The following is a 56,030-nucleotide window of genomic DNA, read 5'->3' as shown; positions in this document are numbered from 1 at the left end:
TCCCGGCGCGCTCGTCCATGAGCGGGTCGACCACGAGGACATCGGGCCGGCAGCGGGAGGTTTCCGCCATCACCTCGTCCGCGGTGGCGGCCTCGCCGACGACGGATATCCCCGCGGACCGCTCCAGCACGGAGCGCACCCCGTGGCGGATCGCCGGCTGCGCGTCGGCGAGCACGACGGTGACGGTGACGGTTTCCAGGGGTCTGGCGACGAGGGCGAGGTCGCCGTCGGGCCGCCGCCCGCCGAACTCCCTTCGCGCCTCACCCTGTGACGAGAGTGGCCAGAGCAGCCCCTTGATGTCTGTTGTCTGATGCATTTCTGCCTTCCCCCCGACTCGATCTTTTACGGTGGCTCAGGGCCGACCGGCCGTTACCAGAATGGTGCACGGGCCAGTCTTACCGCAACGGTCGGGGGGATATCCGTATGGCGCGATAACTATGTCGGCATCGACATTCACATCCGGCCACGTCAGCTTTCCAGGGACTCTGCCATTCCTACCTCTTGTGCCTGGCGGAGAATTGCTTCCCGGTCCCGCCAATGCGCCCAGAACGCTCCTGTGTATCCGAGTCCGCTGAGACTGGTAAGGAACGGATTGTCCGCGTAGTTGTTGTCGTGCTCGCTCATGCCGGCCAGCGTCGGCAGCATGACCCTGTGGTGGTCGGAGGGGTCCACGAGCTCCCAGAGCAGTTCCACGGACCGGCGCCGCAGGCCCGAGGGGTCGTTGACCGTTTCGGCGTCCTCCAGGAGGTCCGGCGAGAAGTAGCAGACCAGGCGGAAGTTTCCCGACGCGTCGAACATGAACTGCCGCTCGTACTCCACCGGGCCCGAGCACCGGGCGAGCGGCTTCAGCACGATCGGCTCCGTGGCGGTGTTCGACTGGAGTCCGGGCACCGTCCGCACCCCGTCGCACTGTTCGGCGATCGCGATGCCGAGCGGGGTGTACGGGAACAGGCGCAGCCCCAGGGAGAACCCGGTGACGGTCGCGTCCAGTGCCATGAACGCCTCGACGCATTCGCGCATGGTCTGCGGCGTCTCGCCCGGCATGCCGAACAGTGCCTCGACCATCGTCATCATGCCGTGGGCGTGACACAGCCGGACCAGGTTCTCGGTGTCGGCGAAGGAGTAGTACGTGGTGCCCTTCTCCGTGACCTTCCAGCCGCGCAGCATGTCCTGGCGCACGTGGTCGGAGCCGACGTTGACCCCGCGGCAGCCCGCGGCCGCGAGCAGGGCGGCGAACTCCTCGTCGAACGGCGAGGGCTGGCAGTAGACCCACAGCCGCAGTGCGTTCAGCGGATTGCCGGGGTCGGCGTGCTTGCGCCGGACGATCTCGCGCAGCAGGTTCTTCGCGTGGTTGACGGAGAGGTTGAACTCGCTGTCGGTGGTGTGCTGGTCGAGGATCCCCTGGGCGGCGAGCGACTGCATCTCGTCGACCACGGCGGCGATGTCGCGCCGGCCGAACCGGGTGCCCTTCGCGTCCGGCTCCACGCAGTGCGAACAGCGGTACGTGCAGCCGTTCTTGGTGAGGATCCCGGCCAGCCCGCCGCGCTGGTAGTACAGCAGGTTGTCCACCTTGTGCGGCGAGCCGGAGCGGCGCCGGTAGGTCCCGGCCCGGTCCACCTGCCACACCCGGTCCTCGAACTGTCCGCCGGCCTGCGGCGGCGCGGCGTGCCGGGGCGCCGGCATCAGCGAGGGCGGCGGTACCCGGGTGACCCCCTCCCCCGTGTTGCGCAGCAGCCCGGCCACGGTGGCCGTGTCGCGGCCCGTGACCAGTGCGTCGGCGAGATCGCAGATGATCTGTTCGCCGGGGCCCTTGACGCCGAAATCGATCCCGAAGTAGTCGACGAGCGCGAACGGCATCGAGGAGAAGCCGATGCCGCCGCCGACGATCGGCGCGTCCGTCAGCCGCCTGATCTCGGTGATGATCTCCTTGTGCTCCCCGATGAAGGGGCGCTGCTCGAAGGCGTAGACCGTGTCCGTGTTGCGTATGGTGACGCCCACGAGCAAGGGGCTGCGCGCCGCGAAGTACTCGCAGAGGTACGACTTCCAGTCCTCCCGGTGAAACGTCAGGTCGACCACTTCGACGTCGAAGTCGGCGGCCTCCAACGAGGTCGTGAGCACGTCGAGCGCGTAGGGTGCGATCGGCGGGTGGACCTTGTTGGGATTGACCAATAACACGAGACCTCTGCCCATCGGTTTCTTCTCCCCTTACTTGACGATGCCGAGGCAGATGCCGAATTCGGGCTTCGAGCCGAGCAGGTAGGCGCCGGCCGACTGGAGAATGCGGTCCTGCGCGGTGGCGTGCTGGCACATCGTGATGGTGTCGCGCATCCAGCGGTCCATCGGCGAGGACTGGTGGATCGACCAGGTCTGGAGGAGGTCGAAGAGCCGGCTGACGATCGACCGCGACGTGCGGAAGGCGTGCACCCAGGCGAGCGGCGACGCGGCGCGCTCCTCGGGGGTGAGGTCGTCCAGGGTGCCCCCGGCGGCCAGCACGTCCCACTGGCGCCGCTGGCTCCCGTACACCCCGTTGCGGGTGGCGAGGAAGTCCGCCTCGCACTCGGCGAGCGTGACCTGGGTGCGGAAGTGGTCCTTCCACGCCACCCCGGTCATCCGGTCGACCCGGGTCCGGGCGATCTCCCGCGCGTGGTCCAGGGCGGCCCGGGCCACCCCGAGCGCCACCCCGCACATGCTGCGCGTGAACGCGTCCGGCTGGGCGAGCGGGCCGGGCCGGCCCCGTACCTTCCCGAAGCTGTACGTGTGCTCCTCCGGCACGAAGACGCCGTCCATCGTGTAGTCGCAGCTGCCGGTGCCGCGCATCCCCATGGTGTGCCAGTTGTCGATGACCTCCACCTGGTTCCGGGGCACCAGGAACTGCTTCGACTCGTGCGGGTTGCTGCCGTCCGGGCTCGCGTACGGTTCGCCGTCCTCGTAGACGAACGCACCCGAGGTCACCCAGTCGCAGTGGGTGATGCCGCTGCCGAACGACCAGCGGCCGGAGAGCCGGAACCCGCCGGGCACCCGCTCGGCGCGGCCCGTCGGCTGCAGCAGCCCCGCCATGATCGTGTCCGGGGTCGGGAAGACCTCCTTGGCCACCCTCTCGTCGAGGAAGGCGCTGAAGATGCCCGAACTCGCGCCCATCACCGCGCACCAGGCCGCCGAGGCGTCCCCGTGCGCCAGGGTCTCGACGACCTCCGTCTGCTCCATCGTCGTCAGGGCCGGGCCGCCCAGCTCGCGGCCGAAGGCCATCCGGAACACCCCGGCGTCGCGCAGCAGGTCCACCACGTCCGCCGGCAGCCGCCGCGCCTCCTCGATCCGCGCCGAGTGCTCCCGCAGCAGCGGCGCCAGCTCCTTCGCGCGGGCGAGGAGCTGCGCCGCGGTGCCGGGCACCTCGGCCCCCGGGTTCCGGGTCATGGTCATGTGATCGCCCTCCGTTTGGATCTACTTGACGATGCCGAGGCTCATCCGGAACTTGGGCGGCCGGCCCAGCAGGTAGGCGCCGCCGGATTCGAGGATCAGATCCGAGGCGGCGACGTGCTGGCACATGGTCGCGGTGTCGCGCATCCAGCGGTCCATCGGCGAGGACCGGTTGATCGACCAGGCCTGGAGCAGGTCGTAGAGGCGGTTCACGATCGCCCGCGAGCTGCGGAAGGCGTGCACCCAGGCGAGCGAGGACGCGGCCCGCTCGGTGGCGGTGAGGTCGTCCAGGGTGCCGCCACCCGCCAGTACGTCCCAGTGCCGCTGCGAACTGCTGTGGACGCCGCTGCGGGCGGCGTTGAACTCCGCCTCGCACTCGGCGAGGGTGACCTGCACGCGGAAGGTGTCCGCCCACACCGTGCCGGTCATCTTGTCCACCCGGGTGAGCGCGGTCTCCCGGGCGTGGTCCAGGGCGGCCCTGGCCACCCCGAGCGGCACCGCGCACAGACTGCGCATGAACGAGTCGGGCTGGGCGATCGGGGTGTCGGTCCGGCCGCGCACCTTGTAGAAGGTGTACGTGTGCTCCTCGGGCACGAACACGTCGGTGATCGTGTAGTCGCTGCTCCCGCTGCCGCACAGGCCGGTGGTGTCCCAGTTGCCCACGACCTCGACCTCGTGGGCCGGCACCAGGAACTGGCGCGAGGCGTGCGCGTTGCTGCCGTCCGGGCTCGCCCAGGGCTTGCCGTCCTGGTAGATGAACGCGCCCGACGTCACCCAGTCGGCGTGGGTGATCCCGCTCCCGAACGACCACCGGCCGGTCAGCCGGAACCCGCCGGGCACCCGCTCGGCGCGTCCGGCAGGCGCGATCAGCCCGGCGGTGACCATGTCCAGGCGCGGGAACACCTCCTTGACCACGGCGGGGTCCAGGAAGTTGCTGATCGCCCCGGTCATCGCGCCGATCGCCGCGCACCAGCCGGCCGAGGCGTCCCCGTGGGCCAGGGTCTCCACGACCTCGGCCTGCTGCACCGACGTCAGCTCGGGACCGCCCCATTCGGGCCCGAAGCACATCCGGAACACTCCGGTGTCGCGCAGCATGTCCACGACGTCCGGCGGGAGTTGCCGGGCCTCTTCGATCTCCGCCGACCGCTCCCGCAGCCGCGGGGCCAGTGCCTTGGCCCGCTCCAGGATCTCGCCCGCGGTCATGGGCGTCGCGGTGCCCGGATTCCGGGTCGTGCTCATGCGTTCCCCCTCAAGTGGTGGTGAGTGCGGGTCATTCGTCCACGTCGAGCAGCCCGGCCGGCATCGCGAACGGCGCGGCCGGATCCGGCGGCCCGATCGGCTCCGCGTCCAGCTCGACGAGCGCGGCCGCCGCGTCGAGCCGTTCCAGGCAGGTCCGGGTGTCCTCGGCCTCGCACACCACGAAGGAGTGGCGGGCCAGGTAGCCGCCCGGGGGCAGCCGCAGGGTGGTGCCGGGCTCGGCCATCGGCGCCGCGGCGACCAGGCCGGGCGCCTGGGCCGGCACGGTGACCGAGCGCAGCAGGCAGTCCTGCTCCGGGTAGCCGAAGCGGATGCCGGCGACGGCCCGCCGGGTGGGGCGGGTGTCCGGCCGCTGCCCGGTGGCCACGTCGAACAGCACCTCGCCGGGCTCGATCCCGGTGGCGGCCCGGCCGAGGAAGGGGATCAGGTCCCCGCCGAGCCGGCCGTTGATCTCGATGATCAGCGGGCCCCGGTCGGTCAGCCGCACCTCGCTGTGGGTGATGCCGTCCTCGATGCCGAGCACCCGGTGCGCCCGGGCCAGGGTGCGCATCAGTTCGGGTTCCGCGAGCAGCGGGTCGGCGGCGTCGACGAGATGTCCGACCTCCTCGAAGTACGGCTGGTCGCTGCTGTGTTTGCGGGCGACGAACAGCGGGAGGTACTCGCCCTTGTGGACCGCGCCGTCGATACTGACCTCCGGTCCGGGCGCGTACCCCTCGACGAGGGCGCTCGCCCGGTAGGGACCGGGGTCGACCTCGCTCGCGGCCAGCGCGATCCGGAACGCCGAGTCCAGCTCGGCCTCGTCGGCCGCGAACACGACGCCGATGCTGGCGCCCATCGCCCGCGGCTTGATCACGACCGGGTAGCCGATCCGCCCGGCCGCCGCCCGGGCCCGCTCGACGGTGGTGGTGAGCTCGAACGCCGGCTGGTACAGGCCGGCCGCGGTGAGCGCGGCGCGGGTGAGTTCCTTGTCGCGGCAGCCGCGTACGCCGGGCACGGACAGCCCCGGCACTGCGAACTCGGCGGCGAGCAGACCTGCGTCCAGGACCAGCGGCTCGTCCCAGCACATCAGGCCGACGACGCGGCGGCGCGCGGCCACCTCGCGGGCCGCCGCGCCCATCGCCTCGGAGTCGAAGACGTTGGCGACGACGATCTCGTCGAAGTACGCCTGCTGCCAGGTGGGGTGGAGGTTGTTGATCAGCACCATGTCGAGGCCGGCCGCGAGGGCGCGGCGGCGGATCGGGGCGACGAGGTACTCGCGGTACACCTTGAGCCCGCTGCCGATGACCAGCAGGGTTCCCCGGTCGGCGGTCATCGGGTGCTCTCCCGGGCGCGCCGGGCGAGCAGGTCGGTGAGGATGTCGTGCGAGCGGTTCGCGAGGACGCTGATGAGGGAGTCGGCGATGCCGTGGGTCTCCTCGTTGACGCCCTGGAGGTAGACGGCCCCCCGGGCCGATTCGCCGAGTTCGACCCGGTGGGCCCGGCTGACCTCGACCTCGTCGATCCCGACCCGGGCCGCCAGCTCCCGTACGAGTGCCGGTTTGCGGGGGTCGTAGCCGGTGCCGAGGAGGACGAGGTCGCAGCGCAGCGGCTCGGTCTTGCCGCTGAGGCGGTCCCGCAGGTCGAGTACGACGTCCCCGTCCTCGATCCGGGCGCCGATCACCTCGGTCATGGCCCGGACCTCGGACCGCCGGGGTCCGAGCGCCTTCTGCCGGTAGAGCATCGTGTACAGCTCGTCGAGGAACGGCGGCGCCAGGCCCGCGTAGTTCGTCAGCCGCATCTCGTCGAGGACCTGGGCCCGGACCTCCGCGGGGCTGTCGTAGAACTCGTCCACGAAGGACGGGAAGAACAGCTCGTTCACGAACTTGCTCGTCTGGTAGTTCTGCAGCCCGATCGACCGCACCAGCATCGTCACCCGGCTCTGCGGGAGGTTCTCGTGCAGCGCGTAGAACATCTCGGCCGCGCTCTGCGCCCCGCCGACCACCACCGCCCGCACCGGTTCGTCCTTGGGGATCTCCCCGATCCGGGTCCGGTACTGGGCGCTGTGGATCAGCCGGTCGGCCGGCAGGCCGGCGAAGACCTCCGGGACGCGCGGGTCGCGGCCGCCGCCGACCACCAGGTCCCGGCAGCGGATCTCGTCCCCGTCGGTCAGCACCACGCTCCACCCGGACACCGAGCCGTCGGCGGCCAGTACGGGGTCCACCCGCGCGGCCCGGGCCCCGTACTGGATCCGCACCCGCTTCAGCGAGGTGGCGACCCACTGGAGGTAGTCGGAGAACTCCCACCGGTACGGGTGGAAGGTGCCCAGGTTCACGAACTCGTCCAACCGCCCCTGCTCGTGGAGGAAGTTGAGGAACGTGAACCTGCTGGACGGATTGCGCAGCGTCACCAGGTCCTTCAGGAAGGACACCTGGCTGCGCGCCCAGGGCATCAGCAGGTCCCGCTGCCACTTGACGTCCGGACTCTGCTCCAACAAGAGGGTTCCGTCCGCCAATTCGGCCGAACCCGACTCCTCTATGGCCACCGCGAGCGCCAGATTCGCCGGACCCGCGCCGATGGCCAGTACACCGACCTCCCGTACCGTCACGCTTCCTCCTCGATGTCGATCCGGACTGTGGCCGCGGCGGCCTCGGCCCGCCGCAGCGCCTCGGCCGAGCTGTCCGCGGTGGCCATGACGATCCCCGCGCGGTCCCAGGAGTGGCGCAGCCCCGCGAACCGGTCCCCCGGCTCGGCGGTGACCGCCACCAGGAACACCCCGTCGGCCCGGCGGGCCTCCTCGACCCCGTGCACGGCCGCGACCCGGCCGGGTCCCGCGGCCAGGAACCGTACGGCCGCTCCGCCCTTGGCCCGCCGGGGCAGTTCGGCGGGCGGTTCCTCGCCCTTCAGCACCGCGTAGTAGCTGCGCATGAGCTCGACCGGGTAGGCGAGCTCGATCGTGTCGACGATGCCGCCGCCGGCGAGCCGGCCCGCGCATTCCACGAGGTACGGGACACCGTCCGAGACGATCCACTCGCAGTGCACGATCCCGTCGCGGAAGCCGACGGCCGCCACCACGCGGGCCGTCTGCGCTTCGAGCGTCCGCGCGAGCCCCTCCGGGATGTCGGCCGGCACGATGTGCGCCATCTCCACCGGGTGGGGTCCGGGGAAGAGCTGTTTTCCGGTGACGTTGGCGAACAGCGGGCGGCCGGCGCGCACCAGCATCTCCACGCTGAACTCCGGCCCGTCGACGTAGCGTTCGGCGAGCATGGACAGCTCCATGGGCCGGTCCGGCACGAAGATCCCCTCGTCCTGGACGAGGCAGTCGGCCCAGGCCCGCTCGACCTCGGCCGGGTCGTGGATCACCCGGGTGCCCACGGCGGCCTGCCGGTTGGCGGGTTTGAGCACGACGGGCCCGTCCTGGCCTCGCAGGAACTCCCGTACCTCGGCCGGGCCGTTCACCCGGACGCTCGCCGGATTGGCGATCCCCGCCGCCGCGCTGACCTGTCGCAGCAGCGCCTTGTCGCGCAGGATCTGCGCGGCCCCGAGACCGGCGCCCGGCAGCCCGTAGCGCTCCGCCAGGCGCGCGGCGAACGGGGTCGCGTATTCGATCGCGGGGACGACCGCGACGGGAGCGAGATCGGGGTGGGCGTTGTGGAACTCGTCGGCCTTGCCCGCCAGGTGGTACTCCCACTCGATCAGGCCGCGGACGAACGCCACCCCGTCGAGCTGCTCGTGCACGTGCCGCTTGCGCACGACGTCGGGCTCCTCGATGTAGACGACCGAGTCGTCCGCCTGGAACTCCCCGATCGCGGCGAGCGTGACGCCGACGAACCCCACGATCAGCACCGGCCCGGTGTCCGGCCCCGCCTGTGGCCGCCGCGCGCTCATGAGGCCCCTCCGACGACCTCGGGTTCGTCCTCGGTCCGCGGGTCCGCGCCCTTGGCCGGGGGTGGTTCGGGCGGCTGTCGCACACCCGCCAGGGCGAGGAGTCCGGCAACGGCGGTCACGATCCCGCACAGCAGCCAGAACCCGCCGCCGAGCCGGGTCCACAGGAAGACGCCGAACAGCGGCGCGAGGGCCGAGGCCGCCCCGCCGACGGCCTGGCCGGCGCCGATGTAGCGGGCCTTGACCGACGCGGGGAAGGTAGCCGGGTGGGCGAACATGCTCGGGGCGGCGATCATGATCCCGCAGACCACCAGGACTGCGCCTGCGATGGTGAACGCCCCGGACCGCGAGGACAGCCCGTAGACGGCGAGGCCGAGGGCCTCCACCAAGTGGCCGCTGATCACCCGGACGTGCTTGGGCAGCCTGCTGAGGTAGGCCGTGATCTTGAGTTCGCAGGTGATCAGCACGACCGAGGACACCGTGAGCACGGTGCTGTAGAAGCTGGTCGGGTAGTCGTCCTCGGCGAGTTCCAGCGGCAGGGCGATGTGGCCCTGTGCGTAGGTGAGCGAGCCGAGCAGGATCGCGCCCAGGTAGAGCAGGTACTTCCGGTCGCCGAGCATCACGGCGTACGCGGAACGGCCGTCGGCCGCGGCCGGCGCCGGCGCGGCGGCTTCGGCCTCCGCCGACGCCTTCGCCCGCGGGGCCTGCCTGGGGAGCAGGGCGAAGGCCAGCAGCGCGTAGACCAGCGCGGTCCCGCCGTCGATCCAGAACAACAGGTCCCAGTCGATCAGGATGACGACCGCGGCGATCAGCGGGGCGACGGCGGCGCCGATGTTCAGCGCGATCCGCATCATCGAGAACGCCATCACCTGGTACCGCTCCGGCATCAGATCGCTGAGCAGTACGGCGGCCGCCGGGCGGTACGCCTGGGTGAACAGCCCGGCGAGCCCGACCACGACCAGCAGCGGCCACAGCGTCCCCGGCCCGCTCAGCCAGGAGATCGAGCCCACCAGCGGGGCCGAGGCCGCCATGGCCGTCATGATCGTGGCCCGCGGGCCGAACCGGTGGGTGATCTCGGCGCCCAGCATCGTTCCGAAGATCGAACCGATGCTGTACGCGACGAGCGCCAGGCCGGCCGCGCTGACCGACGCGCCGCGGAAGGTCAGGTACAGCACGAGGAACGTCTGGACGAACGCGCCGAGTTGGTTGACCAGCACGCCGCCGAGCAGATAGCGGACCGGTGTAGGAGTCGCCTTCAGCGCATCGAACACCCGGACCGGTGCTTCGTCCGTCATACCGCCCCTTCCCTGAAATCCCTCAAGACGTCGACGATGTGGTCCGCGACGAGCGGAGCCGAAGCGAATCCGGAGCCGCCGCACGCCGCCCGCGCCCAGACGGCGGGTCCCACGCGGGTGAGCCGCGGGCCGCCGGTCCGCGCGTCGGCCGCGTAGTGGCAGGTCTTCACGGCGGCCACGGTGTAGCGGTGCAACCCGGTCAGCGGCGCCGCCGAGGCCAGCAGGTCGGCCCAGGACGCCTGGTCCTCGGCGTCGCCGTCGGCGGTGGTGTCCACCGCGCGGCAGACCGCGTCGGAGCTGATCTTCAAGAGCGTGCCGTCCCCGGGCGGAACCGCCCAGCCCCGGCCGTCCGGACCGAGGTTCCCGGCCGCCGGCGCCCGCTCCCACCACCCCGCGGTCTCCGGCGGCGGGTGCAGGTAGACCATGGTCTGGCGGTGCAGTACGACCGGCTCCTGCCCGACGAGGTCCCGGCTCCACGGCCCGGCCGCGACCAGGACGAGGTCGGCGCCCAGCCACTGCCCGCCCGACAGCTGCACCTTGCCGGAGTCCGCGTCCACCTCGGTCACCGCGCCGTACGGGCGCAAGGTCACCGCCGGATGCCCGCCGAGCCACCGGGCCGCGGCCTCCAGGGCCCGCTGCGCGAGCAGCACCCCGGCGTCCGCCTCCAGTGCGCCGGCCGAATCCGGCGGGAACTCCAGGTGCGGAAACGCCCGCGGTTCCACCGTCCGTACGCAGACCCCCGCCCCGGCGGCCGCCGCGGCCAGCGCGGGGAGGCGTTGGCGCGGCCAGGCGGTGACGACCCCGACCGGACGGAGCAAGCGGGCTCCGAGCAGGGTTTCCAGGTCCCGCCAGCGGCGGTGGGCCGTGGTCATCCGCCGGGTGGCGTCCGGGTCGTCCGGGCTGAAGGTGCGGACGACCCGGTGCTGGTCGTACGAGCTGGACCGCGGGTTGGGGATCGGCCCCCTGTCCAGTACGGTCACGCGGTGGCCGGCCAGCGCGCACCGCACCGCGGTCAGCAGCCCGGTGACCCCGGCTCCCACGACCAGGACCGTGGCCGCGCTCACCGCGCCTGCTCCGCCAGGCGCGGCAGCCGTACGGGGGTGAACTCCGTGGCGTGCGGCGCGGCGGGGACGGCGCGCTCCGGGAGCGCGGCCTCGGCCAGGTCGATCAGGAGCGGCGCGGCGCAGCGCAGGAACAGGTCGACCTCGTGGGCGAAGTCCCCGGCGTCGGCCGGTCCCGGCTCCCACCGGTCCAACCGGGCCAGTTGCTCGGTCAGGGTGAAGGCGGCCGCGGTCAGGTTGAACCGGCGGACGTCGTAGGCGGCGGCGAAACGCTCCAGGAGGCGGGCTGCGGCTTCCCGCGACCGCTCGGTCACCGGCAGCGGGCCCCGGCCGGCCCAGCGGTCGATCTTGTCGGCGACGCGGTTCCACGGCTGCACGAGCCGTTCGCCGGTCACCCGGGCCAGGGCCTGGCGGGTGAAGTTGGTGCGCTGGAAGTCCGGGCTGGTCGCGGCGAGGTAGTAGCGGATGAGGTCCCGGGGCACTTCACCGGCCAGTTCCCGTCCCGATACGACATGGCCGCGGCTGGTGGAGAACTTGTCGTGGTCGAGCTCGTAGAACTCGTTGGTGACGAAGTGCTCGGGCAGGACGTAGCCGCCCAGCGCCTCCAGCATGGCCGCGCCGACGACCGCGAACGCGAAGCCGGCGTCGGAGCCGAAGAAGTACACCACCTTGTTGCCGGTCTCGGCGAACCACAGCTCGTCCTCGCCGGCCGGCACTTCACCTCGCCGCTCGGCGGCGAGGGCGGTGCAGTGCATGCTCCACGCGATGGTCTCGGCGTCCGCGTAGATCACCTGCCCGGCGACCTCGGGGAAGGGGGCGGGGATGCCCCAGGCGATGGGGAGGGTCACGGGATAGTCCGGCAGCGGCCGGGCGAGGATCTCCTCGATCATCTGTGCCAGGCGCGGGCGCATCGTCGCGCTCTGCCGCGCGAAGTAGGCGACGAGCGCCTCGCGGTGGTCTTCGAGCGGGAGCACCAGCACCTGCTGCTCGCGCAGTTCGACCGGGTCCTGCGGGTGCAGGGTGGAGCGCGGTTCGATCAGGTCCCCCGACGCGATCCAGTGGCCGCAGTTCTCACAGAGCCCGGCGCACCCGTCGGCGAGGCAGACCGGGCAGCCGCCGCGCACGTACGCGTCGGTGAGGAACTCGCCGGTGCGCGGCGAGTAGGGGAACTTGAGCCCCTGCAGCCGGAGTTTGCCGCTGCCGTGCAGGCGCTCGAAGAAGCTCCGGACGGCCTTGACGTACCGGTCGCCGAAGCGGACGAACCCGTCGGGGACGATGCCCATGGCCGTCAATGTTTCCTCCACCTGCCCGGCCGAGCGGACGCGCAGGTCCTCCGGCGGCACGCCCAGCCTGCGGGCGGTGGTGACGATGTAGTTCTGCGTGAAGTGCACGCCCGTGCCGAACAGCACGTCGTGTCCGGCGGCGCGGGCGTACCGCGCGCAGACGTCGGCGGCGAGGAACGGGCCGGCCAGGTGGCCGAGGTGCAGATCGCCGTTCGCGGTCGGGCCGGGGGCGATGACCAGTGTCCGCTCCATCAGGCGCTCCTGGGTTCGGTGCCGCCGGCGCGGCGGGCCAGCAGGTCGGTGAGGATGTCTTGGGAGCGGTGGGCGAGGACGCTGATGAGGGAGTCGGCGATGCCGTGGGTCTCCTCGTTGACGCCCTGGAGGTAGACCGCGCCCCAGGCCGATTCGCCGAGCTCGACCCGGTGGGCCCGGCTGACCTCGACCTCGTCGATCCCGACCCGGGCCGCCAGCGCCCGTACGAGCGCGGGCTTGCGGGGGTCGTAGCCGGTGCCCAGCAGGACGAGGTCGCAGCGCAGCGGCTCGGTCTTGCCGCTGAGGCGGTCCCGCAGGTCCAGGACCACTTCCCCGTCCTCGATCCGGGCACCGACCACCTCGGTCATGGCCCGCACCTCGGACCGCCGGGGTCCGAGCGCCTTCTGCCGGTAGAGCATCGTGTACAGCTCGTCGAGGAACGGCGGCGCCAGGCCCGCGTAATTCGTGAAGCGCATTTCGTCCAGCAGTCCGGCCCTGACTTCCGCCGGACTGTCGTAGAACTCGTCCACGAAGGACGGGAAGAACAACTCGTTGACGAATTTGCTGGTCTGGTAGGTCTGGAGCCCGATCGACCGCACCAGCATCGTCACCCGGCTCTGCGGGAGGTTCTCGTGCAGCGCGTAGAACATCTCGGCCGCGCTCTGCGCCCCGCCGACCACCACCGCGCGCACCGGCTCGTCCCGCGCAATGCCCGCGATCCGCGTCCGGTACTGCCCGCTGTGAATCAGACGGTCGTCCGGAAGGGCGGAGAACACTTCCGGGACGCGCGGGTCGCGGCCGCCCCCGACCACCAGGTCCCGGCAGCGGATCTCGTCCCCGTCGGTCAGCACCACGCTCCACCCGGACACCGAGCCGTCCGCCCCGCACACCGGGTCGACCTGCGCCGCCCGCGCGCCGTAGCGGATCTCCACCCGCTCCAGGGACTTCGCGACCCACTGCAGGTAGTCCGAGAACTCCCACCGGAAGGGGTGGAAGGTGCCCAGGTTCACGAACTCGTCCAAGCGGCCCTGCTCGTGCAGGAAGTTGAGGAACGTGAACCTGCTCGACGGATTCCGCAACGTGACCAGGTCCTTGAGGAAGGACACCTGGCTGCGCGCCCAGGGCATCAGCAGATCGCGCTGCCATTTGACGTCCGGACTCTGCTCCAACAAGAGGGTTCCGTCCGCCAATTCGGCCGAACCCGACTCCTCTATGGCCACTGCGAGCGCCAAATTCGCCGGCCCGGCACCGATCGCCAGAACACCGACCTCCCGAACAGCCACACTTCCCCCTCGAAGCCAGTGATCCCAGTCGCGGACAGGCAGTAGCGAGGCTAGATTTCTGCCGTTCCCGAGAGATAGGGGAACTTGTCCCGTCGAGCGGGGAATCTGGGCGGGGAAGGGCTGAGCGGGAACGCCGGGGGTCAGGAGACCGGCGCCGTGCCGCTCCCCGTCGCGGCGCGGGATGCGGCCGGCGCGGTGCCCGCGGCCTCCGCGCAGCGCAGCGCGTCCAACCGGCGCAGCGCGAAATGGCGTTGGGCGACGGACACGCCCGCCACGGCCGCCCCGAGCACCAGCCAGCCCGCCGGCCCGGCCACCATCACCGCGCCGGTCAGCAGCATCGGTCCGGCCGACTTCTGGATGGACTGGGACATGCCCGCCACCCCCAGGTACGAGGCCCTCGCCTCCCGGGGTGCGAGGGAGACGGCCAGCTCCCAGGAGCTCACCGAGCGCAGCAGCTCCGCGGCCGTGACCAGCACGGCGGCGGCCAGCAGGGTGATCGAGGCGGCCCAGGCCCCGCGTTCGGGGGTGAGGGCCAGGAGCACGCAGCAGCCGAGCAGCGTCAGCCCGTACAGCCGGGCCGCCCCGGCGGCTTGGCGCGGCCGTCCGACCCTCGCGGACACGGTCAGCTGAAGGACCACGACGAGCACGGTGTTGATGATGAGGAAGGCCGGCACCACGGCGTGCGGCGCGTCGGTGTGCTCGATCAGCCACAGCGGCAGCCCGACGCCCAGGATCGAGTCGTCCAGGCAGAGCGGGACGTCCAGCAGGACGAACCGGAGGTAACCGCGGTCCCGCCACGGATTCGCGACGGCGGGCCGGCCCGGTTCCCCCGCGCCCCCCGCCTCCGCGGGCTGCGCGGCCTGCGCGGCCTGCGCGGCCTGCGCGACCGCCTCCCGCTCCCCGCTCCCGTGCTCGTGCGGCTGCTCCGCGGTGCGCCAGACCAGCGCCGCGGCCAGCACGAACGACAGCGCGTTGCCCAGGATCAGCGCCTGGTACGCCTCGCGCGTGCCCACGGCCAGGCCGATGGCGGCCAGTCCCGCGCCGAGCGCGTACCCGGCGTTCGCCACGCTGCGCGACAGCGCCTGGTAGGTGCCGCGCTGCTCGCCCGCCGCCCGCGTGGCGAAGAGCATCTCCAGCATCTTGGCCGCCCGGTCGCCGAGCGAGGTGACGGCGACCACGAGCAGCAGCACGTCGAACCGGGTGAACACGAGCAGTGCACCGGTCGCGGCGAGGCGCAGCAGGTGGCAGCCGATCAGCAGCGTACGGGCGGGGAAGCGGGCGGCCAGGTGGCCGGCCAGCGGCGAACCGGCGATGCCCGCCACACCGGCCGCACCCAGCAGCAGGCCCAGCTGTCGGCCGTCGAGGCCGGCGACGAAGGTGAAGAAGAGGACGCAGGACGCGCCCCACACCCCGGTCCCGGTGCGGTCGAGCAGTTGGGCGAAGAGCATGATGCGGGCGTCGCGCCCGCCGGGCGGACGCCGCAACCCGGCCAGCAGCCCGCCCCCTGCGCTCCCGCCGTCGCCGTGCTTCCCCGCCCCGCGCCGCCAGATCATTCCCGGTCCTCCCCGTCCCCCGCCGAAATATCTCGACATCGAGATACTTCGAGGCAGCCTGCCGGACATCAATCTTGACGTCAAGATAAATTTGCCGCCGGCGCCGCCCGCCCCGGCGATAGGCTGAACGGACGGACGAGAGGAGCAGTCGTGACCGACCGCAAGCCTCCGGGCGTCGACTTCGAGTCGTGGGTGGACCGGCAGATACGGGAGGCCGCCGAGCGCGGCGAGTTCGAGCGGCTCCCGGGCTACGGCAAGCCCCTGGCCTCGATCGACACTCCGTACGACGAGCTGTGGTGGATCAGGGACAAGATGCACCGCGAGGGATTCGCCGCCCTGCCGCCCGCGCTCGCCCTGCGCAAGGAGGCCGAGGACGCCCTGGAGGCGGTCCACGCGGCCCCCTCGGAGCGCCGGGCGCGGGCCGTCCTCACCGAGATCAACGAGAAGATCCGCGCGGCCCTGCGCCGTCCACCGCCCGGCCCGCCCCTGCGCCTCACCGAGTTCGACGTGGACGCCGTCCTCAGGGCCTGGCGGGAGGGCCGGACGGGCTGATGGCGCGCCCGGACGCGGCGGGTCGCGGCTCTCCCGGCCGCAGACCACCGACAGTGCTACAAATGGTTCGTGACCCATCCTTGCAACCCGTGCCGGGGACGTCGGTGCGGTCACTGATCACGAAGCGCCCGCGCAGCGTCGCCCGACAGGTATTCGTCCTTCAGGTGGCGGTCGTGGTGCTGCTCGCCGCCGGAGCGGTACTGGCCCTCGTACTCCAGTCCCGGCACGACGTGGACCGGGAGGCCCGGACACGCTCGGTGGCCGTCGCCCAGACCTTCGCCCACTCGCTCGGACTGCGCCAGGCGCTCCTCTCCCCCGATCCCTCCAAGATCCTCCAGCCGCTCACCGAGGTGACGCGCAAGGATGCCGGAGTGGACTTCATCGTCGTGATGAACGACCAGGGGATCCGCTACACCCATCCGCTCCCCGACCGGATCGGCAAACAGTTCGTGGGCACCATCGCGCCTTCACTGGCGGGCCAGGTGTACACCGAAAGCGTGAAGGGGCCCCTCGGCCAGGAGATCCAGGCCGTGGTCCCCGTGTTCGCCGACCCCTACAAGGACGGCGGACCGGTCGTGGGACTGGTGTCGGCGGGCCTCACGGTGAAGAACGTCACCGGTGTGTTCCAGCGGCAGCTGCCCCTCATCCTCGGCACCAGCGCGGCCGGCCTCGCCCTCGCCACCGCCGGCGCGGCGCTGATCAGCCGGCGTCTGCGCCGCCAGACCCGCGGGCTCGGGCCGGCCGAGATGACGCGCATGTACGAACACCACGACGCGGTGCTGCACTCCGTGCGCGAGGGGGTGCTGATCACCGACGGCGGCGGCCGGCTCCTCCTCGCAAACGACGAGGCGAAACGTCTTCTCAGGCTCCCGCCCGACGCCGAGGGCCAGCACATCCGGGAGCTGTCGGGGCTCGACCCGCAGATGGCCGACCTCCTGCTGTCCGGCCGGGAGACCACCGACGAGGTGCACGAGGCCGGGGACCGGCTGCTCGTCGTCAACCAGCGCGCCACCCGCCCCCGCGGCCGGCCCGAGGGCACGGCCGTCACCATCCGCGACTCCACCGAGATGCAGGTGCTCAGCACCCGCGCCGAAGCGGCCCGCAAACGGCTCCGGCTGCTGTACGACGCGGGGGTCGGCGTCGGCACCACCCTGGACGTGGAGCAGACGGCCCAGGAGCTCGCGGACGTCGCCGTACCGCGCTTCGCGGACTACGTCACCGTCGACCTGGCGGAACAGGTACTCCTCGGCGACGAGCCCACCGCCGTCAAGGCCGACCTGCGCCGCACCGGGGTCAGCGGCATCCGGGACGACGTCCCGCTCTACCCGCGCGGCCGGCTGATCGACTTCGTGTCCTCCACTCCGCAGGCGCGCGGGCTCAACAGCGGGCGCGCCGAGATGGTGGGCGACCTGGCCGACGCGCCGGGATGGCACGCCCAGGACCCGCCCCGGGCCCGGGCCATCGTCGAGTTCGGCGTCCACTCCCTGATCACCGCGCCGCTCAAGGCCCGCGGCGTAGTCCTCGGCCTGGTCAACTTCTGGCGCTCGGAGAAGGAGCCCTTCGACGAGGAGGACCTGACACTGGCGGAGGAGCTCGTCGCCCGCGCCGGGGTCAGCATCGACAACGCGCGCCGCTACACGCGCGAGCACGCCCTGGCCGTGACCCTCCAGCGCAGCCTGCTGCCGCGCGATCTGCCCGAGCAGAGCGCGGTGGAGGTCGCGCACTACTACCTGCCCGCGCAGTCGGGGGTGGGCGGCGACTGGTTCGACGTGATCCCGCTCCCGGGTGCCCGCGTGGCCCTCGTCGTGGGGGACGTCGTGGGACACGGTCTGCACGCCGCCGCGGCCATGGGCCGGCTGCGTACGGCCGTACTGAACTTCTCGTCCCTGGACCTGCCTCCCGACGAGCTGCTCGCCCGCCTCGACGACCTCGTCCAGTACATCGACCAGAGCGTGGCGGGCGGCGACGGCGCCGAGGGCGGCCTGATCGGCGCGACCTGCCTGTACGCCGTGTACGACGCGGTGACCCAGCGCTGCACGGTGGCGCGGGCGGGTCACATGCCGCCGGCCGTCGTCCGCCCGGACGGCACGGTGGAGATCCCGGAGCTGCCCGCGGGCGCCCCGCTGGGACTCGGCGGGTTCCCGTTCGAGTCGGCCGAGCTGGACCTGAGCGAGGGCACCCAGCTGGTGCTCTACACCGACGGGCTGATCGAGGACCGCGCCCGCGACATCGACGAGGGGCTCGTACTGCTCCGCTCGGCCCTGGCGCACGCGGACCGCAGCCCGCAGGACACCTGCCGGGAGGTCCTGGCGGAGCTGCTGCCGGTGCGCCCGCGCGACGACGTGGCCCTGCTGGTCGCCCGGACGTCGGCGCTGCCGGCCGACCGCATCGCCGAGTGGGAGGTTCCGTTCGAGCCGAGCGCGGTCGCGACCATGCGGGCCCTCGCCATGGAGAAGCTGGAGGAGTGGGGCCTGGCGGAGCTCACCTTCGGTACCGAGCTGGTGCTGAGCGAGCTCATCACGAACGCGATCCGGCACGGCTCCGCGCCGGTGCGCGTACGGCTCCTCCACGACCGGGTGCTGACCTGCGAGGTCTTCGACGGCAGCAGCAGCTCGCCGCGGCTGCACTACGCCAAGACCACGGACGAGGGGGGCCGCGGGCTCTTCCTGGTGGCGCAGCTCAGCCGGCGCTGGGGCGCGCGGTACACGCCGGAGGGCAAGGTCATCTGGTCGGAGCAGCCGCTGCCGGGCCCGGAGGAAGCCGACCCGGAGGAAACCGGCCCGGCGTGAGCCGGCCGGCCCCCCGGCGAGGCCCCCGGCGAGGCCTCAGGCGAGGTCCAGCAACTGCTCGTGGAATCCTCCGAAACCGTGCGGTTCGTCGACCAGGTGGATCTCCAGGATCCAGTGGCAGCGCCAGCCGGCCCGGTCGGTCCGGCGCAGCGGGGTGTCGTTGTCCGGCGTGATGTACGACTCCTCCCGGGCACCGTCGATCGTCTCGTGCGGGAACTCCCCCACGAGGTGCCCGGCGTGCCACCCGCCCAGCGTCCAGCCCGCCTCGGCGGCCAGCCGTTCCACCTGCGCGTACAACTGCTTGCCGGTGATGTGCGGGTCGGCGCGGAAGGCGGCGCGGCCGGCGTCGAACACCGTGGCCAGGTCGCCGCGCAGCCGGTGCTTGACGGGGTCGTCCCCGAAGACGAAGGTGCGGCCGAAGTCCGCCTCGTACTCCTCGAAGATCGGGCCGAAGTCGGCGAACGCGATGTCGTCCTCGCCGATGACCCGGTCCGGCGGGTTCTCCTTGTACGGGAACAGGGTGTTCGGGCCGGAGCGGACGATCCTCTTGTGCCAGTGCTTCGTGGTCCCGAACATCTCGTTGGCGAGGTCCCGGATCCGGTCGCTCACCTCCCGCTCGGCCGCGCCGGGCGCCACCAGCCCCCGCGCCCCGATCTCGGCGAACAGGGCCTCGGCCTTGCGCTGCGCCTCGACCAGACCCAGGACGCGCAGTTGTTCGTCCATGCGGTCAGGTACCTCCATCGTGGTGCTCCTCTGTCAGGTGCTCGGGTATCGCGCGCACGATGACGAGCGACCCCTCGTAGAACGGCCGGCTGCGCAGGTGGCCGAAGCGCTCGTCCCACGCCCCGGAGTCCAGGTCCTCGCGCAGCCGGGTGGTGAACCGCTCGCGCACGCCGTCGTCGACGAAGCTCCAGGCGGAGCAGGCCTGCCGGGCCGCGGGGTCGAGCAGCATTTCGGGGCGCCCGTAGTAGGCCTCGTTGAACCCGTCGGTGCAGTCCAGCGGGATCGGTACGGTCCGCACCGTGCCGGCGCCGCCGAGGGCCGCGGCCATCTTCTCCAGCGGCGGGTGCCGGCGGGCCTCGATGTCGAGGACCTCGGGCGCGTACGCGTACAGCCAGAAGTCCCGCACCCGGCCGGGATCGCAGGTCAGCACGACCGCCGGGCCTCGGGTCACCCGGCGCATCTCGCGCAGGCCCGCCTCCACGTCGTTCCACTGGTGCACGCTGAACAGGGTCATCGCGGCGTCGAACTCCCCGTCCTCGAACGGCAGGTCCTCCGCGACGGCGTCCACCGCCCGGGGCAGGGCCGCCGAGCGCCGGTCCCGCATCGACCGGGACGGTTCGACGGGGGTCACGGCGGTGGCCGCGGACTCGTACGATCCGGCCCCGGCGCCGATGTTGACCACGGTGCGGGCCCCTTCGAGCGCGTCGGCGATGAACCGGGCGATGCGGGGGTCGGGCCGCCGGAAGTGCGCGGGGCCGGCGGCGATCGTGCCGGGGCCGGCCTCGCCGGCGCTGCCGTCCCAGCTGCGTACATCCATGGGTCCCTACCTCGCCTCGTGAGCAGGAGTCGGAGCGTTGCCGCCCGGGCGGTGGCTCTCCCCATGATGCATCTGCAAGGTCACCTGCGTAAATCACTTGGCAGATGCCTGGCAAAACAAACAAGATGCCCGCACATGCGGACCTGGAGATCCGCTCAGCGGATCCGGTGCACGCGCTGGCTGGTGAGTTCGTACCGTGCTCCGACCACGGCCAGCTTCCCGGTGGCGATCCGGGCGGCGAGATCGGGTTCCGCCGCCAGCCGGGAGCGGACCAGCCGGACGTTCTGGGTGACCGCGGCGTCGACGCGGGCGTCCCTGCCGAGCGAACGGTCGACGGCCGGACGGATCTGCTCCGCCAGGTAGCGCAGGTGGCCGGGCAGCTGCTCCAGCCCCTCCGCGGCGCGGACCGCGGCGGTCACCGCCCCGCAGGACTGGTGCCCGAGGACCACCACCAGCGGAATGGCCAGCTCGACGACCCCGAACGCGATGCTTCCGAGCACCGCGTCGTCCAGCACCTCACCGGCCGACCGTACGGTCATCAGATCGCCGAGCCCCTGGTCGAAGACCAGCTCCGGCGGGACGCGGGAGTCCACGCAGCCGAGGATGACGGCGAACGGGTGCTGTCCCCCGACCAGCGCCTGCCGTACGGTCCGCGTGGCGTCGGGATGCCGCTCGTGGAAGGTCCGCCAGCGGGCGTTGCCGGCCGACAGCTCGCGCAGCGCCGCCTCGGGCGTGCCGGGCCGCGGACCGTGCAGGCCCGTACGGGAGACGGCGCCGGTGGAGCCGCCGCCGGCCGCCAGGCCCGCACCCAGGGCCACGGCCGCGGTGAGGGCGCCCCGTACCAGGCGGCGCCGCCCGGGAGTCCCGTCGGCCCGGTGATGCTCGGCAAGGACGCTCATGCGGGCCCAAGCTAGGCCCCGCGGGGCCGGGGAGCCGGAGGCGGGCCCGCCCTTGGGGAACTCTTGGGCAAACGCGCGGCCGGTGGGTGGCCGTTCAGCCGCCGCCTCGCGACCCGGCCTGGCCCCGGTCGAAGTACGCGGCGAGGCCCGGTTCGAGCGGCGGCACCCGCCGGGGCGCGCCGCCGCCGCGCAGGGACTCCGTCGCCAGGCAGCCCACCGCGACCGCCATCCGGGCGGCGACCGGCGAGGTGTCCGTCGCTCCCCCGTGCCGTACGAAGCGCAGGAACTCGTCGATGAGCAGCGGGTCGGCGCCGCCGTGCCCGCCCGCGGCGTCCGCGTCGGGGACGGTGTGGGTGGTGTCCGGCTCGGCCCGGTATCCGGAGCGGCGGGCGTTCCAGACCCGGACCTCGGCGCCCGGACCGTCGCCGAAGTTCTCCAGGCGGCCGGCGTCGCCGATGACGGTGTAGTTGCGCCAGTAGTCGGGGGTGAAATGGCATTGCTGGTAGGCGGCGAGCACCCCGCCCGCGAGGCGCAGGTTGAGCAGCGAGACGTCCTCGACGTCGATGACGGGGTTGAGGCCGCGCTGGGTGTGCGGGGGCCAGTGGCCGTCCTCGGTGTACCAGTCCTCCGTCTTGGGCTCGCCGGGGGCCCGCCGGTGCGGGTTCTCCCCGTAGACCATCAGGTCGCCCATCGCCTGGACGTCCTCGGTGTAGGAGCCGGCCAGCCAGTGCAGTACGTCGATGTCGTGCGCGGCCTTCTGGAGCAGCAGGCCGGTGGTGTGGCGCCGCTCGGCGTGCCAGTCCTTGAAGTACCAGTCGCCTCCGTAGCCGACGAAGTGCCGGACCCAGACCGTCCGCACCCGGCCGATGGCACCGGCCCCGATCAGCTCGCGCATCATCCGTACGACGGGCATGTGGCGCATGTTGTGCCCGACGTACAGGCGGGTGCCCGTGGCGCGGGCGGTGCGCAGGATCGCGTCGCAACCGTCGACGGTGATGGCGAGCGGTTTCTCTACGAAGGCGGGCTTGCGGGCGAGGAGCGTCCGGCAGGCCAGCTCGGCGTGGGTGTGGTCGGGGGTCAGGACGAGGACGGCGTCGATGTCCGGATCCTCGATGACGGCCGCGGGATCGGCGGTGGTGCGCGCGCCCTCGAAGGCCGCGGCGGCGTCCGCCCTGGCCCGCGGATCGGGATCCGCGACGGCGGTGACGGCCGCGCCGCGGCCGGGCCGGTGTGCGGTGCGGGCGATGCTGCCGCGCAGCCCGTATCCGAGGACGCCGATGCGAAGGTCGGTGGTCATGGCCGAGTCCCTTCCCGGCGCACCCGCGTTCATCCGCCCGGCCGAGCACCGGATGCCGCCCGTGCCGGGCCGGGGCAGTCTGTGGGCAAGGCAGTCACCACCGCACAGACGAGGACCGCGCCATGTCCCACAGCCGGCGTATCGGCGTCATCACCGCGGCCGCAGCACTGCTGCTGACCGCCACCGCCTGCTCGGGCCTGGGCCGGAGCACCGTCGGCATGCTGACGTTCCGCGGCCACGACTCGCCGGTGGAGCTGAGCTACTCGAACACCTCGGTGAAGGGGTGCCACAGGATCTCCCTCCCGAAGGGGGCCACCCACGTGGAGAACAACACCCTCGTCGACGTCGTGCTGTACCGGACGCTCGACTGCAGCACGCCCTTGGGCAACGACGGCGTCTACGTCGCCACCACGCTCTCGAACGTCACGGCCCCGGTCAGCCTCCCGTGGCGCAGCTTCAGCGTCATCCACTGACGGCGGTCCGCGTACGGCGGGCCGGCACCCCGGAGGGGTCCCGGACCGTCGGTCCGGGACCGACGGTCCGGGACCCCTTCCTCGTTCCTGGGCGTCAGACCGGGAGGGAGTCGACCGTGGGGGCCACCGGGCCGAAGAGGTCGGCGATCGTGGTGAGGCTCGCCGCCCGGAGGGTGGCGGCCGGGACCGGGGTGCCGTCGGGCGCCGTGAGCGCACGCGTCGCGGTGGCCTCGGCGACGACGGTCGGGCGGTAGCCCAGGTTGAAGGCGCCCTGGGCGGTGAACGTGACGCACATGTGGGTCATGAAGCCGGCGATGACCAGGTCCGGGCCGGCGCCCAGCTGCTGAAGGGTCTTCTCCAGCTCGGTGGCGTGGAAGGCGTTCGGGACCTGCTTGACCACGACCGGCTCCCCGTCCAGCGGCGCGACCTCGGCGCTGATGGCGCCGGTCTCGGCCCGGATGTCGTACGGGGTGCCCTCGCCGCCGTCGTTGACGACGTGGATGACGGGGGCCGAGGCGGCCCGGGCCGCGGCCAGCAGCCGGGCGCCGGCAGCCAGGGCCTCCTCGGCGCCCTCCAGGGCCATCACGCCGGAGCGGTAGGTGTTCTGGAAGTCGATCATGATCAGGGTGGACTCGGCCAGCCGGGGCAGCGTGCCGGGCAGACCGAACACCTCGCGCAGAGTGGTGGAGGGGGTGGAGGGGGTGGAGGGGGTGGATGCAGACATGTCGGATCGTCCTTCTCTCGGGAAACGGGCACGGCGAAGCCGCGGCTCGGCGCGCGATCGCGCCGGGCGGTCAAGGGTGGGAACGGTGGGTGGGTGGGTGGTGAGCGTCGGCCGGCGTGAAGGTCAGTGGGCCGTGCGGAAACGGCGGCGGTAGGCGGCCGGGGTCGTGGCGATCTGCTTGCGGAAGGCCCTGTGCAGGGTCTCCACCGAGCCCAGGCCCGCCGCCGCGGCGACCTGTTCCAACGGCTGGTCGGTGGTCTCCAGCAGCCGCCGGGCGGCTTCCACCCGTACGGCCTCCACGTAGGCGGCGGGGCTGGTGCCCAGCTCCTTGCGGAACGTACGGGCGAAATGGCGCTCGCTCAGGCTCATCCGCGCCGCGAGCGCCGCCGCCGACAGGTCCGCGCCGAGGTTCTCGGTGATGTGGGCGCGCAGGGCGTCGATGTCCCGGCGGGAGGCCGCCGGGCGGCTGAGCGGCACGCTGAACTGGCTCTGGCCGCCCTGCCGCTTGAGGTACATGACCAGTTGCCGGGCCACCGCGAGGGCCAGTTCCTCGCCGTGGTCCTCGGCCACCAGGGCCAGCGTCAGGTCCATGCAGGCGCTGATCCCGGCCCCGGTCCACACCCGGCCCGACCGGACGAAGATCGGGTCCGGATCGACCTCGACCCGCGGGTGCTCGGCCGACAGCTGGCCGGCCGTGGACCAGTGGGTGGTGGCCCGGCGCCCGTCCAGCAGGCCGGCGGCCGCCAGCAGGTGGGCGCCGACGCACACCGAGGCCACGCGCGCGGCGTGCGGGGCGGTGGCGCCGATCCAGCGCACCACCTCCTCGTCGACCCGCGCGACCGGACCCTCCTCGGTCATCTCGACGGCGCCGGGCACCACGAGGGTGTCCACGGCGGCCCCGACCTCGTCGAAGGAGAGGTCGGTGACCAGCCGGACGCCGGCCGAGGTGGTGACCTGGCCGCCGTCCGGACCCGCCAGGCGCACGTCGTACAGCCGGCGCCCGGCCGCCCGGCCGGCGAGGGCGAAGACCTCGGCGGGGCCGGTGACGTCGAGCAGGTCGACATCGGGGAAGACCGCGATCACGACGCGGTGGGGCGTGGACATGTGTCCATCCTGGCCGGGCGGACAGGCGGCCGCAATGACGGTTGTCTGTCAGATCCGGACACCCGGCGGCCGAACCCCGACTGGAGCATGCCCCGTACGGCGCGGATGATGGAGGCACGAGGTCCGGGGGGCCCACGACGCCGGACACGGACGGTGACGCAATCATGTCCGCCAACGTTTCTTCGTACCGCTCGGTCAGGGTGTTCGCCGACCTCGACAGCCCGCTGTCGCGCTGGCTCTGGCTGGTCAAGTGGATCCTGGCGATCCCGCACTACATCGTGCTGTTCTTCCTCTGGATCGCCTTCATCGTGGTCAGCGTGATCGCCTTCTTCGCGATCCTGTTCACCGAGCGCTACCCCCGCGCCCTGTTCGACTTCAACGTGGGCGTGCTCCGCTGGTCGTGGCGGGTCTCGTACTACGCGTACGGGGCCCTCGCCACCGACCGGTACCCGCCCTTCAGCCTCGGCCCGGAGCCCGGCTACCCGGCGCGCCTGGAGATCGCCTACCCGGAGCGCCTGTCGCGGCCCCTGGTCCTGGTGAAGTGGTGGCTGCTGGCCATCCCCCAGTACCTGGTCATCGGCTTCTTCACCGGCGGCATGCGCCACGGCTGGTGCGCGGGCGGCGGTCTGATCACTCTGCTGGCCCTCTTCGCGGTGGTGGCGCTGGCCTTCACCTCCACCTACCCGCGGGGCCTTTTCGAGCTGATCGTGGGGCTGCACCGGTGGGTGCTGCGCGTCGCCGCGTACGCCGCGCTGATGACGGACGAGTACCCGCCGTTCCGCCTCGACCAGGGCGGGGACGATCCGGCGCCCGCCCCGGCCTCGGACCCGGCCGCATCCGCCTGACCGGACCCGGAACCAGCACGGGCCCGCGTCCGACCACCTCCGCGTGCGGGGAACCACCCGGCACCGGACGACGGGAGGGCCACGGATGGGCGGGCTGGACGTACGCATGCGGGGGGTCGCCTGCCGCCACGGCCGCGTCGAAGCGGTCGCCGACGTGGACCTGGAGATCGCGGCGGGCGAACGCGTCGCGCTGACCGGGACCAACGGCTCGGGCAAGACCACACTGCTGCGCGCGGTCCTCGGACTGCACCGCCAGGTGTCCGGCAGCATCCTGGTCGGCGGCCGCGGCACCGGATCGGCCGCCGAATGGGCCTGGCGGCGGCGCTCCTGCGCCTGGATCCCGCAGAAGCCGGCGGCCGGCCGGTTCCCGCTCCTCGGGGACGAGCTGCTGGCCAGCGGCGGCGCCCCCGCCGAGGCCGCCGAAGCGGCGCGCAAACTGGGCGTCGGCGCGCTGCTCGGCCGGCCCCTGCACACGCTGTCGGGCGGGCAGTTGCAGCGGATGTACCTGGCCCGGGCGATCGGAGCGGTGGCGGCCGGGGCCGAGGTGCTGCTGGCCGACGAGCCGACGGCGGCGCTGGACTTCGGCGGCCAGGAGGAGGCCGCCGACGTGCTGGCCGCCCTGCCGGTGACCCTCGTCGTGGTGACGCACGACCGGGCGCTCGCCCGGCGCTGTGACCGCGTACTGGAGATGGCCGCGGGCCGCCTGCGGGAGGTCGCGTGATCCTCGCGGACGCCCTCGCCGCCGCCGACCTCGGTGAGCTGCTCCATCTGCTCCCCGTCCGGCGGGCGGGCTTCGCCCTGGTGCTGGCGGCGGTCGGCCTGCCGGTGGTCGGCGTGGTCATCGTCGGTCTCGACATCATGCCGGTGCGCTTCGCGATGATGCACGTCGCCCTGCTGGGCATCGCGATCGGGCTGCTGACCGGGCTCGATCCGATGCTGTGCGCGCTGGTCGCCTGCGCCCTGGCGGGGGCCGGGGTGGCGCCGCTCGCCCGTACCCCCGACGGACTGTCCGGGGCGATGGGCCTGCTGATGAGCCTGGCCATCGCGGCCGCGCTGCTCGTGCTCGCCGTGTCGGGGGTCAACGCCTCCGGTGCGTTCGCCCTCCTGTGGGGCTCGATCCTGTCCGTGGGCACCGCCGATCTCGTGGTGCTCGGCGCGCTGGCGGTCCTCGTACCGGGACTGCTGTGGTGGCGGCGGCGCGATGTGGCCCTGCTGCTGTACGACCGTGAGCTGGCCCAGTGTTCGGGTGTCCCGGTGCGGGCGCTGACGGTCGTCCTGCTGGTCCTGGTCGCGGTGGCGGTCGCCGGGGCGATCAAGCTCACCGGCGCGCTGCTCGTCGACGCCCTCACCCTGCTGCCCGCGCTCGCGGCACGCCGCCTGGGCACCTCGCTGCGGTCGATCACCCTGTGGGCGGTCGGCATCGGGGTGGCGGTGAACCTCACCGGTTTCCTGGTCGCCCTGCGGCTCGACTGGCCACCGGGTCCGGTCCTCGTCCTCACCGCGGGGGCGCTCGTCCTCGCGGTCCATCTCGTCCCCGAACGGAGCATCAGCACATGGCGCGCATCCGCGTCCGATTCGCTTCCCTCCTCGCACTGAGCGCGGCGCTGACGGCACTGGTCGCCGGCTGCGGCAACGGCGGTGCCGGCGGCACCGGCGGCGACTCCGACACCGCTTCGAAGGACGGCACGACCGCCCGCCGGGGCGGGCAGCCGGTCGTCGTGGTCACCACCGCCTGGGAGGGCGCCTTCGCCAAGGCCGCCGGAGCCCGGGACGTGAGGGTGATCGTGCCCCAGTCGGTGCACCACGCCCCGGACTACGACCCCAAGCCCTCCGACCTCGCGGCCGTGGGCAAGGCCGACTTCGTGCTCTACGCCCCCTTCGAACCGTACGCGGCGAAGATCAAGGAGGCGGCCGGCTCGAAGGCCGAACTGGTCGAGGTGGACCTCGACAACGACGCCGACAAGGTCAAGGCCGAAGTGGCCAGACTGGGCGAGCTGTTCGGCACCGAGGAGACCGCCGCGGGGTGGACGGCGTCCTTCGACGCCGAGTACGCGAAGCTGTCGAAGGAGGTCCAGGGGTCCTGGCCGGGCGGCAAGAGCCCGGCCGTCGTCAGCCAGGTGTTCACCGTGTGGTCCGCGAAGCTGGCCGGGGCCGCGCCGGTCGGCACGTACGGCCCGGAGGCCGTCACCCCCGAGCAGCTCGCCGAACTCTCCGGGAAGAAACCGTCCTTGGTCCTGGACAACGCCCACATGACGACCGGGACCGTCCTGCCCGACTCGGGCGCCCGGCAGATCGAGATCGTCAACTATCCGGGCACGGACCTGGACTTGCTGCCGGTCTACCGCAACGCGGCGGCCGAACTGAAGAAGGCCGCGGGCGGCTCCTGACCGTCCGGCGCGCACGAAGGGCGGGAGAGCGGCTCCGGTTGCCCTCCCGCCCTTCGTGCGCGTCCTGCGCCGCCGTACCGCCCGGCTCCGTCAGCCCGCGTGGGCCAGCGGAGGGGCGGGGGCCGCCGCGGCGGCGGTGGGCCCGGGCCCCGTGAGCCGCTCGCGCAGGGCGGCGCGGTCGGGTTTGCCGGCGGGCGTGAGGGGGAGTTCCGCGATCACCAGCAGGCGTTCGGGGTGCTTGCGCTGTTCGAGCCCGCGGCCCGCGAGGTGCTCGCCGAGTGACGCGAGGGTGGGGGCCTCGGGACCGCGCGGTACGACGCAGGCCGCGAGGCGCTCGCCCATCAGCCGGTCCGGGACGCCGACGCACACCACGTCCCGTACCCGGGGGTGCGAGGCGAGCTCCCGCTCCACCTCGGCGGGGCTGATGTTGGCCCCGCCGCGGATCACGATGTCCTTGAGGCGGCCGACGAGGCGCAGCACCCCGTCCCCGCCGATCACGCCCAGGTCGCCGGTGCGGACCCAGCCCTCGGGGGTGCGGTAGCGGGCGTCCAGCTCCGGGGCGCCGACGTAGCACATCGGGGTCATGGGACCTCGGGCGACGATCTCGCCGATCTCCCCGTCCGGGAGCCGCTCGTGCGTGTCGGGGTCGGTGATGCGGATGTCCGCGACCCGGGGGTCGGGGCGGCCCGCCACCACACCAGTGGAGCCGGCCTCCGGGGCTTCTTCTCGCAGGCCGGTGTGACAGTTGACCCCGTCGGCCGAGCCGTAGAGGTTGACGACCGGGCAGCCGAAGGCGCGGGCGGCATCCCCGGCCGTGGTCTCGTCCAGGGCCGAGCCGCCGAGGACCAGGGCGGTGGGCGCGGGCAGTTCCTCCCGCCCGGGTGCGAGGCCCTCCAACCGGTCCAGCATCATGCGGACCATCGTCGGAACGCCCAGGACGTGCGTCGGCCGGTGCTCGCGGATGGCGGCGAGGGCGGACTCCGGGGTGAAGTGGTCGAGCAGGACCAGCGTTCCGCCGTGCCGGGCGAGCGTGACGGCGGTGCCGTTGGAGCCGAACGCCGATCCGAGCGGTACGAGGAACAGGCAGCGCGGCGGGGCCCCTTCGGGCATGAGCGACGCCAGGAAGTTGCCCCGGCCCCCGGCGAGCGCGTTGTGGGAGTAGGCGACCATCTTCGGATCCGCCTCCGAGCCCGAGGAGACGAGGATGCGGGCGGCGCTGTCGGGGTCGGGGCGGGCGGGCACGAAGGCGGCCGGGTCGGAGCGAAGCAGCCCCGTCAGGGCAATCGTTCCTTCAGGTGCGCTCCCGACCCGCCCGGCGGCGATGACATGGTGCAGCTCGGGCAGGGCCGGGGCCAGGGCGAGGAGTTCGGCGGCAGGGCGGCCGCCCCGGTGTTCGACGGCCGCGATGACCGCGACGGCCTCCGCCCTGCGCAGCAGCGCTCCGGCCTCCAGGCGTCCCCGGCCGACCGGGAAGGGCAGCGCCACCGCGCCCAGGGCGGCCAGGGCCAGATCGGCGATGACCGCGCCCCGGCCGTTGGGGAGCTGCACGCCGACGACCTCCCCGGGCCGTACGCCGAGGCCGGCGAGCCCGGCGGCCAGACGGCGCACCTTGCGGTCCAGCGCGGTGCGGCAGAGCTTGCCCTTGTCGTCGATGACGGCGGTGGCGTGCGGGTCGGCGATCTGACGGGCCCGGAACAGGCTGTAGAGGTCGAGGTCGGGGCAGGTCCCTTCGACCGCCCAGCCGCGGCGGAGGCCGGCGGGCAGCAGATCGTGCAGGGCGACGGTCACAGGAAGCTCCAGGGGTCGGGGACGGCCGGGGCGCCGTGCGCGTCGCGGCTGATCGAGCCGGGGAAGCGCCGGTCGTGACGCAGGTCGCCCGGATCGGCGGTGACCGCGGTCGCGGACAGGCCGTGGGCGCGCAGCTGCGCCAGGGCCGCGGTGGTGGGCAGTTCGCTCAGGTCGTACGCGCCGGCCGCGGGCGCACAGGTGTCGGTGGGGGCGATCCAGCCGTCCGCGGTGCGCAGCGGGCGGCGGAAGCCGGCCGGCCGGCGCGGGTCCTGCCCGCGCAGCGCCCGGCGCAGGGCGGGGGCGGTGAGCGCGTCGGCGGCTCCGAGCAGGGAGGAGTCGACGCGGACGCCCGCTCCGCCGTTGCGCTCGCGCAGCAGCAGCCCCGCCAGGACGGCTTCGGCGCCGAGCAGTCCGCCCAGCACGTCGAGCAGGGTCATCAGGGAGGGCGCGGGCGGCTCGTCCCGCGGCCGGGCGGCCTCGCCGACGCCGGTGCGGGCCTGGACCATGAAGTCCGTACCCATCGGGGCGTCGCGGATCCGGCCCGCCCAGCCGCCCGTGTACGCGTAGACGAGCCCGGGGTTCACGGCCGCCAGATGGGCCGAGTCGAGACCCAGCGCGGCCGCCTTGCCGGGGGCCCAGTTGTGCAGGAAGACGTCCGCCCCGACGGCCATCTCGCGCAGCCGGCGCCGATCGGCGGCCGACTTGATGTCCACCTCGACGGCCTTCTTGCCGCGGTTCAGCGCGAGCCAGCGGGCGGAGGTCCCGGAGCAGGCGGGCGGCATCCCGCGCAGCGGGTCGCCGCCCGGGGGCTCGATCCGTACGACCTCGGCGCCGAGCAGGCCCAGCAGGTGTGCGGCGAGCGGGGCCTGGATCCGGCGGCCCGCTTCGAGCACGGTCAGCCCGGCCAGCGGCCGCCCGGGGCGGGGCGGGCCGGGCTCGCGGGGCGCGAACCGGGACCGGGGGCCGGATCCGTACGGGGTGAGGGACCAGGGCGCTGCGCCGTCGTGTTCGGCGGCGCGCTCGTCGAGGGTCCGCAGGCGGCAGACCTCGGCGCCGCAGGCCGCGGCGGCCGCCTCGATCCGCCGCCAGGTGTGCGTACGGGCGGTGGTGTGCAGGGCCGCCGGGAAGGGGGCACAGGCGGTGGCGTACCGGAACTGGAACGGCCGCCACCCGGCCCGCACGGCGCCGAAGGGAGCCTCCAGGGCCCGCCAGAACGCGGCCCAGGCGCCCGGATCGAGGGTCTCCAGCTCGAAGAGCACTCCGTCGGAGGATGTGAACGGGGGTCCCCCGGGAGCCAGTTCGGCGGCCTCGCCCTCGTCGGCACCGGACGCGGCGAGGTACTGGGAGACCGCCAGCAGTCCGGCCCGGTCGGCGCTCGTGGTCACCCTGGCGGCCCGGCCGCCGCGGGCCTGGGCCAGCAGCCCGGCGAGCAGCCCCTGTACGGCGAGCACCCCCGTGGCGGTGGCGGCGAAGTCCACGGCCAGGCCGCGGGGGGCGCCGTCGCGCCGCCCGTGGACGGCCATGATGCCGGTGGCGGCCTGGACGGTCGCCTCGTCGGTCATACCGCCGGCCGGGTTCGCCGACCAGCGCACGATCGCGTCCTGGCGGCCGAAATCGCCCCCGGACAGGGCGATGCGCGCCGTACCCCGGTCGCGGGGCTCGGCCGGGTCGGGTCTCCTCGCCGTCTCGGCTCCCGCCTCCGCTCCCGCTCCCGCTCCGGCACCGAGGAGCCTGAGGTGCTCCAGGGCCGGTCCGGACAGCTCGGGCGGTCCCGAGGCGGTGAGGTGCAGTCCTTCGAGCGGCCGGACCGTACGGGTGACGGCTGGTGAAGCCATGCCTCTCCTCTGCTCGGATGTGCGCGACACGGGAACCAAGCCGGCTGCGCGCCCGACCAGTTCCCCGGGAAGTCAGTCGGACTGTCGTTCCCACGGGTTCCCGGCACATGGGAGGAATGCGGTGGAGAGCCAGGAAGACGCGTTGAGGGACCGGGTCGCGCAGTTCGTCCGGAGCCGCGTCATGCCCTGTGAGCCCGTACTCGACGCGGGCGGCCCGCAAGCCGCGGCCGCCTTGCGGGAGTTGCAGGCACAGGCCAGGCAGGAGGGGCTGTGGGGACTGCCGCTCCCCGCAGAACTCGGCGGCCAGGGGCTCCCCTTCGCCCGGTACGCCCGGCTCGCCGAGGCCGAGGGGGCCAGCGACCACGGACCGGCGGCCCTCGGCTCCGCGTCCCTGCTCGACGCCACCATGCTCTGGAAGCACGGCGGCGACCGGATCCGCGACCGGTACCCGGCGCGGCTGGCCGCCGGCGGGCTGCGCGCCTGCTACGCGATGACCGAACCGGACACCCCGGGCACCGACCCGTCCGGTACCTCGACCCGCGCCGAGGAGCAGCCCGACGGGAGCTGGCGCGTCAGCGGCCGCAAATGGTTCGTCTCGGGAGCGGGCGGGGCCGATCTGGTGACCGTCCTCGCCCGGACCGACGGGGAACCGGGAGATCGCGAGGGACTGTCCCTGCTGGTCGTCCCCACGGATTCCCCCGGATTCCGCGTCGTACGGGAACTGCCCGTGCTCGGAGCCCGCGGCCAGTGGGAGATCGGCTTCGAGCAGGTCTGCGTGGACGCCGACCACCTCCTGGGCGGGCGCGGACAGGCCTTGACCATCGCCGCGGAACGACTTCGGCTGGGCCGGACCCTGCGCTGCCTGCGCTGGCTCGGCCAGGCGCAGCGCGCCTTCGACCTGATGTGCGTGCGCGCCGGCTCCCGTACGGGATCGCGCGGTCCGCTGGCCGGCCACCAGCTCGTGCAGAGCCATGTCTTCGAGGCGCTGCTCGCCCTGCGCAGCACCCGCCCGCTGGTCCACGAGGCCGCGGCGAAGATCGCCGCCGGCCTGGACGCGCACGTGGAGGTGGGGCTGGCCAAGGTCGCCGCGGCCCGCATGCTGGAGCGGGTCGTGGACGCGGCCGTCCAGGTCCACGGCGCGGCCGGGCTCGGTCCCGACACCCCGCTCCCGGCGCTGCTGCGCACCGGCCGCGCGGCCCGCATCCTCGACGGCCCCGACGAGCTCCACGTCACTTCGGTGGCCCGCCGGGTCCTGCGCACGTACGAGGATGACACCCCCTAGCTAGGGGGTGTCCGCATAGTCCCGCCTGCCCCGCGGCGCCCGGCAGCCCGCCCTGCGGGCGGACGCCGCCACTTCGCGGACACCCCCTAGATCTCCCCGGTACCGACCAGGCCCGTCAGGGCCGCCAGGCCGAGCGCGAGGAAGAAGTCGCCCCACACCAGCTCGTGCCGGGCCGCCAGGCCCTTTCCCGCGTCGTAGCAGCCGTCCAGCAGCATGCCCCGGGTGAGGTGCTCGCCCACCAGGCGCTCCAGGATCGCGGCCGCCCGGTACGCGTACTGCGACGCGGCCCGGCAGCCCGGAACGCGGGCGAGTTTCAGCAGCGCCACGGCCGCGATGGCGGCGGCCGAGGTGTCCAGCGGGCCGGCCGGCCGCCCCTCGTCCGCGAGGGGGACGAGGGGGGTGCAGGGACGGGTCCAGGCGTCGGCCAGCCGCTCCGCCGCGGCCTCCAGCCGGTCGGGGGCGATCCGGGCCACCCCGGGCCGGTGCAGGGCGTCGGCCACCGCCAGCAGCAGCCAGGCGTCGCCCCGGCTCCAGCCGGCCCGCGGCTCCCGGTACGCCCGCCAGCCCGCCCCCGCGTCGAACTCCCAGGCCGGTACGGTGCGTGCGCCCGCACCGAGGCACAGGTCGAGGTGCCGGTGCAGGTGGGAGGCGGCGGCCCGTTCGCCGTCCGGGCCGGCGGCGGCGAGCAGCCCCACCATGCCGGGTACGCCGTCGACCCTGGCCAGCAGCCGGGGGCCGCCGAAGGCCGATCCCCAGGGCACCAGGCCGAGTTCGGGGTCGAGCGCGGCCAACGCGGCCCCGGCCGCCCGGGCCCGCAGCTCCCGCGCTCCGAGGTCACCGTCGGCGAACGCCGTGCCGTACCAGAGGATCAGCCCGCGCGTCGCGGTGTCGGCCTCGATCCACTCGGCCAGCCGGGCCGTGCACGCGGCGGCGGCCGCCCGGTCGGCCGCCGCCCCGGTGTGCCGGGCCCGCAGCCACAGCAGTCCGGCCCAGAACCCGCCGGTCCACGCACCGCGTCCGGTGGTGGTCCAGCGGCCGGTCTCCGGGTCGGCGTACAGCGGGAACCGGTCGCCGGTCTCGGTACGGGTGACGGCGGCCCGGTCGAGTACGTCGGCCAGCGCCCGCCCGGCCCAGTTCGCGGGGGTCACGCGGCTGCCTCCGTACGCGGGCCGCGCCGCCGTTCCCGTACGGCCCAGGCCGTCGCGACGGCCGCGGCCGCGGCGAACTCCGCGGCGACCAGCAGCCAGCCTGGCCCGTACCGGCCCTCCTGCGCGAGCCGGCCGAACAGCACCGGACCGACCGCGAAACCGGCGAAGAACCCGGCGGCGACGAGCGCGGAGTCCTGGCCGGCCCGGCCGGGGGCGGCCCGCTGCATCACCAGCACCATCGAGACGGCGTTGCCGGAGACGGCGAACACCCCCACGGCGACGACCGCTACCCAGACCAGCTGGTGCGCGTACAGCGCGGCGGCCAGCAGGCAGGCGGCCGGTACGGCGCCTGCCGCCAGAGCGCCGGGCAGCCACTCGGCGCGCCCCGGCCGCGCCGCCTTCGACCAGCCCACCCGGCCGGCGATGCCCGCGACGCCGAGGACGGCCACCAGGGCCGCAGCCGCCGTCGGCCCCATGCCCAGCTCCCGGGTGCCGAAGAGGGCCACGTACGTGTTGACCGAGGCTATCGCGCAGCCCAGGAAGAGGGAGAAGACCGTCAGCCAGGCGATGGCGCCGCGCGGGACGAGCGGGGCGCGCGGTGGCGCGGACCCCGCCGGCGGGTCGGCGGGCAGGGCGCGGTGCGCCCAGAGGGCGGCCAGCGCGGCCGCGGCGGCGGCCGTCCACACGGCGCCGCGCCAGCCGATGGCGCCGGCCAGCGCCGCCAGCGGCAACCCGGCGGCGAACGCGCCGAGCTGGACTCCGGACTGCTTCATACCGGTCACCGAGCCGCGCCGGGCGGGCGGGACCGCGGCCAGGATCGCCTTGTTGGTCGCGGGGTTGGCGAGCGCCTGCGGCAGCCCGCCCAGCGCCACGGCCGCGAGGAGGAAGCCCGGGCCGGGCGCCGCGCCGATGAGCGCGAGCGCGGCCCCCGACACCAGCAGCAGGACCACGAGGGAGCGGCGCGGGCCCGTCCGGTCCACCATGCGCCCGCCGACGGGCGAGAGCAGGGCGGCCGCCCCGAAGCCGATCGTGGTCGTCAGGCCGAGGACGGTCGGCGAGACCCCCGCCCCGTCCACGAGCCGCGGACCGAACGCGCCGAGCAGGAACAGCTGGAGCATCGAGAAGGCCATGGCACTGGTGAGCAGCGCCGTCAGCCGGCCGTCCGCCGCCGCTGCGGCGGTCTTCGCCGATGCCGTCCGCTCCGCCACCACTGACTCCGTTCCATGGCCGTCATTTCGGTCCACGGCAGGAGTCGGGGCGGCGAACTCATGGGTTCCCGGATGCTGTTGTGGCGTAGGACACATGTGGTTTTGTCCGGTCGTGCCAATTCTCGGCGCCCCCCTGTGGCCCTCTTGAGAGCGGTGCGACGATGAGCCCGCCATGATTCCCGACCGGTGTTGCCGCGCCTTCAGGGCCGCCTTGTTCGCGGCCATCTGCGTGCTGCTCGCCTCCCTCGGCCACCTCCTCATGTCGGGGCAGACCGTCCCCTGGTGGGCGATGGCGGTCGCCGCGGCGGCCACCGGAGGGGTCGCCTGGATCCTCGCCGATCGTGAACGCGGCCTCCTGGCCGTCACCTGCGCGACCGTCGCCGCCCAGGCCGCCCTGCACACCGCGTTCTCCCTGGCCCATGCGGCCGTCCGCCCGTCGACGGCCCCGGCTCCGCCGCCCGGTGCGGGCGGGCACGCCCACCACGCGGCGCACACGATGGCCGACAGCGGCATGAGCATGCCGATGCAGACACCCCTGCAGATGCAACTGCCGATGCCGCTGCCGATGTCCTCCGGGCACGGCGTCGCCTCCGCCTCACCGACCGGCATGCTGGCCGCCCACCTGCTCGCCGCCCTGCTCTGCGGGCTCTGGCTCGCGTACGGGGAGCAGGGCGCGTTCCGCGTCCTGCGGGCCCTGGCCGGCCTGCTGCTCGTACCGCTTCGACGGGCCTTCCGGCCGCCCGTACCCGCCGGCCTCCCGCGCCGCCGGATCTGCCCGGACCTCCGCGCACGGCCGCTGCGCGGGCTCCTGCTCGTCCACGCCCTCACTTCACGGGGTCCGCCTCCCGGGACCGCTGTCATCTGACAGCCGGCTCACCGACGCGCGCCGCCGCTGCGCTGCGCGCCTCGGTCATCGGCCTCGCCGTCCGGCGGGCCGTACCGCTCACCGGCCCGCCCCGCCCCCGCGCCCGCGGTGGGTACGCGGCGCCGGACCCGGAGTCCGGAATCCCGGAAGGACCTCAGGCGATGACCCCTGCCCTGCTTCCCCTGCCGACCACGGCCGAGACGGCACCCCCGCGCCACCACGGCGGCCCGGACGAGCCGACGACCCTGCTGGCGCTCGCCGCGCGCGGCGGCGACCCCGACGCGGTGGACCGTTTCGTACGCGCCCTGCACCGCGACGTCCGGCGCTACGTGGCCTACCTCAGCTCCGATCCGCAGTCGGCGGACGACCTGACCCAGGAGACGTTCCTGCGCGCCCTGGGCAGCCTGCACCGCTTCGAGGGCCGCTCCTCGGCCCGTACGTGGCTGCTCTCGATCGCCCGGCGCACCGTGATCGACAGCCTCCGCCACAAGGCGGCCCGCCCCCGGATCTCGGACCGGGACGACTGGCAGAGCGCCGCCGAACGGGCCCAGCCGCGCGACCTGCCCGGCTTCGAGGACGGGATCGCCCTGGCGGAGCTGCTGGGGACGATCCCCGCCGAACGCCGCGCGGTCTTCGTCCTCACCCAGGTCCTGGGGCTGCCGTACGCGGAGGTGGCGAGCGCGCTCGGCTGTCCGATCGGCACGGTCCGCTCCCGCGTGGCCCGCGCCCGCACCTCGCTCATGGAGCTGCTCACGGACGCCGACGCGGACCTGCCGGCCCTCGCGGCTCCGGCGGCCGCCTGACCGACCGCCCACCGGCCGGGGCGGAGCTCTCGCCCCGGCCGGTGGCCGCCGCGACGCGGCGCCCTATCCGCCGCCCTTCAGCCGGCGGACCACCTCGTCGGACACCCGCTTCTGGAGGTCGGCTAGTTGCTCGGGCGTGTACGTGGTGAGATCGCCGGGGTCCTTGGCGCCGCCCGGACTCGGGCCCGCCTGCTGCTGTTGCTGTTTCTCCTGCTCCCGGCGCCGGAGCTCCTGCTCCTCCGGCGAACCGGGCGCCGCGTACGCGCACTTGATGAGGGCTCCGTCGGCGGCCTTCAGACAGGTCGCCTCGCGCCCGCCCACCTGGCCGCGGCCCTCGACCCGGTACCGGATGTTCTGCTCGCTGCCGACCGTGGCGGTCCAGGTGCTGCCGCCGGTCGGCACCACCTCGAACACCTGGTCGTCGTTGTAGCAGCAGACGTCGCGGTACTCGGCCTTGATCAGCGCGACGAGCGCCTTGGGCGAGGACCAGGTCGGGTTGAGCCGGTGCACGGTCATCGGGGCCAGTCCGCGGCCCTGGTGGCGGGTCGGCACGGTCGAGACGGCCACCACCGAGCTGGCCTCCCCCTGCGGGGTGAGGGGGGTGACGTACGCGCTGCGCCCGCTGGCATCGCGGTACTGGAGGGTGAACTCCGACTCGTTGCCCGCGTTGGCCCCGTCCTCGGAGGCGTCCCAGCCGCTGCGCTCGAACCACCAGTCGCTGAAGCTGCCGACGGCGGCGGTCCCCTCCCGCTGCCGGGCCGCGAGGCTGAGCGGATAGGAGGGACCGGGCACCTTCGCCGTGTCGGTGGTGATGGTGAGCTTGCCGGTCTTCCCGTCGTAGAGCGCGAGTCCGGCGGGCCGTTCGGTCACCACCAGGATCCCGGTCTGGCGTTTGAGGGGGACGACCACGGTCGGGGTGTCGCCCTGACAGGTCACGTACGCGTCGTCGGCGTCGAAGCGCACCCAGCGCTGCCGGGCCGAGATCCGGCGCCCCAGGTTGTGGCCGAACCAGCCGCCGATCCGCGCGTCGGCCTTGTCGATGTCGAAGGAACAGCGTTGCTGGCTGCGGCTGTTGCCGCCGAGCGGGACGTCCTGCTCCAGGCCGACCTCGTATCCGGAGAGCCAGCCGCGCCGCTCGACGAGGGTCGCGAAGCGGTCCGCGTCGGGCAGGTAGGTGATGTCGGAGATCTCGCCGGTGACGTCGCCGAGGTGCGGGGCGGCCTGCGCCTTCCCGACCACGTAGGGCGCCCGGGCCGCCAGTTCGGGCACCGGTTCGCTCACGATCTGCACGTTCTGCATGTACGCCCGGTCCTGGAGGTACGACCCGTACACCAGCCACCAGATCCCCAGGCCCAGCCCGAGGACTGCGCCCATCCAGCCGAGGACCACCCCGGCGCTCCCGCCGCCCGCACCGCCGCCCCGCCCGCCGCGGACGCGCTTCAGCACCAGGCCCACCAGCAGGAGGAGGGCGAGGAGCAGCAGGGGCGCGGCCAGCCAGGACAGGAGTTTGCGGCCCTCCCACACGATGATCGTGGTGGCGTACGAGGCCCACCAGAAGAACAGCCCCGCCAGAAGGACGGGTATCCCCACCCACCATGCCCGCGATGCGCGCCCCATGACCGCCCCCCGACGTCAGCTGCCCAAATTCTGTACCGCGGAAGGGCGGTTGTCAGCCGTTCGGCGGGAGTCACGGTGAGGTGACGCCCCGGGGGGCCGGACACCTCGGGAGGGGCGGGCGGTCCTTCGTCCGCACCGCCGGCAGCCAGCCGACGGCCGCCTTCGCCCCGGCCGGGTCCGCGCTCGGCAGGCGGACCCGGAACCAGTGCGTGGACCGCGTGTCCGATTCGTCGATGACCACTTCGCCGCTCAGGAGCTGGCAGTCGGCGTCGAGGACGTCGGCGTGCCAGACCCGGGTCGGCACGACGTTCCCGGCGATGTACGGCCGCAGGGGGTCGATCGCCAGGCCGAGGCTGCACCGCGGGTCCCGGTCCGTACGGTCCCGGCAGGCGCTTTCGGCATTGAACACCCTCACCTGGAGCGGTGGTTCGGCGGTACCGACGCGCGCGGCGCCGACCCCCTCCCGGGCGGAGTGCCCCGCGTACGACCAGATCGCGGAACCGGCCGCCCCGCATGCCGCGAGGACGAGGAGGGCGGTGCGCGCCGTCCGCCGAAGGCGGCCCCTCCTGCTCCGGGGGGCGCAACCGCCCGCCCGCCGGGCCTCGATCCGCTCCAGCAGGCTCTCCGCGGTGTGCGCCGCGCGGGCGGCGTGCGTCGGGGCGAGGCAGTCGGTGGCCAGGGCGCGCCAGAACTCCGGGACGCCGTTGGCCATGCGCAGGGGCGCGCGCCCCGCCGCGTACTCCTGTACGGCGGCGCCCCGCGCGACCGGTGTGGCACCGGAGAACAGCGGGGCACCCGAGGCGAACACCTCGTGGATCACGATGCCCAGGGCCCAGATGTCGGCGCTGGGACGGATCTCCACGCCCAGCTCCCCGAGCGGTGCCCTCCAGCGCTCGGGCGGCAGGTAGTCCAGGGTGCCCATCGGGGGCCCGTGCCCGTGCGTGCCGGTGGTCAGCTCGGCGGCGAGGCCGAAGTCGGAGAGCTTGACCGAACCGTCCTCGCCGATGAGGACGTTCTCGGGCTTGAGATCGGCGTGCACCCACCCGGCGCGGTGCAGATGGGCCAGCCCCTCGCAGATCCCGGCGATCAGCCGGGCGCCCTCGGCCTCGGTGATCCCCGAGCCGAGCAGGTCGCGCAGGCTGCCCCGGGCCCGCTCCATGACCAGGACGATCGCGCCGTCGAGTTCCGGCTGCTCCGGTGCGCTGAGGACGGTGCTGTCCAGCAGCCGGACGAGCCGCGGATGGCCCGCGCGTACCCCGATCTCGACCTCGCGCCGGGCCGCCTCGGCCACGCCCCGGGCCTGGCGCGGTGCGAGCCCGGAGGTCGGCATGATCTTGAGGGCCACCTCGCGGGTCTCCGCGGCCGCCCCCGGCCCGTCGGCCGCCGACCGCCGTCCCGCGTACACGGTGGCCCAGCCCCCGGCCCCGATGGGCTCGGTGACCACCCAGTCGCCCACCCGATGGCCCGGGGGCAGCAGTTCGGTGTGGCCGCTGTCCCACGAGGCGTCCGGACCGCCCGGACCCCCCGGCCCCTGCAACCGCATCACGTCGCCTACCGCCCCCGCGCGCCCGCTTCGGCCCGGGGCGGCAGCAACGCGAGGTGTTCCTCCCGCACGACGGCGAACTTCAGGGCGAGCCCGACGACGGCGTCCCGCTTCCCGTTGCGGCGGTCGCCCGCCCCGGGCACGCCTCCCGCGCCGGTTTCGGGCGCGGCGGCCGCGACGCCGATCCGCAGTTTCTCGTCGGCCAGGTAGTCGATGTGCGAGCTGACCGCGCGCGCCGTCAGCCGCCCTCCGGTGGCATGGCCCCGCAGCCGCTCGACGACCTGCGGGGTGGTGGGCACCGCGACCGGCGACTGGTCGCGCAGCCAGGGTTCGCAGAGGGCGACGAGCACGAGGAAGTACGTGGCCGTCTCGTCCAGGGAGTACGCCGTGACGGTACGGCTCGCCCAGGAGCCGCCCGTGCCGGGCGGGTCCAGGTAGACGTGATCGGGCGCGAACACCTGGAAGGAGACGGTGGTGCCGCGCCGCGTGGGCAGCACCACCCGCGAGAACTCGAACGGGATCGGCGCCCCGGCCCGGCGCGGCGACACCCGCAGGTACTCGCCGGCCCCCTCCGGGTTCTCCACGAGATAGGCCTGCGTGGTGCTGTGGTTGGTCAGCTGCCAGTGGTCGTCGGTGACCCGGATCTCCCCGGCCAGCCGGGAGATCGCCTCGTCGGCGAGCCGCAGTTCGACCGGGGTCTTCGCCGAGCCGCGTCCGAACCGCGCGACCTCGCCCGGTCCGAGCCGCAACGTCACCGCCTCGCCGCCCGGCTCCCCGTCGGCGCCGCCGCCGCTCCCCTGCGGCAGATGCACGACTATGCCGCTCACCACTCCCCCTGTACGACGTGCTGACAAGACGTCGTACAAGGAACGGTACCGGTTGGAAGGCCGCCCACAGGGCGGTACTCCGGCCAATTCCGGGGCCCCCGCGCGCCCGGGCTCAGTACGCGGGCGAGCCCGCCGGGAGGGGTGCGACCAGGCGTTCCCCGAAGGCGTTCCACGGTCCCCAGCCACCGCTGGGCCGCTCCTGGACGCGGGTACGGATCCGGCCATCCGCGGTGACGGCGAAGACGTGGATCCGCCCGGTGGCGTCGGCCGCGGCCGTGGGCGTGGCGGCGAGCGGGGCCGCGGGCTCACCGAACTCCTGCGCCGCGGCCCAGGTTCCGCCGGGATCGGCGTACCAGCGGTGGACGAGCCGGGCCCCGCCGGGCGACAGGGCGAAGGCCTCCAGCCGCCCGTCGGCGCCGGGGGCGAGCGCCGGGGCCGCGGCCGACCAGCCGAACAGGTGCTGCCAGTCGCCCCAGCCGCCGCTGGGTACCGTCTGGCGCCGGTGGAAGGTCGCCAGGCCGGAGGGGGCGACGGCGGCGACGGTGAGCCGGCCCGAACCGTCCCGGGCCACGCGCGGCGCGCCGCCGGCGGCCGTACCGAACGGCTGCCATGCCGCGGCCCAGGCTCCGCCCGGGGCCTCCTGCCAGCGGTGGTGGATGGCGGAGCCGCCCGGTGCGAGGGCGAACACCTCCAGCCGGCCGTCGGCGTTGGCGGCGACGGCCGGGGGCGCGCCGACCGGACCGCCGAAGGCCCCGTCCCACTCTTCCCAGGCCGGCGAGCCGGGCGACCGCTGCCGGCGCCGCGCGAGGCAGGCGCCCGCGGGGGCGGGTGCGAAGGCCTCCAGCCGGCCGTCGCCGCCCCGGGCGACGGCGGGGGCGGCTCCCGCCGGGCCGCCGAACTCCTCCCAGTCGTACCAGCCGCCGTCGGGCCGCTGCGCGCGGTGGTGCAGGTTGGCGCCGCCCGGGGCGAGGGAGAAGACCTCCAGCCGGCCGTCGGCGTCGCGGCCGAGGGTGGGTACCGCCCCGGCCGGCCCGCCGAAGGACTCCCACGCGGACCACGTGTCGGTTTGCGGGTCGAGCTGGACGCGCCGCAGGATCGACCGGTCACCGGCGTCGAGCGCGAACACCGTCAGCCGGTCCTCCACGTCTCTTGCGACGACCGGGTTGTCCAGGCTCTGCCAGGGCGGCGGTCCGTCGTCCCGCCAGCGCAGGGGTGCCACGTACAGGCCCTGGCGGAACCAGCCCGCGGCGCTCGCGTACCACTCCCGCCCGTCGGAGACCACCTCGACGGCGTGGCCGGGGACATGCCCCGCGTAACCGCCCTGGCCGAAGCGGAAGGGGTCCCTGGACGCGAACACCTCCGTGCCCTCGTATCCGCCCCGGGGGCCGATGAACAGGTGGTACCAGCCGTCCCGTTCGACCACGCACGGCGATTCGGTGACCGACAGGGTCGCGTCGGTGGTCGCGTCGGTGAAAACGGTCTCCGGCGCCCTCCAGTGCAGCAGGTCGGCGGAGCGCCGTGCGGCCACGACGTGCCGGCCTCCCCGTGGGGCGGACAGCTCGGTGTAGTACATCACCCACTCGTCGGCGATCCGCAGCACCATCGGATCGCGCGCCGCGATCCCCCGGAAGAGGGGACCGGACGGGACGCGGGTCCAGGTGAACAGATCGGTGGAGGTCGCGAGATTGATCGCGGCGCCGCCGCGGCCGCCGGCGGCGTAGAACATCCGGAACGTGCCGCCCGCCTCGACGACGTACGGGGCCCACAGGTGCTCCTCGCCGAAGTAGGACCGGTCGACGGTCAGCGCGTCGGCGTGCGGGGTCCAGGGCCCGTACGGATCGGGGGCGCAGGCGTGCGTGAAGGCGAGCTCGGCAGCGCTGTCCGGGGACTCGCCGGGGCGTGCGCTGTCGCCGACGATGCCGAACAGGTGCCACTGGCCGGCCGCCTTGATCAGCGTGTGGTCGTTGAGGTAGCGCTGCCGGCCGGGGAGGGAAGGATCGTGGACGTGGGTGAACGGCCCGGCTCCGATCCACCGGTGCGGCGGATCCGCCGCGGCAGCCGCGCCGCCCGTCCCCGGCAGCGCGAGCACCCCCGCGGCGGCGGCCGCACCCCGCAACACGCCCCGCCTGCTGATCGGACGCACGGATCCCCCCGGCATCAGTTGACGGCGGGGCCGGAGGAGCCGCTCACCCAGGCCCACTCGGACCAGGTGGTGAAGCCCGTCTGCCATTTGTGGTGGACGCCGGCGCCGCTGGTCCCGAACACCTCGATGCGGCCGTCGGCGTTGGTGGCGGCGCCGATTTCGGTTCCTCCGCCGCCGAACTCGGCCCACTGGCCGTACGGCGCGTTGACCCCGCTCTGCCAGAGGTGGCGGGCTTCGGTCGCGTTGACGGCGAAGACCTCGACGCGGCCGTCCGGGGACCGTTCACTGGTGAGCTGGGAGTCCGCCGGCCCTCCGGTGGGCTCCCAGCCGGACCAACCCGAGGCGCCGGTCTGGTACTTGTGGAACACGCCGACCGGCCCGGAGGCGAAGACCTCCAGGCGGCCGTCCTGGTTGTGGTCCACGGTCAGGTCGCGGCCGCCGCCACCGAAGTCCTCCCAGGCCGACCAGCCGCCGTTGACCGCCGTCTGGTAGAGGTGCCGGAAGGTGTCACCGTTCAGGGCGAAGACCTCCAGGCGGCCGTCGAGGGACTTCTCCATCTCGATGCGGCTGTCGGCCGGACCGCCGCCGGTGGGCTCCCATTCGGACCAGCCGCCGCTCGGCGCGTTCTGGTACCGGTGGAACACCCCGACGGGACCGGAGGCGAACACCTCCAGCCGCCCGTCGCCGTTCGCGCCGACGGCGATGTCCTTGCCGCCCCCGCCGAAGGACTCCCAGCCGGACCAGCCGCCCGAGGGCTGGAGCTGGTAACGGTGGGAGAAGGTGTCGCCGTTGATGGCGAACAGCTCCAGCCGGCCGTCCGCGTTGGGGCCGATCGCCAGCTCCGCGCCGCCCGGGCCGCCCAAGGCCTCCCACTCGGACCAGGCGCCGTTCACCGTGTTCTGCCAGGCGTGGTGGATGCCGTCGGCCCCGGCCGCGAAGACCTCCAGCCGGCCGTCCGCGGAGCGGGCCGAGACCACCCGGCCCGATTCCGCCGGATACGTCAGCGGGCCCGGTCCGGGCTCCTGGTGGCCGAGCCGGTCCACCGCGGCCCGGGCCTCGTCCATGTGCCGCCGGTGCACGCCCGCGTTGTACGTGGACCAGGGCTGCCAGTTCGTGCCCCCGGCGGAGATCTCGAAGGCGGCGTTCGCGTTGCACTGGGCGTCGTAGGCGCAGGCGTCGTCGACCTCGGGGTGCCAGTAGTCGTTGATCTGCCACAGCCCGCGGTCCCTGGACGGGGGCGTGTTGTTCTGTACGTTGGTCGCCGCCGGGTTGCAGCTGGACTCCGCGAGGGCGACGGCGACGGCGGTCACCAGGCCGTCGCCGCGGAAGCCGGCGTTGTAGCCGGTCTGCGCGCACAGATCGCTCGACGCGGCGGATGCGGGCGAGGCCCCGGTGAGCGTTCCCGCGGCGCCGAGCAGCACGGCCAGCGCCGGTGCGGTGAGACGGCGGGCGGTGGGCCGGCGGGCGGTGGGCCGGCTCGGTGACGAGGTCGTACCGGCGGGTAAGGAGCGCTTTGCTGCGGACATCTGCTTCCCCCTTCGGGCGCGGTGCAGGGCAGAGCGAGGCTGTGGCCGGGCGGTGCGGGGCGTGAGGTGCGGGGCGGAGCCGTGAGGTCGGATCAGTTGACCGCGGGGCCCGCGGTGTTGGTCACCCAGGCCCACTCGGACCAGGTGGAGAATCCGGTCTGCCACTTGTGGAAGACGCCGGATCCGCTCGTACCGAAGACCTCGATGCGCCCGTCGGCATTGGTGGCGGCGGTGACTTCGCTCCCGCCGCCGCCGAACTCGGCCCACTGGCTGTACGGTGCGTTGAGGCCCGTCTGCCAGGTCTGCATGGCCACCGAGTTGTTGATGGCGAACACCTCGACCCGTCCGTCGGCGGTGCGCTCGCTCGTCAGCTGTGCGTCGGCCGGGCCGCCGGAGGGCTCCCATGGCGACCAACCGGTCGGGCCCGTCTGGTACTTGTGGAAGACACCCACGGGCCCGGAGGCGAACACCTCCAGCCGGCCGTCGGCGTTGTGGTCGACGGTCAGATCGTGTCCGCCGCCGCCGAACTCCTCCCAGGGGGACCAGCCGCCGTTGACGGCCGTCTGGTACTGGTGCTGGAACGTGTCCCCGTTGACGGCGAACACCTCAAGTCGTCCGTCCGGGGACTTCTCCATCTCGATCCGCCCCTGCGCCGGCCCGCCACCGGAGGATTCCCACTCGGACCAGCCGCCGCTGGGCGCGTTCTGATACCGGTGGAAGATTCCGGCCGGCCCCGAGGCGAACACCTCGATCCGGCCGTCGGCGTTCGTACCGGCGGCGATGTCCTTGCCTCCCCCGCCGAAGGACTCCCAGCCCGACCAGCCTGCGGAAGGCCCCGTCTGGTAGCGGTGCTGGAAGGTGTCGCCGTTGATGGCGAGCAGTTCGAGCCGGCCGTCCGCGTTGGGAGCGAGGGCCAGTTCGGCGTTGCCGGGGCCGCCGAGGGCCTCCCAGGGGGACCAGCCGCCGTTGACGACGGTCTGCCAGGCGTGGTGGACGCCGTCGGCGGCCGCCGCGAACACCTCCAGCCGGCCGTCCGCCGACCGGGCCGAGACCACCCGCCCCGACTCCACCGGGTGCACCACCGGGGCGGGCCCGGGTCCGGGGCCCTGCCCCGGCACGCAGGGGAAGGTCACCCCCCGCTCCGCGAGGTACGGCTCGGGGTCGGTGCGGACGCTCGCGTTCGGGTCGCCCCAGATCCGCAGGTGGAGGTGGGGCCCCTCGGACTGGCCCTCGCTGCCCACGAGCGCTATCTGCTGCCCGGCCCTGACATGGTCACCGGTGGCGACGTCCCGCCGCTGCATGTGCCCGTACTCGGATATCGTCCCGTCGCCGTGCAGGATGCGGATCCACTGGCCGTAGCCGTCCGCGGGACCCGAGACGAGGACCTCGCCGTCACCCACGGCGTAGATCGGGGTGCCGTAGTCGCTCGCGATGTCTATGCCGTTGTGCTGTTCGCTGTAGTGCTGGATTATCCAACCGGAGTTCGGGCAAGAGGCTGCGAAGCCGGTGGCGCGGGCGGCGGCCGCGGGCGGGGCCGCGAGCGCCGGCACCACGGCGGCCGCCGCCGCCAGGACCAGACCCCACGCGCGTCGTGAAATACCGGGAACCACCTGACGTTCCTCCCCCTGGGTCGTCGAGCCGGGACGTACGGGAACGTAGCAACGGCCCGGGACCGGGGGATCCGGAACATTCCGGAATGACAGGCGGGCGCGGCCGGGGTAGGACGAAGGCCCGTCGACGGTCGGGTGTCAGCGGGTCAGGGCGTCCACCTCGGCCGCGTAGAGCCGGGCGGGATCCAGTCCCATGCCGGTGAAATGGCCCGCCAGTTCCAGCGACAGCACCCCGTGCAGGCGGGCCCAGAAGCCCAGGGCCAGGCGCAGGGCGGACGGCGGGGCGTCCGGGTGGCCGACGGCCCACTCCCGGTGGCCGGCCAGGTGCTCCTCGAAGGCGACGGCCCCGTCCCCCGGTGCGGCTGCCGTACAGGCGTCGAGCAGGACGGACATCATCTCGGCGGTGATCGCGGTGGTGTCCTGCGGCGCGTGGTAGCCGGGTACCGGCGTGCCGTAGACGAGGAAGTAGCGGTGCGGGTCCTCCAGGGCCCAGCTGCGCAGCACCTGCGCCAGGGCGGCGAGGCCGGGGCGGCCCGCCGCCGCGTCGCCGACGGCGATGAAGGCGTCGGCGAGGCTGCGGTACGCGTCCCGGATCAGCTCGGTGATCAGCTCGTCGCGGTTGGCGAAGTACCGGTAGAGCGCCGGTCCGCTCATGCCCATCTGCTTGGCGATGGCGTTGAGCGACAGCGCGGAGGCGCCGGAGCCGGCGATCTGCTGCCAGGCCTTCTCCTTGACCTCCTCGCGCACCTGCTGCCGGTACCGCTCGCGCGGGGTCTCCGTACGTCCGGTCGTGCTCATCCCGTCACCTCTCCTCACCCGTCATCATTTAGTTAGAGGTTATCACCATCGGCAATACCCATCGCATTCAAACGATCCGTTCGCTTGACATCCCCGACGCACCCGCTCATTGTAGTTACAGCTTCTAACGAACACGAGAAGCCGAAACGAACAGTCGAGACGACGAAACCCCTGGAGGTCATGGTGAACACGGTCGAGCGCGTGGAGATCGTTCTGCCGGGCAAGGTCGAGCCCGAGGGCCTGGAGCTGCACCGGGGGCCGGTCCCGAATCCCGCGGCCGGGCAGGTGGTCGTCGCGATGGAGGCGACGGGCGTCTCCTTCGCCGAGCAGCAGATGCGCCGCGGCCGGTACTACGACCAGCCCCCGTTCCCCTTCGTCCCCGGATACGACCTGGTCGGAACGGTGTCGGCGGTCGGCGAAGGCGTCGGCTCCGGCCTGCTGGGCCGGCGGGTGGCCGCCCTGACGAAGACCGGGGGCTGGGCGAGCCACGTCGCGCTCGACGCCGCCGACGTCGTGGAGGTGCCCGAAGGCGTCGGCGCGGTGGAGGCCGAGACGGCGGTCGTCAACGGCATCACCGCCTGGCAGATGCTGCACCGCAAGGCCCGGATCCGCGCCGGCCGGACCGTACTGGTCCACGGGGCCAACGGCGGGGTCGGCTCGATCCTGGTCCAGCTGGCGCTGGCCGCCGGGGCCACGGTGATCGGCACGGCCTCCACCCGCCACCACGACGGGCTCCGCGCCCTCGGGGTGACCCCGATCGACTACCGCTCCGGCAACGTCGCCGCACGGGTGCGGGCCCTCGCACCCGGTGGGGTGGACGCGGTCTTCGACCACGTCGGCGGCGAGGGCGTCGTCGATTCCTGGCGGCTGCTGGCCCCCGGCGGCACCCTCGTCTCGTACGGCACCGCCGCCACCCGCGACGACCAGGGATCCGGCTCGTGGCCGGTGCTCAAGCTGCTGGGCCGGGTGTGGCTGTGGAACGCGCTGCCCAACGGCCGCCGCGCGTACTTCTTCAACGTGTGGGCCGGACGCGCCTACGCCAAGAACCGCTTCCGGGCGCGGCTGCGCTCCGACCTGACCCAGGTGTTCACGGCCCTGCAGCGCGGCGAGATCACGGCCAAGGTCGCCGCCGAGATCCCGCTGGCCCGTGTCGCGGAGGCGATGCGCCTGGCCGAGTCGGGCACGGTCGCCGGAAAGGTGGTCCTGGTCCCCTGACCGGGAAGACGGCCCGCCGCCGGCCCCGGGGGCCGGCCGGGCAGGCCGCCCCGGGGTCAGCTGACCGGCGCCGTCCTCCGGCGCCCGGCGCGGTGCGCCCGCGGCGGCTGGATGGGCACCGTCGACGGCTGCACGGTCGTCGGGTACATCACGGCGGCCTGCCGGGCCACGTACACCCGGGCGATGAGCTCGTCGCGGTCGGTGGGGGGCACCTCCATCCCGAACAGGTCGCGCAGCAGGCCCGGGATCTCCTCCGGGGTGTAGGTGTGCGAGCCGGCCGTACCGTCGGGCCGGGTCCGGGTCAGGACGGTGCCGTCGAGGAAGACGTGCTCCCCCTCGTGCATCTGCTGGACCAGGAGCCGGCCCGCGAAGGGCGAACGCGCGTGGGTGGACAGGAAGTGGTTGGCCACCATCCAGTCCTGCGGGTACCGCTGGTCGAGGGTGAAGGCGTGCAGGTCGTACCAGCCGTCGGCACCGCGCGTGCGCATCGCGTACAGCCGGTCGCCGGTCTCGGTGGTGGAGGCCTCCAGCCGGAAGCCCCAGCCGCCGAGCGAGGTCTCCGCGCCGTCCGTGAGCTCGATGGGTTCGATGGGATTGCGGCCGAAGCCGGGGTCGCACACCCACACCTTGCCGGTCTCGGGCGTCTCGGCCGTCTCCACGCGCAGCATCGCGTGCGTGGCCGCACGTACGACTCCCTCGGAACCGATGCGGACGCGCGAGGCGAGACCGGTCACCCGGAAGCCGACGCGCTCCAGCACCGCTGCGAGGAGCACCGTGTGTTCGTAGCAGTAGCCGCCGCGGTGTCCGTGGACCAGCTTGTCCTGGATGTCCTGCAGGTCGAGGGAGATCGGCCGGCCGAGCACGATCTCGACGGTCTCGAAGGGGATCGAGGTGATGTGCGTACGCGTGAGCGCCCGCAGAACGTCGAGGGTGGGTGCGAGCTCCCCGTCGTAGCCGGTACGCCGGAGGTACGCATCCAGGTCGAGGCTGCCGCCCTGCCAGGCCGTGGCATCGTCGTTCGTCGTCATGAAGACATGGTGCATAGGAAATCGGTCATGGCCGGAGAGCCCGGGGAAAATACGTCACGTCCCCGGGAAACCCCCCTGACGTCGCGTCAGCCCCAGGTGCGGGAGCAGAGCACGAGCCGGTAGCCGTCCGGGTCGGCGATGGTGACTCCGTACTGGTCCCAGTAGGGATTGTGTGCGGTGACGCGCTCGCCGCCGTGCTCCACGAGCCGCTGGACGAGGGCCTCGTCGGGCGCCTCGCCGAGGTAGACGACGAAGAGGTCGTCCACGGTGGGCGCGGGCGTGATCGGGTTGTCGGGGTCGTGGGTGAGTTCGAAGTGCCAGCCTCCCGCGGCGGGTCCGACCATGAGCAGGTCGTGCTCGCCGGGCACGTGCTCGGCACTGCGCCACTGCACTTCGAGGCCGAGCCCGTCGACGTAGAACCGCTCGGCGGCCTTCAGGTCGAGGGAGGGGCGGGCGACGCGGACGTGGGTGCGTGAATCGATCATGGGGCAGAGGGTACGGGCGCGCCTGAGCCCGGACCAGAGGGCCCGGGCAGGGTGTGGCAGGTCGGGGCGGGGGACGGACGGGCGGGGGTCCGGACGGGCCGGGGTCCGGTGTCAGCGCAGGGTCATGGAGACGTGGTGGGCGTCGATGCGGAAGCCGTTGCGCAGGTAGGTGCGGTGCGCGGCGTGGCGCTGGTGGCCGGTGTCGAGGTGGAACTCCGCGCAGCCCTCGTCCGCGGCGATGGCCTTCAGCTCGGTGAGCATGCGGCTGCCGAGGCCCCGGCCGCGGGCGGATTCGTCGGCGACCAGGTCGTCCAGGTACAGGATCCGGCCCGAGATCATCGTGTGCATGACGCGGAAGCCCGCGACGACGCGCACCTCGCCCTCCTCCTCCAGGAAGACGATCCGGTACCCCTCCGCGGACTGCGTCCGCCAGCGCTCGGCGAAGACTTCCTCGTCCAAGTGCGGCCGCAGTTGCGAGAAGACCGGCCAGCAGCGGCGTACGGCGTCTTCGTCCTCGGCATAGATCACATCCATGCCCGAAGCCTCGCACGCCGCCGCTGCCTCCCCGTCCCCGCGGGCCCGATCCGACGCCTTTGCCGTCAGGTCCCGTGCGACGGGAGGGGAGGAGAGGCGGGCCGGGCTGCGGCGGGATCAGCAGGCGACGGTGCCCCTGCGGAGGGCGTGGCCACCGGTGTTGCCGTCGTCGGACCAGTACACGGGCTTGGTGCCGCCGGAGCACTCGTCGGCTCCGGCGAGGGCGAAGCCCTCGTTGTTGAGGTTCGGCATCGCGCTGGGGCGGTCGTAGGTGGCGGCGGGCGTGAAGGTCCCGGAGGCCCCGATCTTCATGGTGCGGTGACGGCCGTCGCAGGTGTCGTCGCAGACCACCCACAGCCGCGCGGCCTGCGGCTCCCACTGGAGCTCCATCACGCCGGACATGCCGCCGTCGATCGTGGCGACGCGGGTCGCGGCCCCGCCGTCCTGCAGGACCTGGCCGTAGACCGTGCCGGTGCCCTCGACTCCGAGGAAGAAGACGCCGCCGGTGTGCGCGCCGTACCGGTTCGGGTCGTACGCCGTGCCGGTCGACTCGTCCTTGAAGCCGGCCGCGGTCAGGGTGGCGTCGGGGATCCATGTGATCGCCTCGAAGCCGAGGTTGGAGCCGACGGAGGGCAGCCCGGCCGTCAGGTTCCACTCCTTCGTGGCGGTCAGGGTGCTGCCGGAGCCGATGGTGACGTCGTAACGCAGGACGGACAGGCGGCTGGTGCCCGACGCGTCGCCGTTGCGCTCCGCCGCGACGTACGCGCCGCCCGCCGCGCCGGCGGCGGTCAGGGTGACGGCCTCGCCGTCCGGGCTGCCCGAACCGCCCGGGTAGCGCAGGGACTTGCCGGAGGACCAGCCGTTCGCGCTGTCCGGGCGCCAGCCGCCGGAGCCGTCGCGCACCAGCCGCCACAGCTTGCCGGAGTTCTGGGCGCCCCAGAGCACGGGGCCCTCCTGGTACAGGCCGCTGAGGTCCTCGCCGAACACGTTCGGGCCGTCGGCCGTGGCGACGGAGCTGCCGCCGGGCCAGGCCACCGGGTTCGCGGCGCCGCCGTCCCCGGAACCGCAGGCGTTCGCAGCGCCGAGGGTCAGGGCGGCCTTGCCGAAGGCGCCGGTGCCGTCGGGGCACCGCGACCAGGACGGGCTGGAGTGGCCGCTCCAGCCGAAGCTGTCGACCAGGGTGCTGCCGTCAGGGAGGTAGAGGCGGGCCTTGTCACCGGATCCCAGGCCGAACTCCGCGTCCACGTCGAAGGCGCGGGCCGTTCCCGGGGCGAGCCGCGTCCCCGACGGGATCTTGAACTTCGAGCCGTTGTCGTCGTCCTTGAGGATCCAGCCGGAGACGTCGGCGGTGGCCGTGCCCTTGTTGAACAGCTCGATCGAGTCGTCGACGCTGCCGGTGGTGACCACCTCGTTGATGCGGACGTCGTCGGCGGTGGCGGCGTGCGCCGCGGGCGCGAACAGCAGCGCGGCGGCGGCCAGCGTGGAGCCGGCGAGGGCGAGGCGGAGCGGGGCGAGGCGGGGACGCCCTCGGGAGGTGCCTGCTTCGAGCACGGTGACCGTCCGGGGAGGAGTGGGGGCTGGGGCCACACGAGGGTCCCGTCGGGCGCCGAACGCCCGTCGGCGTCCGCCGGGTCGTCATGTGAACGCACGCCGAACGCCCGCCGCACCCGGCCGCCGCACCCGGCCGCCCCCACGGACGGCCGGAACGTTCACGGCGAGAGAGTCGGCGCCACTCTCGGTGACCACTGGTTTGAGGGCCGTCAGGCTGGTCAGACGCCAAGGGCCGCTCCCCTGCCCGCGTGTCGCGGCGCGCGCCGGGGGCGGCCCGCACCCGACCGCTGCGGCGGGGGTGGCGGCCGAGACGTCCAAGCGATCGGAACAACCCCATGGAAACCCACTTCCACAGCACGGAATCCCGTTCCTCCCCCGCGGCGACGCGGCAACGTCTCCTCACGGTCTACCTGAACGACCACCTCGCGGGCGCCGGCAGCGGCGTCTCCCTCATCCGCCGCATGGCGCGGACACAGCGCGACACTCCGGCGGGACCACTCCTGGCCGAGCTGGCCGAGGAGATCACCGAGGACCGGGAGAGCCTGCGGGAGACCATGACGGCCCTCGACGTGCCCGCGCGGTGGCCCAGGGTCGCGTTGGGCCGTTTGGCCGAGAAGGCGGCCAGGCTCAAGCTCAACGGCCGGCTGGTCAGCCGCTCGCCGCTGAGCGACGTCCTCGAACTGGAAGCGATGCGGCTCGGAGTCGAGGGCAAGGCGTCGCTGTGGCGCTCGCTGGGGACCCTCGCCGAGACCGCGGGCCCGCTCGACCCGGCCGCCGTCGGCCGTCTCCTGGACCGCGCCGAGCGGCAGGCGGCCGTACTGGAGCGGCTGCGGGTGAACGCCGTCGGCCGGACCTTCACCGCCGACGACGGCACCCCCGCCCGGGCCGGCCGGGACCACGCCCGGCGCACCGCACGCCACCCGCTGTCCCGAAGGACCCGGTGGGCGTCATGAGGGTCGTCGTCACCGGCGCCAGCGGCAACGCGGGCACCAGCGTGGTCAAGGCCCTGGCGGCCGATCGTACGGTCACCGACCTGCTCGGTGTCGCCCGCCGCCGGCCCGGCCTGCACATCCCCGGCGTGCGGTGGGCCGAGGCGGACGTGGACCCCGGGCGCGGCGACCTGGCGGAGCTCTTCGCGGGCGCGGACGCCGTCGTCCACCTCGCCTGGAAGTTCCGGCCGACCCACGACCCCGTCGCCACCTGGCGCACCAACGTGCTCGGGAGCATCAACGTCTTCGAGTCCTGCGCCCGGGCCGGCGTACGCGCCCTCGTGCACGCCTCGTCCGTCGGCGCGTACTCGCCGGGCCCCGGGGACGGGCGCCCGGTCGACGAGTCCTGGCCCACCCACGGCTGGCCGGGGGCCGCGTACACCCGGGAGAAGGCCTATCTGGAGCGCTACCTCGACGGCTTCCAGCTCGCCCATCCCGGCCTGCGGGTGGTCCGGATGCGGCCGGCGTTCCTCTTCAAGAAGGAGGCGGCGAGCGAGCAGGGCCGGATCTTCGCCGGGCCGTTCCTGCCGTGGCGCCTGATCCGGCCGGGCCTGCTGCACGCGCTCCCCGCCGTCTCCGGTCTGCGCTTCCAGGCCCTGCACACCGACGACGCCGCCGAGGCCTACCGGGCGGCCGTCGTACGGCCCGTGCGCGGACCGTTCAACCTGGTGGCCGACCCCGTGCTGGACACTGCCGCCGTGGCGGGCCTCCTGCACGCCCGCACCCTGCCGCTCCCGGCGGGCGCGGCCCGTGCCGCACTCGCGGCGGCCTGGCGCGTGCACCTCGTACCGGCCGATCCCGGCCTGCTCGACGCCGTGCTGCGGCTCCCCCTGCTCGACGCGGGCCGGGCCCGCGCGGAGCTGGGATGGAGGCCGTCGGCCACCGCCACGGAGGCCGTCGCGGCCTTCCTCGAAGGCCTCCACCGAGGCGCCGGCCTCGACACCCCGCCCCTGGCCCCCGCGGCCGCGGGCGCCGGGGCGAGCGCGCCGGCCCACTGACCCGAGGAGTGGACATGGACGGAGAAAGCCGGCCGAACGAGCGGGTTCGGCAGATGCGCGACAAGGCCGAGGAGCTGGAGCAGGCGGCGCAGCACGCCGTGGATCCCGGGGAACGGCAGCGGCTGAGGGACAAGGCCCTGCGCATGCGCGAGAAGTGCGAGCAGGAGTACGGCAGGGGCAGCGGGACCATGGACCCCATGTAGCCGCTCAGGCGGGGTGGCCCGGGTCGATCTCCTTGACGTCGTCGTACCGCAGCAGAGGGGGCGCGGGGCGGACCGGAGGGGAGACCTCCGTGGGTGCCAGGACGAAGCCCACGTGATCCCCCGCGTCCACCCGGGTCTCGATCCGGCCGACGAACCACGCGCGGGCACCGGTCAGCAAGGGGCTGCCGTCGGCGCTCGGCCGCCAGTCGGCCCGTGCGAACTTGTCGACGCGGTCGCCCGTCTCGCCGCCGAACAGCTCCGCCAGCGGGCCCTCGCCGTGGTCCAGTACGTGCACCGCCAGGTGGGAGGCGGCGCCTGCCACGCGGAAGGTGTGGTTGAGCTTGGAGAGCCACACCACGAAGCGTGGCGGCCGGATCGAGCACTGCGAGGCGAAGCCCACGAGACAGCCGGACCGTTCGCCCGAGGCCGCCACCGTGACCACGTACACGGGGCCGTCCAGGACGTCGGCGAAAGCGTCGAGCTCGGTCTCGGCCACCGCTGCTCCCTCGATCGACTAGGTGTGTTCGCGGACGGCGGTCAGGGCGAACGCGTGGCCGGCCGGGTCGGCGTAGCGCCTCAGGGTGGTCCGGCTGCCCGGCAGGCCGCCGTCGTCCTCCACCGCCACCGGGCGCGCCCCGAGGGCCACGGCCTCCCGCTCGGCCTCGTCGAGGCTCCGCTCCTCCACGAGGATGCACACGTGGGCCTGCTGGGAGCCCTCCGGGAGCGGCCAGCTGGGCGGTATGTGGTCGGGGTCGCGGCGGACTCCGACGACGACTCCGGTGGGGCCGGTGACGAGGAGGAGCTCCCCGTCGCCCGGGGCCGGTCCCGCCGTGGCACCGAGCAGTTCGGCGTAGAACTGCGCCAGCAGTTCGGGCTCGGCGCTGTCCAGGACGAGAAGGGCTGTCTTGGGTACGGTCATGCACCCCGTGTGCCCCGCGTGGGCGCCCGTACGCGGTGCGTGCGCGCCCGGGCGTCGCTCTCGGTCGATCCCTCAGGAGCGGATGCGGAGTCCGATCTCCCGCTCCTGGTCGCCCGATACGGCACCCATGTCCTCGACGGTGAAGTTGCCGACGAGCGCGGCCTGTACCCGCTCCACCGCGCGCGGGCCTCCCTGGAGGGTGACGCTGACCGCGTCCTTCAGCCGTACGGGCGCCGCCGCCTCGCTCCCGGCCGGTTCGGCCGGTTTCGCCGCGTCGAGGGTCGCGCTCCACACGGTCGCGGCCCGACCGCCCTCCGCCGCGCCGCCGGCCCCGGGCTCCGCGGGAAAGGAACGCTCAAGCAGGTCGAGGACGGTGCGTGCGTCCTCGACGGAGCAGTCGCCGACCGCCACGACCACTTCGGCCACCGGGATGTCCTTGTCGTGTCTGTCCATCGGGGGACCTCTCTCGTGCGTGCGGCACCGGGGGGCGGGACGTGGAAGCCGGATGCGGAACTGCGAAGCCCCCCGCTCCGAACGTGCCACGGGGATGGGGGCCCCGCATCATGTGGACGAGCCGCGGCCCCGCGACGCCGGAGCGCCGGGGGCCGCACCTGATGCACCGACGAGCCCCGGGGGACTCGCCGGGCGGCGTCAGGTCCTGTCGCGCTTCTCGCGCAGCGAGTCCTGGACGCCGCGGGCGCGCTCCTGGGTCTCGCTCAGGGCTTCCTTCGCCTTGCCCTTGGCCTGGTCCATCTTGCCCTCGGCCTTCATCCGGTCGTTGCCGGTGATCTTGCCGGCGGCTTCCTTGGCCTTGCCCTTGGCCTGGTCCATCTTTCCCTTGTCAGCCATGGTGAACTCCTTGGTGTGGGGTCTCAACGGGCCCCAAACTAGATGAAATCAGACTATTGCGCGCGGTGAGGCCATCGCCTCGACGTCGGTCAGCGGCCGAGGGCCGCTTCGGTCCGGCCTTGTCCAGGCCCGGGTGGAAGGGCGGCTCGCGGTCTTCGACTCCCCCGAACGGGCAACTTCCTCGTCGCCGGTTCCACTCGGGTTCGAATGCGGCATCCGTGTGGATCCACCGGATCCACGAGGCGCCTGCCGAGGCCGAGCGAGACGGCTGGCGCTTGAGCACGCCGGTTGGCGACCGGCGGCCCACGGCGGATCACGAACCAGCGCGGGCCGCTACCTCGGCATCCCGCCCGGGACCCCGCGGTCGACCAGCCTTCGGATCCGCACCTGGCAGCAGC

The 56,030-nt window shown here is 73.6% G+C and carries 50 protein-coding genes and 1 pseudogene (1 of these 51 only partly in view); 14 read left to right on the top strand and 37 right to left on the bottom strand.

Annotation, left to right across the window (positions count from 1 at the left end):
- The 12 genes from AB0M92_RS22850 to AB0M92_RS22795 form a co-directional block, all read right to left on the bottom strand.
- Positions 1-316: the 5' portion of a response regulator transcription factor gene (locus AB0M92_RS22850; protein WP_366104116.1), read on the bottom strand. It extends 458 nt beyond the left edge of the window; the window shows 316 of its 774 coding nt (coding positions 1-316); it begins with the start codon at positions 314-316; its stop codon lies beyond the left edge, outside the window.
- Between the two features lie 152 nt (positions 317-468).
- Positions 469-2,190: a tryptophan 2-C-methyltransferase gene (gene tsrT, locus AB0M92_RS22845; protein WP_366104115.1), complete on the bottom strand. Its 1,722-nt coding sequence runs from the start codon at positions 2,188-2,190 to the stop codon at positions 469-471.
- Positions 2,191-2,205: 15 nt separating this feature from the next.
- Positions 2,206-3,417 carry an acyl-CoA dehydrogenase family protein gene (locus AB0M92_RS22840; protein WP_366104114.1) on the bottom strand — a complete coding sequence of 404 codons (1,212 nt, stop codon included), beginning with the start codon at positions 3,415-3,417 and terminating at the stop codon, positions 2,206-2,208.
- A 21-nt stretch (positions 3,418-3,438) separates the two neighbouring features.
- Positions 3,439-4,653 carry an acyl-CoA dehydrogenase family protein gene (locus AB0M92_RS22835; protein ID WP_366104113.1) on the bottom strand — a complete coding sequence of 405 codons (1,215 nt, stop codon included), beginning with the start codon at positions 4,651-4,653 and terminating at the stop codon, positions 3,439-3,441.
- A gap of 31 nt (positions 4,654-4,684) precedes the next feature.
- Positions 4,685-5,983 carry an ATP-grasp domain-containing protein gene (locus tag AB0M92_RS22830; RefSeq protein WP_366104112.1) on the bottom strand — a complete coding sequence of 433 codons (1,299 nt, stop codon included), beginning with the start codon at positions 5,981-5,983 and terminating at the stop codon, positions 4,685-4,687.
- Positions 5,980-7,254 (bottom strand): SidA/IucD/PvdA family monooxygenase, encoded by a 1,275-nt coding sequence (locus AB0M92_RS22825; protein WP_366104111.1) that lies wholly within the window; start codon positions 7,252-7,254, stop codon positions 5,980-5,982. Before AB0M92_RS22825 ends, AB0M92_RS22830 begins: the two co-directional genes overlap by 4 nt.
- Positions 7,251-8,534: an ATP-grasp domain-containing protein gene (locus tag AB0M92_RS22820; RefSeq protein WP_366104110.1), complete on the bottom strand. Its 1,284-nt coding sequence runs from the start codon at positions 8,532-8,534 to the stop codon at positions 7,251-7,253. The genes AB0M92_RS22825 and AB0M92_RS22820 overlap by 4 nt, the downstream gene beginning before the upstream one ends.
- On the bottom strand, positions 8,531-9,826 hold the full coding sequence (locus tag AB0M92_RS22815; RefSeq protein ID WP_366104109.1) for an MFS transporter: 1,296 nt from the start codon (positions 9,824-9,826) through the stop codon (positions 8,531-8,533). The genes AB0M92_RS22820 and AB0M92_RS22815 overlap by 4 nt, the downstream gene beginning before the upstream one ends.
- On the bottom strand, positions 9,823-10,890 hold the full coding sequence (locus AB0M92_RS22810; RefSeq protein WP_366104108.1) for an FAD-binding oxidoreductase: 1,068 nt from the start codon (positions 10,888-10,890) through the stop codon (positions 9,823-9,825). The genes AB0M92_RS22815 and AB0M92_RS22810 overlap by 4 nt, the downstream gene beginning before the upstream one ends.
- Positions 10,887-12,422: a class I tRNA ligase family protein gene (locus AB0M92_RS22805; RefSeq protein ID WP_366104107.1), complete on the bottom strand. Its 1,536-nt coding sequence runs from the start codon at positions 12,420-12,422 to the stop codon at positions 10,887-10,889. Before AB0M92_RS22805 ends, AB0M92_RS22810 begins: the two co-directional genes overlap by 4 nt.
- The gene (locus AB0M92_RS22800) at positions 12,422-13,705 is read right to left on the bottom strand and encodes a SidA/IucD/PvdA family monooxygenase (RefSeq protein WP_366104106.1); all 1,284 of its coding nucleotides are present in this window, start codon (positions 13,703-13,705) and stop codon (positions 12,422-12,424) included. Before AB0M92_RS22800 ends, AB0M92_RS22805 begins: the two co-directional genes overlap by 1 nt.
- A 140-nt stretch (positions 13,706-13,845) precedes the next feature.
- A complete protein-coding gene (locus AB0M92_RS22795) occupies positions 13,846-15,258 on the bottom strand; it encodes an MFS transporter (RefSeq protein ID WP_366104105.1) in 1,413 nt (470 codons plus the stop codon).
- A gap of 150 nt (positions 15,259-15,408) precedes the next feature.
- On the opposite strand from AB0M92_RS22795, the gene AB0M92_RS22790 reads away from it, so the two are divergent.
- Positions 15,409-15,810 (top strand): DUF1992 domain-containing protein, encoded by a 402-nt coding sequence (locus tag AB0M92_RS22790; protein WP_366104104.1) that lies wholly within the window; start codon positions 15,409-15,411, stop codon positions 15,808-15,810.
- Positions 15,811-15,872: 62 nt separating this feature from the next.
- Positions 15,873-18,599, top strand: a complete 2,727-nt coding sequence (locus tag AB0M92_RS22785) for a SpoIIE family protein phosphatase (protein WP_366104103.1) — start codon at positions 15,873-15,875, stop codon at positions 18,597-18,599.
- A 36-nt stretch (positions 18,600-18,635) separates the two neighbouring features.
- Here the strand turns inward: AB0M92_RS22785 and AB0M92_RS22780 are convergent, their stop codons facing one another.
- The 4 genes from AB0M92_RS22780 to AB0M92_RS22765 form a co-directional block, all read right to left on the bottom strand.
- Complete coding sequence (locus AB0M92_RS22780) at positions 18,636-19,340, bottom strand: M24 family metallopeptidase (RefSeq protein ID WP_366104102.1); 705 nt, start codon at positions 19,338-19,340, stop codon at positions 18,636-18,638.
- Entirely contained in the window at positions 19,327-20,139 is an 813-nt protein-coding gene (locus tag AB0M92_RS22775) for a class I SAM-dependent methyltransferase (RefSeq protein ID WP_366104101.1), read from the bottom strand. Before AB0M92_RS22775 ends, AB0M92_RS22780 begins: the two co-directional genes overlap by 14 nt.
- A 155-nt stretch (positions 20,140-20,294) precedes the next feature.
- Positions 20,295-21,038, bottom strand: coding sequence for a carbonic anhydrase (locus AB0M92_RS22770; RefSeq protein ID WP_366104100.1), 744 nt, complete (start codon positions 21,036-21,038; stop codon positions 20,295-20,297).
- A 94-nt stretch (positions 21,039-21,132) separates the two neighbouring features.
- Positions 21,133-22,335, bottom strand: a complete 1,203-nt coding sequence (locus AB0M92_RS22765; protein ID WP_366104099.1) for a Gfo/Idh/MocA family oxidoreductase — start codon at positions 22,333-22,335, stop codon at positions 21,133-21,135.
- Positions 22,336-22,457: 122 nt separating this feature from the next.
- Here AB0M92_RS22765 and AB0M92_RS22760 point away from each other — a divergent pair, with 122 nt between their 5' ends.
- On the top strand, positions 22,458-22,808 hold the full coding sequence (locus tag AB0M92_RS22760) for a hypothetical protein (RefSeq protein ID WP_366104098.1): 351 nt from the start codon (positions 22,458-22,460) through the stop codon (positions 22,806-22,808).
- A gap of 94 nt (positions 22,809-22,902) precedes the next feature.
- Here AB0M92_RS22760 and AB0M92_RS22755 read toward each other — a convergent pair whose 3' ends face one another.
- Together AB0M92_RS22755 and AB0M92_RS22750 are read right to left on the bottom strand one after the other, a co-directional pair.
- Positions 22,903-23,532: an isochorismatase family protein gene (locus AB0M92_RS22755; protein WP_366104097.1), complete on the bottom strand. Its 630-nt coding sequence runs from the start codon at positions 23,530-23,532 to the stop codon at positions 22,903-22,905.
- Between the two features lie 123 nt (positions 23,533-23,655).
- Positions 23,656-24,636: a helix-turn-helix domain-containing protein gene (locus AB0M92_RS22750; protein ID WP_366104096.1), complete on the bottom strand. Its 981-nt coding sequence runs from the start codon at positions 24,634-24,636 to the stop codon at positions 23,656-23,658.
- A gap of 164 nt (positions 24,637-24,800) precedes the next feature.
- On the opposite strand from AB0M92_RS22750, the gene AB0M92_RS22745 reads away from it, so the two are divergent.
- The 4 genes from AB0M92_RS22745 (at position 24,801) to AB0M92_RS22730 (ending at position 27,868) form a co-directional block, all read left to right on the top strand.
- A complete protein-coding gene (locus tag AB0M92_RS22745) occupies positions 24,801-25,481 on the top strand; it encodes a DUF4389 domain-containing protein (protein WP_366104095.1) in 681 nt (226 codons plus the stop codon).
- 85 nt (positions 25,482-25,566) lie between these two features.
- On the top strand, positions 25,567-26,202 hold the full coding sequence (locus tag AB0M92_RS22740) for an ATP-binding cassette domain-containing protein (protein ID WP_366104094.1): 636 nt from the start codon (positions 25,567-25,569) through the stop codon (positions 26,200-26,202).
- Positions 26,199-27,077, top strand: coding sequence for a metal ABC transporter permease (locus tag AB0M92_RS22735; RefSeq protein ID WP_366104093.1), 879 nt, complete (start codon positions 26,199-26,201; stop codon positions 27,075-27,077). Before AB0M92_RS22740 ends, AB0M92_RS22735 begins: the two co-directional genes overlap by 4 nt.
- A complete protein-coding gene (locus AB0M92_RS22730) occupies positions 27,035-27,868 on the top strand; it encodes an ABC transporter substrate-binding protein (RefSeq protein WP_366104092.1) in 834 nt (277 codons plus the stop codon). Before AB0M92_RS22735 ends, AB0M92_RS22730 begins: the two co-directional genes overlap by 43 nt.
- Before the next feature lie 90 nt (positions 27,869-27,958).
- Here the strand turns inward: AB0M92_RS22730 and AB0M92_RS22725 are convergent, their stop codons facing one another.
- Positions 27,959-29,656, bottom strand: coding sequence for a class I adenylate-forming enzyme family protein (locus tag AB0M92_RS22725; protein WP_366104091.1), 1,698 nt, complete (start codon positions 29,654-29,656; stop codon positions 27,959-27,961).
- Positions 29,653-31,491, bottom strand: coding sequence for a CoA transferase (locus AB0M92_RS22720; RefSeq protein ID WP_366104090.1), 1,839 nt, complete (start codon positions 31,489-31,491; stop codon positions 29,653-29,655). The genes AB0M92_RS22725 and AB0M92_RS22720 overlap by 4 nt, the downstream gene beginning before the upstream one ends.
- Positions 31,492-31,612: 121 nt before the next feature.
- On the opposite strand from AB0M92_RS22720, the gene AB0M92_RS22715 reads away from it, so the two are divergent.
- Complete coding sequence (locus tag AB0M92_RS22715) at positions 31,613-32,773, top strand: acyl-CoA dehydrogenase family protein (RefSeq protein WP_366104089.1); 1,161 nt, start codon at positions 31,613-31,615, stop codon at positions 32,771-32,773.
- Between the two features lie 86 nt (positions 32,774-32,859).
- Here AB0M92_RS22715 and AB0M92_RS22710 read toward each other — a convergent pair whose 3' ends face one another.
- A complete protein-coding gene (locus tag AB0M92_RS22710) occupies positions 32,860-33,921 on the bottom strand; it encodes a sugar ABC transporter permease (RefSeq protein ID WP_366104088.1) in 1,062 nt (353 codons plus the stop codon).
- The gene (locus AB0M92_RS22705) at positions 33,918-35,051 is read right to left on the bottom strand and encodes an MFS transporter (protein ID WP_366104136.1); all 1,134 of its coding nucleotides are present in this window, start codon (positions 35,049-35,051) and stop codon (positions 33,918-33,920) included. Before AB0M92_RS22705 ends, AB0M92_RS22710 begins: the two co-directional genes overlap by 4 nt.
- A gap of 250 nt (positions 35,052-35,301) precedes the next feature.
- Between AB0M92_RS22705 and AB0M92_RS22700 the strand changes: the two genes are divergently transcribed.
- Together AB0M92_RS22700 and AB0M92_RS22695 are read left to right on the top strand one after the other, a co-directional pair.
- Entirely contained in the window at positions 35,302-35,994 is a 693-nt protein-coding gene (locus tag AB0M92_RS22700; RefSeq protein ID WP_366104087.1) for a hypothetical protein, read from the top strand.
- Positions 35,995-36,155: 161 nt separating this feature from the next.
- Complete coding sequence (locus AB0M92_RS22695; RefSeq protein ID WP_366104086.1) at positions 36,156-36,797, top strand: sigma-70 family RNA polymerase sigma factor; 642 nt, start codon at positions 36,156-36,158, stop codon at positions 36,795-36,797.
- A gap of 63 nt (positions 36,798-36,860) precedes the next feature.
- Here the strand turns inward: AB0M92_RS22695 and AB0M92_RS22690 are convergent, their stop codons facing one another.
- The 7 genes and pseudogenes from AB0M92_RS22690 to AB0M92_RS22660 all read right to left on the bottom strand — a co-directional run bounded on the left by AB0M92_RS22690 (position 36,861) and on the right by AB0M92_RS22660 (position 46,861).
- Positions 36,861-38,414: a hypothetical protein gene (locus tag AB0M92_RS22690; protein ID WP_366104085.1), complete on the bottom strand. Its 1,554-nt coding sequence runs from the start codon at positions 38,412-38,414 to the stop codon at positions 36,861-36,863.
- A 70-nt stretch (positions 38,415-38,484) separates the two neighbouring features.
- Positions 38,485-39,957 carry a serine/threonine-protein kinase gene (locus AB0M92_RS22685; RefSeq protein WP_366104084.1) on the bottom strand — a complete coding sequence of 491 codons (1,473 nt, stop codon included), beginning with the start codon at positions 39,955-39,957 and terminating at the stop codon, positions 38,485-38,487.
- 8 nt (positions 39,958-39,965) lie between these two features.
- Complete coding sequence (locus tag AB0M92_RS22680) at positions 39,966-40,784, bottom strand: serine/threonine protein kinase (protein WP_366104083.1); 819 nt, start codon at positions 40,782-40,784, stop codon at positions 39,966-39,968.
- A 112-nt stretch (positions 40,785-40,896) separates the two neighbouring features.
- Positions 40,897-42,927 carry a glycosyl hydrolase family 32 gene (locus tag AB0M92_RS22675; protein WP_366104082.1) on the bottom strand — a complete coding sequence of 677 codons (2,031 nt, stop codon included), beginning with the start codon at positions 42,925-42,927 and terminating at the stop codon, positions 40,897-40,899.
- Between the two features lie 17 nt (positions 42,928-42,944).
- A pseudogene (locus tag AB0M92_RS22670) lies at positions 42,945-44,453 on the bottom strand (M23 family peptidase); the annotation flags it as partial.
- 92 nt (positions 44,454-44,545) lie between these two features.
- Positions 44,546-46,063 carry a peptidoglycan DD-metalloendopeptidase family protein gene (locus AB0M92_RS22665; protein ID WP_366104081.1) on the bottom strand — a complete coding sequence of 506 codons (1,518 nt, stop codon included), beginning with the start codon at positions 46,061-46,063 and terminating at the stop codon, positions 44,546-44,548.
- A gap of 138 nt (positions 46,064-46,201) precedes the next feature.
- The gene (locus AB0M92_RS22660; RefSeq protein ID WP_366104080.1) at positions 46,202-46,861 is read right to left on the bottom strand and encodes a TetR/AcrR family transcriptional regulator; all 660 of its coding nucleotides are present in this window, start codon (positions 46,859-46,861) and stop codon (positions 46,202-46,204) included.
- A gap of 180 nt (positions 46,862-47,041) precedes the next feature.
- Between AB0M92_RS22660 and AB0M92_RS22655 the strand changes: the two genes are divergently transcribed.
- Positions 47,042-48,076, top strand: coding sequence for a medium chain dehydrogenase/reductase family protein (locus AB0M92_RS22655; RefSeq protein ID WP_366104078.1), 1,035 nt, complete (start codon positions 47,042-47,044; stop codon positions 48,074-48,076).
- A gap of 56 nt (positions 48,077-48,132) precedes the next feature.
- Here AB0M92_RS22655 and AB0M92_RS22650 read toward each other — a convergent pair whose 3' ends face one another.
- The 4 genes from AB0M92_RS22650 to AB0M92_RS22635 form a co-directional block, all read right to left on the bottom strand.
- Positions 48,133-49,104: an arylamine N-acetyltransferase gene (locus tag AB0M92_RS22650; protein ID WP_366104077.1), complete on the bottom strand. Its 972-nt coding sequence runs from the start codon at positions 49,102-49,104 to the stop codon at positions 48,133-48,135.
- Positions 49,105-49,190: 86 nt separating this feature from the next.
- Positions 49,191-49,589 carry a VOC family protein gene (locus tag AB0M92_RS22645; RefSeq protein ID WP_366104076.1) on the bottom strand — a complete coding sequence of 133 codons (399 nt, stop codon included), beginning with the start codon at positions 49,587-49,589 and terminating at the stop codon, positions 49,191-49,193.
- 111 nt (positions 49,590-49,700) lie between these two features.
- Positions 49,701-50,123 carry a GNAT family N-acetyltransferase gene (locus AB0M92_RS22640; protein WP_366104075.1) on the bottom strand — a complete coding sequence of 141 codons (423 nt, stop codon included), beginning with the start codon at positions 50,121-50,123 and terminating at the stop codon, positions 49,701-49,703.
- A 117-nt stretch (positions 50,124-50,240) separates the two neighbouring features.
- Positions 50,241-51,602 carry a lamin tail domain-containing protein gene (locus tag AB0M92_RS22635; RefSeq protein ID WP_366104135.1) on the bottom strand — a complete coding sequence of 454 codons (1,362 nt, stop codon included), beginning with the start codon at positions 51,600-51,602 and terminating at the stop codon, positions 50,241-50,243.
- A 407-nt stretch (positions 51,603-52,009) separates the two neighbouring features.
- Between AB0M92_RS22635 and AB0M92_RS22630 the strand changes: the two genes are divergently transcribed.
- The 3 genes from AB0M92_RS22630 to AB0M92_RS22620 are packed head-to-tail and all read left to right on the top strand — an operon-like array spanning position 52,010 to position 53,864.
- The gene (locus AB0M92_RS22630; RefSeq protein WP_366104074.1) at positions 52,010-52,627 is read left to right on the top strand and encodes a hypothetical protein; all 618 of its coding nucleotides are present in this window, start codon (positions 52,010-52,012) and stop codon (positions 52,625-52,627) included.
- Entirely contained in the window at positions 52,624-53,661 is a 1,038-nt protein-coding gene (locus AB0M92_RS22625) for an NAD-dependent epimerase/dehydratase family protein (protein ID WP_366104073.1), read from the top strand. Before AB0M92_RS22630 ends, AB0M92_RS22625 begins: the two co-directional genes overlap by 4 nt.
- Before the next feature lie 14 nt (positions 53,662-53,675).
- Positions 53,676-53,864 carry a DUF6381 family protein gene (locus AB0M92_RS22620; protein WP_366104072.1) on the top strand — a complete coding sequence of 63 codons (189 nt, stop codon included), beginning with the start codon at positions 53,676-53,678 and terminating at the stop codon, positions 53,862-53,864.
- Positions 53,865-53,868: 4 nt separating this feature from the next.
- On the opposite strand, the gene AB0M92_RS22615 is transcribed toward AB0M92_RS22620, so the two are convergent.
- The 4 genes from AB0M92_RS22615 to AB0M92_RS22600 all read right to left on the bottom strand — a co-directional run bounded on the left by AB0M92_RS22615 (position 53,869) and on the right by AB0M92_RS22600 (position 55,632).
- Entirely contained in the window at positions 53,869-54,360 is a 492-nt protein-coding gene (locus tag AB0M92_RS22615) for a flavin reductase family protein (protein WP_366104071.1), read from the bottom strand.
- 18 nt (positions 54,361-54,378) lie between these two features.
- On the bottom strand, positions 54,379-54,783 hold the full coding sequence (locus AB0M92_RS22610; protein ID WP_366104070.1) for a VOC family protein: 405 nt from the start codon (positions 54,781-54,783) through the stop codon (positions 54,379-54,381).
- A 72-nt stretch (positions 54,784-54,855) separates the two neighbouring features.
- Positions 54,856-55,236 (bottom strand): hypothetical protein, encoded by a 381-nt coding sequence (locus tag AB0M92_RS22605; protein ID WP_366104069.1) that lies wholly within the window; start codon positions 55,234-55,236, stop codon positions 54,856-54,858.
- A gap of 198 nt (positions 55,237-55,434) precedes the next feature.
- Complete coding sequence (locus AB0M92_RS22600; protein ID WP_366104068.1) at positions 55,435-55,632, bottom strand: CsbD family protein; 198 nt, start codon at positions 55,630-55,632, stop codon at positions 55,435-55,437.
- Between the last annotated feature and the right edge of the window lie 398 nt (positions 55,633-56,030).

The organism is Streptomyces sp. NPDC051582, assembly GCF_040681715.1.
Lineage (GTDB): Bacteria > Actinomycetota > Actinomycetes > Streptomycetales > Streptomycetaceae > Streptomyces.
This window is presented reverse-complemented; position numbering and strand designations above follow the sequence as displayed.

Coding starts and splice junctions, on each gene's coding strand:
- tsrT (WP_366104115.1), bottom strand. CDS start 2,190: ATGGGCAGAGGTCTCGTGTTATTGGTCAATCCCAACAAGGTCCACCCG.
- AB0M92_RS22840 (WP_366104114.1), bottom strand. CDS start 3,417: ATGACCATGACCCGGAACCCGGGGGCCGAGGTGCCCGGCACCGCGGCG.
- AB0M92_RS22835 (WP_366104113.1), bottom strand. CDS start 4,653: ATGAGCACGACCCGGAATCCGGGCACCGCGACGCCCATGACCGCGGGC.
- AB0M92_RS22830 (WP_366104112.1), bottom strand. CDS start 5,983: ATGACCGCCGACCGGGGAACCCTGCTGGTCATCGGCAGCGGGCTCAAG.
- AB0M92_RS22820 (WP_366104110.1), bottom strand. CDS start 8,534: ATGAGCGCGCGGCGGCCACAGGCGGGGCCGGACACCGGGCCGGTGCTG.
- AB0M92_RS22815 (WP_366104109.1), bottom strand. CDS start 9,826: ATGACGGACGAAGCACCGGTCCGGGTGTTCGATGCGCTGAAGGCGACT.
- AB0M92_RS22805 (WP_366104107.1), bottom strand. CDS start 12,422: ATGGAGCGGACACTGGTCATCGCCCCCGGCCCGACCGCGAACGGCGAT.
- AB0M92_RS22795 (WP_366104105.1), bottom strand. CDS start 15,258: ATGATCTGGCGGCGCGGGGCGGGGAAGCACGGCGACGGCGGGAGCGCA.
- AB0M92_RS22785 (WP_366104103.1), top strand. CDS start 15,873: ATGGTTCGTGACCCATCCTTGCAACCCGTGCCGGGGACGTCGGTGCGG.
- AB0M92_RS22780 (WP_366104102.1), bottom strand. CDS start 19,340: ATGGAGGTACCTGACCGCATGGACGAACAACTGCGCGTCCTGGGTCTG.
- AB0M92_RS22775 (WP_366104101.1), bottom strand. CDS start 20,139: ATGGATGTACGCAGCTGGGACGGCAGCGCCGGCGAGGCCGGCCCCGGC.
- AB0M92_RS22770 (WP_366104100.1), bottom strand. CDS start 21,038: ATGAGCGTCCTTGCCGAGCATCACCGGGCCGACGGGACTCCCGGGCGG.
- AB0M92_RS22765 (WP_366104099.1), bottom strand. CDS start 22,335: ATGACCACCGACCTTCGCATCGGCGTCCTCGGATACGGGCTGCGCGGC.
- AB0M92_RS22760 (WP_366104098.1), top strand. CDS start 22,458: ATGTCCCACAGCCGGCGTATCGGCGTCATCACCGCGGCCGCAGCACTG.
- AB0M92_RS22755 (WP_366104097.1), bottom strand. CDS start 23,532: ATGTCTGCATCCACCCCCTCCACCCCCTCCACCCCCTCCACCACTCTG.
- AB0M92_RS22750 (WP_366104096.1), bottom strand. CDS start 24,636: ATGTCCACGCCCCACCGCGTCGTGATCGCGGTCTTCCCCGATGTCGAC.
- AB0M92_RS22745 (WP_366104095.1), top strand. CDS start 24,801: ATGTCCGCCAACGTTTCTTCGTACCGCTCGGTCAGGGTGTTCGCCGAC.
- AB0M92_RS22740 (WP_366104094.1), top strand. CDS start 25,567: ATGGGCGGGCTGGACGTACGCATGCGGGGGGTCGCCTGCCGCCACGGC.
- AB0M92_RS22730 (WP_366104092.1), top strand. CDS start 27,035: ATGGCGCGCATCCGCGTCCGATTCGCTTCCCTCCTCGCACTGAGCGCG.
- AB0M92_RS22720 (WP_366104090.1), bottom strand. CDS start 31,491: ATGGCTTCACCAGCCGTCACCCGTACGGTCCGGCCGCTCGAAGGACTG.
- AB0M92_RS22705 (WP_366104136.1), bottom strand. CDS start 35,051: ATGGCCTTCTCGATGCTCCAGCTGTTCCTGCTCGGCGCGTTCGGTCCG.
- AB0M92_RS22700 (WP_366104087.1), top strand. CDS start 35,302: ATGATTCCCGACCGGTGTTGCCGCGCCTTCAGGGCCGCCTTGTTCGCG.
- AB0M92_RS22695 (WP_366104086.1), top strand. CDS start 36,156: ATGACCCCTGCCCTGCTTCCCCTGCCGACCACGGCCGAGACGGCACCC.
- AB0M92_RS22690 (WP_366104085.1), bottom strand. CDS start 38,414: ATGGGGCGCGCATCGCGGGCATGGTGGGTGGGGATACCCGTCCTTCTG.
- AB0M92_RS22685 (WP_366104084.1), bottom strand. CDS start 39,957: ATGCGGTTGCAGGGGCCGGGGGGTCCGGGCGGTCCGGACGCCTCGTGG.
- AB0M92_RS22660 (WP_366104080.1), bottom strand. CDS start 46,861: ATGAGCACGACCGGACGTACGGAGACCCCGCGCGAGCGGTACCGGCAG.
- AB0M92_RS22655 (WP_366104078.1), top strand. CDS start 47,042: ATGGTGAACACGGTCGAGCGCGTGGAGATCGTTCTGCCGGGCAAGGTC.
- AB0M92_RS22650 (WP_366104077.1), bottom strand. CDS start 49,104: ATGACGACGAACGACGATGCCACGGCCTGGCAGGGCGGCAGCCTCGAC.
- AB0M92_RS22645 (WP_366104076.1), bottom strand. CDS start 49,589: ATGATCGATTCACGCACCCACGTCCGCGTCGCCCGCCCCTCCCTCGAC.
- AB0M92_RS22640 (WP_366104075.1), bottom strand. CDS start 50,123: ATGGATGTGATCTATGCCGAGGACGAAGACGCCGTACGCCGCTGCTGG.
- AB0M92_RS22630 (WP_366104074.1), top strand. CDS start 52,010: ATGGAAACCCACTTCCACAGCACGGAATCCCGTTCCTCCCCCGCGGCG.
- AB0M92_RS22625 (WP_366104073.1), top strand. CDS start 52,624: ATGAGGGTCGTCGTCACCGGCGCCAGCGGCAACGCGGGCACCAGCGTG.
- AB0M92_RS22620 (WP_366104072.1), top strand. CDS start 53,676: ATGGACGGAGAAAGCCGGCCGAACGAGCGGGTTCGGCAGATGCGCGAC.
- AB0M92_RS22610 (WP_366104070.1), bottom strand. CDS start 54,783: ATGACCGTACCCAAGACAGCCCTTCTCGTCCTGGACAGCGCCGAGCCC.
- AB0M92_RS22605 (WP_366104069.1), bottom strand. CDS start 55,236: ATGGACAGACACGACAAGGACATCCCGGTGGCCGAAGTGGTCGTGGCG.
- AB0M92_RS22600 (WP_366104068.1), bottom strand. CDS start 55,632: ATGGCTGACAAGGGAAAGATGGACCAGGCCAAGGGCAAGGCCAAGGAA.